Annotated in this window: 47 protein-coding genes; 23 read left to right on the top strand and 24 right to left on the bottom strand. The window is 60.6% G+C overall.

Annotated elements, in window-relative coordinates:
• Positions 1–280 precede the first annotated feature (280 nt).
• Positions 281–847, top strand: coding sequence for a recombinase family protein (locus AC1DBN_RS19830; RefSeq protein ID WP_477724027.1), 567 nt, complete (start codon positions 281–283; stop codon positions 845–847).
• 232 nt (positions 848–1,079) lie between these two features.
• Here AC1DBN_RS19830 and AC1DBN_RS19825 read toward each other — a convergent pair whose 3' ends face one another.
• The 3 genes from AC1DBN_RS19825 to AC1DBN_RS19815 all read right to left on the bottom strand — a co-directional run bounded on the left by AC1DBN_RS19825 (position 1,080) and on the right by AC1DBN_RS19815 (position 4,699).
• A complete protein-coding gene (locus AC1DBN_RS19825) occupies positions 1,080–1,901 on the bottom strand; it encodes a hypothetical protein (protein WP_477724026.1) in 822 nt (273 codons plus the stop codon).
• A 585-nt stretch (positions 1,902–2,486) separates the two neighbouring features.
• Positions 2,487–3,491, bottom strand: a complete 1,005-nt coding sequence (locus tag AC1DBN_RS19820; protein ID WP_477724025.1) for a malic enzyme-like NAD(P)-binding protein — start codon at positions 3,489–3,491, stop codon at positions 2,487–2,489.
• A gap of 341 nt (positions 3,492–3,832) precedes the next feature.
• Entirely contained in the window at positions 3,833–4,699 is an 867-nt protein-coding gene (locus AC1DBN_RS19815) for an alpha/beta fold hydrolase (RefSeq protein WP_441860058.1), read from the bottom strand.
• Between the two features lie 136 nt (positions 4,700–4,835).
• Between AC1DBN_RS19815 and AC1DBN_RS19810 the strand changes: the two genes are divergently transcribed.
• Positions 4,836–5,657, top strand: a complete 822-nt coding sequence (locus tag AC1DBN_RS19810; RefSeq protein ID WP_441860056.1) for an IclR family transcriptional regulator — start codon at positions 4,836–4,838, stop codon at positions 5,655–5,657.
• Positions 5,658–5,737: 80 nt separating this feature from the next.
• Positions 5,738–6,340, top strand: a complete 603-nt coding sequence (locus AC1DBN_RS19805; RefSeq protein ID WP_441860054.1) for a nuclear transport factor 2 family protein — start codon at positions 5,738–5,740, stop codon at positions 6,338–6,340.
• Between the two features lie 341 nt (positions 6,341–6,681).
• On the opposite strand, the gene AC1DBN_RS19800 is transcribed toward AC1DBN_RS19805, so the two are convergent.
• Both AC1DBN_RS19800 and AC1DBN_RS19795 read right to left on the bottom strand, forming a co-directional pair.
• The gene (locus AC1DBN_RS19800; RefSeq protein ID WP_441860052.1) at positions 6,682–7,917 is read right to left on the bottom strand and encodes an amidase; all 1,236 of its coding nucleotides are present in this window, start codon (positions 7,915–7,917) and stop codon (positions 6,682–6,684) included.
• A complete protein-coding gene (locus AC1DBN_RS19795; protein WP_142061211.1) occupies positions 7,914–8,183 on the bottom strand; it encodes a hypothetical protein in 270 nt (89 codons plus the stop codon). Before AC1DBN_RS19795 ends, AC1DBN_RS19800 begins: the two co-directional genes overlap by 4 nt.
• Before the next feature lie 127 nt (positions 8,184–8,310).
• Here AC1DBN_RS19795 and AC1DBN_RS19790 point away from each other — a divergent pair, with 127 nt between their 5' ends.
• The 6 genes from AC1DBN_RS19790 to AC1DBN_RS19765 all read left to right on the top strand — a co-directional run bounded on the left by AC1DBN_RS19790 (position 8,311) and on the right by AC1DBN_RS19765 (position 14,277).
• Positions 8,311–9,447 (top strand): acyl-CoA dehydrogenase family protein, encoded by a 1,137-nt coding sequence (locus AC1DBN_RS19790; protein ID WP_477724024.1) that lies wholly within the window; start codon positions 8,311–8,313, stop codon positions 9,445–9,447.
• Positions 9,448–9,495: 48 nt separating this feature from the next.
• Positions 9,496–10,794, top strand: coding sequence for an aromatic ring-hydroxylating oxygenase subunit alpha (locus AC1DBN_RS19785; RefSeq protein WP_441860050.1), 1,299 nt, complete (start codon positions 9,496–9,498; stop codon positions 10,792–10,794).
• Positions 10,787–11,311, top strand: coding sequence for an aromatic-ring-hydroxylating dioxygenase subunit beta (locus AC1DBN_RS19780; protein WP_142061215.1), 525 nt, complete (start codon positions 10,787–10,789; stop codon positions 11,309–11,311). Before AC1DBN_RS19785 ends, AC1DBN_RS19780 begins: the two co-directional genes overlap by 8 nt.
• Positions 11,308–12,267 (top strand): PDR/VanB family oxidoreductase, encoded by a 960-nt coding sequence (locus AC1DBN_RS19775; RefSeq protein ID WP_441860047.1) that lies wholly within the window; start codon positions 11,308–11,310, stop codon positions 12,265–12,267. The genes AC1DBN_RS19780 and AC1DBN_RS19775 overlap by 4 nt, the downstream gene beginning before the upstream one ends.
• Before the next feature lie 25 nt (positions 12,268–12,292).
• Entirely contained in the window at positions 12,293–13,498 is a 1,206-nt protein-coding gene (locus AC1DBN_RS19770) for a flavin reductase (RefSeq protein WP_441860045.1), read from the top strand.
• Positions 13,499–13,752: 254 nt separating this feature from the next.
• Entirely contained in the window at positions 13,753–14,277 is a 525-nt protein-coding gene (locus tag AC1DBN_RS19765; RefSeq protein WP_441860043.1) for a glutathione peroxidase, read from the top strand.
• A gap of 1,097 nt (positions 14,278–15,374) precedes the next feature.
• Here AC1DBN_RS19765 and catC read toward each other — a convergent pair.
• The 6 genes from catC to AC1DBN_RS19735 all read right to left on the bottom strand — a co-directional run bounded on the left by catC (position 15,375) and on the right by AC1DBN_RS19735 (position 20,659).
• Complete coding sequence (gene catC / locus AC1DBN_RS19760; RefSeq protein ID WP_142061347.1) at positions 15,375–15,653, bottom strand: muconolactone Delta-isomerase; 279 nt, start codon at positions 15,651–15,653, stop codon at positions 15,375–15,377.
• 16 nt (positions 15,654–15,669) lie between these two features.
• Complete coding sequence (locus AC1DBN_RS19755; RefSeq protein ID WP_142061223.1) at positions 15,670–16,773, bottom strand: mandelate racemase/muconate lactonizing enzyme family protein; 1,104 nt, start codon at positions 16,771–16,773, stop codon at positions 15,670–15,672.
• A 189-nt stretch (positions 16,774–16,962) separates the two neighbouring features.
• The gene (catA, locus tag AC1DBN_RS19750; RefSeq protein WP_441860040.1) at positions 16,963–17,811 is read right to left on the bottom strand and encodes a catechol 1,2-dioxygenase; all 849 of its coding nucleotides are present in this window, start codon (positions 17,809–17,811) and stop codon (positions 16,963–16,965) included.
• A gap of 225 nt (positions 17,812–18,036) precedes the next feature.
• Complete coding sequence (locus tag AC1DBN_RS19745; RefSeq protein WP_142061227.1) at positions 18,037–18,852, bottom strand: ABC transporter permease; 816 nt, start codon at positions 18,850–18,852, stop codon at positions 18,037–18,039.
• Complete coding sequence (locus tag AC1DBN_RS19740; RefSeq protein ID WP_142061349.1) at positions 18,849–19,667, bottom strand: ABC transporter ATP-binding protein; 819 nt, start codon at positions 19,665–19,667, stop codon at positions 18,849–18,851. The genes AC1DBN_RS19745 and AC1DBN_RS19740 overlap by 4 nt, the downstream gene beginning before the upstream one ends.
• A 14-nt stretch (positions 19,668–19,681) precedes the next feature.
• Positions 19,682–20,659 carry an ABC transporter substrate-binding protein gene (locus AC1DBN_RS19735; protein WP_181762655.1) on the bottom strand — a complete coding sequence of 326 codons (978 nt, stop codon included), beginning with the start codon at positions 20,657–20,659 and terminating at the stop codon, positions 19,682–19,684.
• Between the two features lie 275 nt (positions 20,660–20,934).
• Here AC1DBN_RS19735 and AC1DBN_RS19730 point away from each other — a divergent pair, with 275 nt between their 5' ends.
• Entirely contained in the window at positions 20,935–21,879 is a 945-nt protein-coding gene (locus AC1DBN_RS19730) for a quinone oxidoreductase family protein (protein ID WP_441860037.1), read from the top strand.
• Between the two features lie 675 nt (positions 21,880–22,554).
• Here AC1DBN_RS19730 and AC1DBN_RS19725 read toward each other — a convergent pair.
• The 5 genes from AC1DBN_RS19725 to AC1DBN_RS19705 form a co-directional block, all read right to left on the bottom strand.
• A complete protein-coding gene (locus AC1DBN_RS19725) occupies positions 22,555–23,604 on the bottom strand; it encodes a PDDEXK nuclease domain-containing protein (RefSeq protein ID WP_477724023.1) in 1,050 nt (349 codons plus the stop codon).
• 234 nt (positions 23,605–23,838) lie between these two features.
• Positions 23,839–24,105, bottom strand: coding sequence for a hypothetical protein (locus AC1DBN_RS19720; RefSeq protein WP_477724022.1), 267 nt, complete (start codon positions 24,103–24,105; stop codon positions 23,839–23,841).
• Positions 24,106–24,216: 111 nt separating this feature from the next.
• Positions 24,217–25,449, bottom strand: coding sequence for a hypothetical protein (locus AC1DBN_RS19715; protein ID WP_477724021.1), 1,233 nt, complete (start codon positions 25,447–25,449; stop codon positions 24,217–24,219).
• A 30-nt stretch (positions 25,450–25,479) separates the two neighbouring features.
• On the bottom strand, positions 25,480–27,126 hold the full coding sequence (locus tag AC1DBN_RS19710; protein ID WP_477724020.1) for a relaxase/mobilization nuclease domain-containing protein: 1,647 nt from the start codon (positions 27,124–27,126) through the stop codon (positions 25,480–25,482).
• A 2-nt stretch (positions 27,127–27,128) separates the two neighbouring features.
• On the bottom strand, positions 27,129–27,518 hold the full coding sequence (locus AC1DBN_RS19705; RefSeq protein ID WP_477724019.1) for a MobC family plasmid mobilization relaxosome protein: 390 nt from the start codon (positions 27,516–27,518) through the stop codon (positions 27,129–27,131).
• 239 nt (positions 27,519–27,757) lie between these two features.
• On the opposite strand from AC1DBN_RS19705, the gene AC1DBN_RS19700 reads away from it, so the two are divergent.
• Together AC1DBN_RS19700 and AC1DBN_RS19695 are read left to right on the top strand one after the other, a co-directional pair.
• Positions 27,758–28,582, top strand: coding sequence for a hypothetical protein (locus AC1DBN_RS19700; RefSeq protein WP_477724018.1), 825 nt, complete (start codon positions 27,758–27,760; stop codon positions 28,580–28,582).
• A 30-nt stretch (positions 28,583–28,612) separates the two neighbouring features.
• Positions 28,613–28,915: a hypothetical protein gene (locus tag AC1DBN_RS19695; protein WP_477724017.1), complete on the top strand. Its 303-nt coding sequence runs from the start codon at positions 28,613–28,615 to the stop codon at positions 28,913–28,915.
• Positions 28,916–29,645: 730 nt separating this feature from the next.
• Here AC1DBN_RS19695 and AC1DBN_RS19690 read toward each other — a convergent pair.
• Positions 29,646–30,803 (bottom strand): IS110 family RNA-guided transposase, encoded by a 1,158-nt coding sequence (locus AC1DBN_RS19690; RefSeq protein WP_477724016.1) that lies wholly within the window; start codon positions 30,801–30,803, stop codon positions 29,646–29,648.
• 559 nt (positions 30,804–31,362) lie between these two features.
• Between AC1DBN_RS19690 and AC1DBN_RS19685 the strand changes: the two genes are divergently transcribed.
• On the top strand, positions 31,363–31,818 hold the full coding sequence (locus AC1DBN_RS19685) for a peptidase inhibitor family I36 protein (protein WP_477724015.1): 456 nt from the start codon (positions 31,363–31,365) through the stop codon (positions 31,816–31,818).
• A 160-nt stretch (positions 31,819–31,978) separates the two neighbouring features.
• Here the strand turns inward: AC1DBN_RS19685 and AC1DBN_RS19680 are convergent, their stop codons facing one another.
• The 5 genes from AC1DBN_RS19680 to AC1DBN_RS19660 form a co-directional block, all read right to left on the bottom strand.
• Positions 31,979–32,266: a helix-turn-helix domain-containing protein gene (locus AC1DBN_RS19680; protein ID WP_477724014.1), complete on the bottom strand. Its 288-nt coding sequence runs from the start codon at positions 32,264–32,266 to the stop codon at positions 31,979–31,981.
• Positions 32,267–32,269: 3 nt separating this feature from the next.
• A complete protein-coding gene (locus AC1DBN_RS19675; protein ID WP_477724028.1) occupies positions 32,270–32,536 on the bottom strand; it encodes a ParB family protein in 267 nt (88 codons plus the stop codon).
• A 15-nt stretch (positions 32,537–32,551) separates the two neighbouring features.
• Positions 32,552–33,001, bottom strand: a complete 450-nt coding sequence (locus AC1DBN_RS19670; protein ID WP_477724013.1) for an ATP-binding cassette domain-containing protein — start codon at positions 32,999–33,001, stop codon at positions 32,552–32,554.
• An 86-nt stretch (positions 33,002–33,087) separates the two neighbouring features.
• Positions 33,088–33,813, bottom strand: a complete 726-nt coding sequence (locus tag AC1DBN_RS19665) for a single-stranded DNA-binding protein (RefSeq protein ID WP_477724012.1) — start codon at positions 33,811–33,813, stop codon at positions 33,088–33,090.
• Positions 33,810–34,076: a glutaredoxin family protein gene (locus tag AC1DBN_RS19660; protein WP_477724011.1), complete on the bottom strand. Its 267-nt coding sequence runs from the start codon at positions 34,074–34,076 to the stop codon at positions 33,810–33,812. The genes AC1DBN_RS19665 and AC1DBN_RS19660 overlap by 4 nt, the downstream gene beginning before the upstream one ends.
• Positions 34,077–34,273: 197 nt before the next feature.
• Between AC1DBN_RS19660 and AC1DBN_RS19655 the strand changes: the two genes are divergently transcribed.
• On the top strand, positions 34,274–34,444 hold the full coding sequence (locus tag AC1DBN_RS19655; RefSeq protein ID WP_477724010.1) for a hypothetical protein: 171 nt from the start codon (positions 34,274–34,276) through the stop codon (positions 34,442–34,444).
• 598 nt (positions 34,445–35,042) lie between these two features.
• Here the strand turns inward: AC1DBN_RS19655 and AC1DBN_RS19650 are convergent.
• On the bottom strand, positions 35,043–35,747 hold the full coding sequence (locus AC1DBN_RS19650) for an SOS response-associated peptidase (RefSeq protein WP_477724009.1): 705 nt from the start codon (positions 35,745–35,747) through the stop codon (positions 35,043–35,045).
• Between the two features lie 155 nt (positions 35,748–35,902).
• Here AC1DBN_RS19650 and AC1DBN_RS19645 point away from each other — a divergent pair, with 155 nt between their 5' ends.
• Together AC1DBN_RS19645 and AC1DBN_RS19640 are read left to right on the top strand one after the other, a co-directional pair.
• On the top strand, positions 35,903–36,274 hold the full coding sequence (locus tag AC1DBN_RS19645) for a hypothetical protein (RefSeq protein ID WP_477724008.1): 372 nt from the start codon (positions 35,903–35,905) through the stop codon (positions 36,272–36,274).
• 206 nt (positions 36,275–36,480) lie between these two features.
• The gene (locus AC1DBN_RS19640; RefSeq protein WP_477724007.1) at positions 36,481–36,708 is read left to right on the top strand and encodes a DUF2188 domain-containing protein; all 228 of its coding nucleotides are present in this window, start codon (positions 36,481–36,483) and stop codon (positions 36,706–36,708) included.
• Positions 36,709–37,023: 315 nt separating this feature from the next.
• Here AC1DBN_RS19640 and AC1DBN_RS19635 read toward each other — a convergent pair whose 3' ends face one another.
• Positions 37,024–38,373 carry a ParB/RepB/Spo0J family partition protein gene (locus AC1DBN_RS19635; protein ID WP_477724006.1) on the bottom strand — a complete coding sequence of 450 codons (1,350 nt, stop codon included), beginning with the start codon at positions 38,371–38,373 and terminating at the stop codon, positions 37,024–37,026.
• A gap of 515 nt (positions 38,374–38,888) precedes the next feature.
• On the opposite strand from AC1DBN_RS19635, the gene AC1DBN_RS19630 reads away from it, so the two are divergent.
• The 7 genes from AC1DBN_RS19630 (at position 38,889) to istB (ending at position 45,117) form a co-directional block, all read left to right on the top strand.
• The gene (locus AC1DBN_RS19630) at positions 38,889–40,169 is read left to right on the top strand and encodes an IS110 family RNA-guided transposase (protein ID WP_441410707.1); all 1,281 of its coding nucleotides are present in this window, start codon (positions 38,889–38,891) and stop codon (positions 40,167–40,169) included.
• Between the two features lie 10 nt (positions 40,170–40,179).
• Entirely contained in the window at positions 40,180–40,602 is a 423-nt protein-coding gene (locus tag AC1DBN_RS19625; RefSeq protein ID WP_477724005.1) for an ArsR/SmtB family transcription factor, read from the top strand.
• The gene (locus AC1DBN_RS19620; protein WP_284987857.1) at positions 40,595–41,068 is read left to right on the top strand and encodes an SRPBCC family protein; all 474 of its coding nucleotides are present in this window, start codon (positions 40,595–40,597) and stop codon (positions 41,066–41,068) included. Before AC1DBN_RS19625 ends, AC1DBN_RS19620 begins: the two co-directional genes overlap by 8 nt.
• Positions 41,065–41,880, top strand: a complete 816-nt coding sequence (locus AC1DBN_RS19615; RefSeq protein WP_285242557.1) for an alpha/beta fold hydrolase — start codon at positions 41,065–41,067, stop codon at positions 41,878–41,880. The genes AC1DBN_RS19620 and AC1DBN_RS19615 overlap by 4 nt, the downstream gene beginning before the upstream one ends.
• Positions 41,881–41,931: 51 nt before the next feature.
• Entirely contained in the window at positions 41,932–42,501 is a 570-nt protein-coding gene (locus tag AC1DBN_RS19610; RefSeq protein WP_477724004.1) for a DUF998 domain-containing protein, read from the top strand.
• A 124-nt stretch (positions 42,502–42,625) separates the two neighbouring features.
• Complete coding sequence (istA, locus tag AC1DBN_RS19605; protein WP_091717165.1) at positions 42,626–44,305, top strand: IS21 family transposase; 1,680 nt, start codon at positions 42,626–42,628, stop codon at positions 44,303–44,305.
• Positions 44,302–45,117, top strand: a complete 816-nt coding sequence (gene istB / locus AC1DBN_RS19600) for an IS21-like element helper ATPase IstB (protein WP_091717162.1) — start codon at positions 44,302–44,304, stop codon at positions 45,115–45,117. Before istA ends, istB begins: the two co-directional genes overlap by 4 nt.
• Positions 45,118–45,905: the final 788 nt, after the last annotated feature.

Raw genomic sequence — 45,905 nt, 5'->3', positions numbered from 1 at the left:
AAACCCCAGGGAGAGGCCCCCACCGCCTAAGACGCGGTCGGTTCAGTAAGGAAGTGGGCAGATCTCATGGCCACCGGCGGGCAGTTCCACTGGCCGCCAGCGGGCACTTTCGTGGCCGCCTATGGGCAGTTTTTCATGGCCGCTAACACATGTGCGCCAAACCTGAGATTCCCGTGAAGCTGAACAGGGATTGTCCTGATAGCCGGAAAGTCCAGCGCCTCTTGACGCGCCCCTGCGCTGCCTTGAAACTCAATCTCACACGTAAGGGGTTGGAGGCGACATGGCAGGGCAGCGCATCGGGTACGTACGCGTGAGCACGCTGGACCAGAACGAGAAGCGCCAGCTCGAAGGCCAGGTTTTGGACCGGGTCTTCACGGACAAAGCCTCCGGCAGAGACACTGCCAGGCCAGAACTGAGCGAGCTCTTACGGTTCGCCCGCGAAGGGGACACCGTCCTGGTTCATAGCATGGACAGGCTCGCACGCAACCTCGATGACCTACGTGCCCTCGTCCAAGGGCTCACCGGCAAAGGCGTGCGGGTGGAGTTCATCAAAGAGAGCCTGGTGTTCACCGGCGAAGACTCCCCCATGGCCAACCTCATGCTCTCCGTCATGGGAGCCTTCGCCGAATTCGAACGCTCCCTCATCAGGGAACGCCAGCGGGAAGGGATCGCCCTGGCTAAGCAGCGCGGCGCTTACAAAGGACGGAAAAAGATCCTCGCGCCGGAACGGGCAGCTGAGCTCGTCCAGCGCGCCGGCACCGGCGTTCCAAAAGCCCTCCTGGCCCGTGACTACGGGATCAGCAGGGAGACCGTCTATCAATACCTCCGCCACGCAGAGTTGGAGTGATCGGTCCCTTGCTGCGCTCTCAATGTGTCATAGTCCGCACAGCCATAGGTGACGGAAGGTGCCATTAAGGCATTCCAAAACGTTCGCGGCAGGCCTTAAAAGACCTTCTTTCTACCTCCGCCGAGAAGCGATAAAAGCCGTCGGCAGGACCGTCGTCGGTGGGCGTTGCATTGCCCGCCATAAGCTGAGCGGCGACCCTCCCGGCAGCACTGGCGGGGTCGGACCACGGAATTTAGCCTTGCTTGTTGTCGATACCCTCATTGACGAGCTTCACGAACTCATCAGTCCGGCCTAGTAGCGCCGCCATTTCGTTTTCTACCTTGTAGAGCTCGAGTGTGTCTTGCTTGGAACGGTTCTCTACTGTCCTCAGAGCCTCAGCGTAGGCCTGCAGCTTTTGGTACTGATTCTTCAGACCTGCACTCGCCGGTGTCCGTTCCTGGCGTTGCATCTGAGGGGCGCCAGCCAGGCTGCCCTCGATTCTCGTAAGCCGGTCCACGACTTGCTCAAGCACGTCTGCTACGGCATCCGCACTGTCAGAAGGCTCCGCCCTGATTTGGCTGAACATCTCAAAACTGGTCAGAGGCGTTACGAGGTCTTTCGTGTTTTCGATGGCGTACTTCGCGTACTCACGGAGCTGCTCTACAGCTTCCTCCACCGAGGCCAAGTCGGTGATGTCATAGAAAATTGTCCTTTGATCAACGATATCGAAAGGGACCGTTTCACCTTTGCTAATCAAATGGACAACCGGCTTCCGCCAGCCATGAGCAATAGCCAGCTCGTAAAACACATTTGGGTTATGCCCAGTTAGATCAGCTACAACGAGATCAGCTTCGTACAGCTTTCGGATCACATGTTGCCCGATGGAGTCCGGGCTCTTCCCTTCATCAGCCCGGTGAACCTCCCACTCGTCCCCCTTCAAGGCTTCACGAAAAATATACTTCAAGGCATACCGTGCCTTTCGGTAAATTTCTGATCCAGGGGCACCGATGGGCGAAACCACGAACACGGACTTCGGTCCAAGCTTCTGAAAAGTTTTTGGGGCAGGACTTGGCATGACAAATATGCTACGGGACCTACAGGTGCGGAATTGCTCTTATGCCATCAAACTAGCCATTCGCGCCTTTGGAGCAACCTTGTCGACCAGTTCAGAGGGACCTGGCAGACGCTTGGACCGCGAAGAAAACTAACAGACCCCCTCACCCAGTCTCGCGTCGCGGTGGAGAATCACATTTCTGACCTCTTCCCAGCTTTACAGAATATCCATTATCGGCGTCCGGCACCGGAGCATAGGTAGCTGCAATAGCTTCCTATTCATGGATGAATTGGACGCCTTGGTAGCTCGAGCGCTGTTACGCCAACGATTGGTTCGCCCTGATATCGACGGCGGCGTTTCCGAGGGGCAGGTGCCCGGCACACTGTACGGACGCCTTACGTTGGTTGCCCACCAGCGGAAGAGGCGCGGCCTGGCTAACCGGTTAGTACTCGTTGGAGAGGCGGATGACGGAAACCCCGAGTGCGGTTGGCGGCATCCGAGAGAAGGTAGACCGCGATGGCCGCGGGTTCATTCATGCCGAAGCCAGAGTTCTCGGCAACTGCTTCGAGCGCAGCCTCCCCGTCCGGCAGGCGCGTTCCATCCGTGCTACGTAGGTGAGTTGGACAGCTGGAATCCTTTGGACAGGAGAACTGTAGGCTCCAGCGATCTGCGCGCGGTAGTTTCAACCGCTCTTGCCACTGCACGCGTTACGCCGCTGCCCTGCCAGTCCGGAAATACCTGATCACGCTCTAGGTCCTTCTCCGCGACGATGTCGGCTATGACGCGCGCCGCCGCGACCTTCATGTCCAGGGTGATGCACTTGGAACCGCCGTCCAGGGCACCCTGAAATGTGCCTGGGAACGCGAGGAACTTGTTGATCCGGGTGGAGATCACGGGCCTCCCAGCCCCAGCGGTCGGCTCCGTGGCGGGAACAAACAAGGGGTGTGACGGAACGAGTTCAAGAGCAACGGCGTCCGGGGCTAGCCCGTCAAGGTGCAGGTCAGTGATCACCTCACCGCCCGATGCGATAATGGCGTCTGCCCCGTTGACCGCTTCCTGCAATCCGCCTATCCGATTACCTGGGTTGGTGAGCCATGCTAGATCATCCTTCACGGCATTCAACTCACTACGTTCCCGGGAAACAATGCCTTGGGAGTCTACGAGAATGATGTCTGCGATGCCCTGGGCGAGGAGAAGTTCGGCTATTCCGGTGCAGGCGGGGCCATCTCCTGCTATGACCACTTTGAGTTGCCCAACCTTTCGGCCCCTTAGCCGAGCAGCATTAATCAGCGCAGCAAAGACAACGATGGCAGATCCGTGTTGCTCATTGTGCATAACGGGAATTTGCAGCTCATCATTCAAGATGGTTTCTATTTCATAGCATTGCAAGGTTGAAATACTGTCGAGGCAAACGGCATCAACGTAGCGGCTGACCTGCTTCACACTTTCGACAAACTCAACCAGGTTTTGACTCCCCAAAGTTATCGGGATCAGTTCCAGCTGATCACAGACCCGAGAGCGGGCTTGCGTTGCTTCCTTACCGGGCCGGGAATCGCCGCTCCGTGCGCTGGGCTCAATGATCCGTGATGACATGCCACTGACCACCGCCACCTTTCGCAGGTTGCTATGTCGGTCGAGGTGGCGGCCCCGCGATACAGCCGAGCCGTTCTCAAGAAGGGCCGGCCCCGCCTCCACCCTCATGGAGGGTTTAGGAATGCCTCGAGGGTGTCCATGCTTGGCCCATGATTCTTTCACTTTTCTCGGCTTTCACTTTGTTCTCAAGGGTTATCGGTAGTCCTACCTCCGGACGGCGGAAGATATAGGACTTCTGTTCAGAAGGTCGTTTGGACTTCGTTGACCGTTTCTTCTCGCTGCGGCGCCCTCTTCATGGCTGGCACCTGAAGGTCATCGACGAATTTTGTCCGCACCTGGAGTGAGTTTCTTTGGTTGCGTCAAAGAGCTAAAGAATCGAGGAATTGCTCGATCATGGCAACTACTTCGGTACTTTTTTGCTCCATAAGAGGGATGCGGCCACCTTCAATTTCCACTATCTGAACAGATTTTGAGTTTGTATATGCGGCCGCAATCTTGGATGTGTGCGGGTAAGAGACCGGGTCTTCAGTGGGGGCGAGCAACAGGATTGGAGCGGTGACGAGCCCAACACGGTTTTCCATGACATACCGTGCGCAAGCACGGTGGCCCTCGGCTGGGTCGACGCCGGGCGTCAGCGCATCCCTGATGAAGCGGTCCAGGAGATCGGGCCGCCCCTCCGGATAGAAGGAGTACCGCTTCGCCCACAGTTGCTTGAGATGCTCACCGTCCTCCTGCCCGGTGACCACGTCTACGCCTTTGCCCGGGGACGTGCTTTCGCTCATTTGGCGGGTGGTGCGAAAAAGCGAATCGGCGAAGGCCCCGGCTGACAGGACTGACGCCGAGACGCGGTCAGGCAAGGCGGCAGCGACCTCGGAGGCCACAAACATTCCTGTGTGATGACCGACTAAAGCGAAGCGCTCCAATTGAAGGGCGTCAGCGAGTGCGATCACACCAGCTGCGTACTGCTCAATGGTCTGAGGGCAGCCTGGCGCGGGTTTGGCGGACATGCCGAATCCGTACATGTCCATCGCTATCACCCTGCGTTTCGCCGCCAGCAGTGGGTGCACCTCGCGGAACTCATCAAGAGAACGCGGCGTCTGGTGAAGCAGGATCACAGCTTCACCTTCACCTGCCTCGGCGTAATGCAACTGACCGAGTGGCGTCTCGGCATACCCGTAGCGGAGTGTTACTTCGGACATGGATTTCCCTTCGATGTTTGCTGTCAAGCATCGCCCTGCTGTTACTGCTCTACACAGCGAGTGGTCCGCTCACCGGACCGCTCGCGTAGGATCCGTGGTTAAATAATGAACAATCTGGATAGCGGCTCGAACCGCTGCGCCACCATGGACTAGGAGAATGCAAGTGAGTACTGTGCAGCGAAACGTCCAAGCACCGGGACGGCCGGACGTCAGTCAGCCCGACTCTGTACTCTCCAAGGCGCATCTGTTGCTGAGCGCATTTAGGCAGGGTGTTTCGACGCTGGGGTTAACGGAGCTTAGCCGCCGTTCCGGCGTCTCTAAAGCCAGCGCGCACCGGCTTGCTACGGAACTGGTGGAACTGGGCTATCTCACGCGGACTCTTGGCGGCTACCAGTTGGGTTTGCAAGTGTTCGAATTGGGTCGAATGGTCCCCGGTCCAGCGATCCTCCGCGATGTAGCGCGGCCAGCAATGCAGGATCTCCGGGTTGTGACTCGTGGAATCGTGCACCTCGCGGTCCCTGAGGGTGGCGAGTGTGTGTATCTCGACCGGATCGCTGGACGGAACGAAGTCGTGGTCATCAGTTCCGTAGGTGATCGTGTCCCGTTTCATACGACCGCGTCAGGTCGTATCTTCCTGGCACACTCGGATCCGGACACGATCGATCAGCTTGACCCCGCCGGCCTGGCGGCACTCGGTTCGCGCAACCACGCTGAGGCCACCGCGGTACTAGCCGGGATCAGGACCCGTCGCTATGCGGAAGAACGATCGACATGCTTCCGGGGGGCCAAGGCGCTGGCAGTTCCGGTTGTCTACCCGGACTCGGAGCAGGTGGTTGCAGCAATCTCTGTCACTGTGCCTCTTGAGCGTCGTGACGAGCAGCATTTGTTGCGCGCTCTGTGGGCAACGTCGAGCGATATCAGGGGGGGTCTCCTGCGGACGTACGACGACAGCATGCCGTATCAGTCAACGAAAAGCCACCACTAGCTGTCAGGCGAAATCAAAGGCCAATCCGCCCAACGGACCAGGCACTTCCGTTCGACCCGCACGGTAGGGAGAGTGGGGGCATGGACGAAAAAGCCACCACCATCGACACCCTCGTTAAGCGCATCGAGATCCTTGAGGCTGAAGCGGAAATCCGCCGGATACAGGCCCGCTACATGTTCCTCTGCGACACGCCATGTCCGGAGTTCGGAGTGGAAAGCGATCAGGAGCGTATCGAACTAATACTCGACCTGTACACCGAGGATGCGGTGTGGGAGGGGGTAGGCGAATACTACGAAAACCAGTTCGGCCGTTGCGTCGGGAAGGAAGAGCTGCGCGCTCATCTGAACCGGTTCTGGGCATCCGACCAGGACCCGAAACTCCTGCTGAACGCGCACTTTCTGACCTCAGAGCAGATCCACGTTCACGGCGACGAAGCGGACGGGCAGTGGATCCACTTTCAACCGTGGCTCTTCACAGACGGAACGTCTCTGATCCGGAGCAGTCGACTCAACAACGCCTTCCGCAAGGTCGACGGCGTGTGGAAGATCGCCCGAACCCGTACAGAGAACGTCGCGATCGTCGACCTTCCGAAGTTCTTCGCCACGAGCTACCCCGGCAAGTCTGTGCTCATGAAGCCTGCGGAAACGAACCAAAGCACCAACCACGTCCAAGTAGACGCATAACCGGTTGCACCTCTACCGGAGCTGGGCGAAAAACGGCCAACAAGCGCCGATATAGGCCAGCAGCCGCTCAGACCTTCATGGTTCCCGCGACGATGAAGGCAGCTTGACCCAGGAAACGTGCACCCTTCTCTAACCGTATCGGCGACGACGAGGTGTTCTGGCCGTGGACACCCGCCCTGGTCCCGGTGCCCCTGATGCCAGTGAGCCGGCAGACGACGGCTGAGCCTGCGTGCTGGCGCTGCTGCAGGACCAACCGCAGACGGAGTTCGACAATGATGTCTCATTACTGGTGAAGAGGGTTCGCAACAATGGCCGCCAGGTTTGTCTGGAAGGGACGAGTCTTAGAGGTGCCGCTCAGCCCACGCCGCTGCACGCAGCGCCTGGATTTCGGTTGCGGCAACAACCTGGAATCCCAGGGGAAGGCCGCTGGCGTTGCGGAGGCCCGGGACGGCGACGGCAGCCAACCCCAAAGCCTGCCAGGCGCGGCTCAGGACAGGATCTCCGGTGTTTGTGGTTCCGAGCGGTGCAGACCCAGGGGCGGCGGGACCGATAATGGCATCGTGATGCGCAAGTACACGGTCAACGTTCCGGCGCGCGTCGGTCACCAATCGTCTTGCTTCCGTGTAATGTGCCTCGGGCATCGAGGATCCGGTCGTGAGGAGGGTAGCAAGGGGTTCACTGAGCTGGTCGATGTGTTCAAGTTCCGCGGCGCGTTCCCGCGAAGCTTCATAAGCCATGACAACCCGGTGGGCGGCCGTCACGTCGGCGATCAGCGCCTCATCCGGAAAGGGGTGGATTTGTGCTCCATTGTCGGAGAACGAAGCGCACGTGGCGGACATGGCCGTGCTCATCTCATCGGTGACCACCCCTAGCGGGTCGGCGGTCCAGAAGGCAATCCGTGGTGCCATCATTTTCCCCGGCAGATCTGGTTCCCCGCTGAGGGCCGACCACGCCAGTGAAAGGTCGGACGCAGTGGCGGCGAATATGCCATGTGCATCCAGGCTCGAGCTGAGGCCAACCACGCCAGTGAGTGGAAACTGCCCATTTTTCATCACCAGTGAGGCCACGCCGCAGTATGACGCGGGTCGGGTGACCGATCCGGCGGTTTGTGATCCGATTGCGATCGGTACCTGGCCTGCAGCCACCGCCGCTGCAGAGCCGCTGGAGGATCCCCCTGGTGTGTGATCGAGATTGGCCGGATTCCGGGTGGGGCCGGGCTTAAAATAGGCAAACTCGGTAGTTACCGTCTTGCCCACTGGGATGGCCCCTGCAGACCGCCAGGCTTCGACGATCGTTGCGTCCTTCAGTGCCGGCTTGGCCGCTGTGCGTAGGACTGAGCCGCACCGGGTGGGCATGCCTGCGAGATCGATGATGTCTTTCACCCCCATGGGGACACCTCGGAGCGGCCCGACGCCGGTAATTGCGGGGGTCGGCACTAGATCGACCCAAGCCTGCACAGCGGAGTCAGTCTCACGGATGCGGTTCAGTGCCCGTTGCGTTCCTTCTTCGGGACTTGTACGGTGCGCCGCCAAGTCCGCCACGAATTCTCGAAGGGACCACGGCTGCAGTAGGTTCATTCGTCACCCCAGGCTGCGTCCGCTTCCCAGTAGTCCATGCCATTGGCGCTCTTCAGGTGACGCCACTCCGAGGTCCGTAGGAGGGTGGGCTCAACAGTTGCTGTCACCTCGTCCGCAGCATCGGGACCATCAGCCGGCACCCCCCAGTGAACCCAGTTCAGTTCGAGGCCGCTTGCCTCCCGCACGAAGAGGTCAACATGTTTCCACCCGTAGCCGTAGGTGTCGTTGTAGCAAGTGAGGGTCATATGAGGTCGCGGATCAGCCATAGACCCATGCCATCGCAAATCTGCTTGCTGCACGAGCCAGTGGTTCGCTCAGCGGTCCAACCCCTGCGCTTGATCGGCCCTGATGCCTAACCATGGGGTTATCAGATTGCGAACGAGGAGGACCACCATGGGCAGCATGCGTACATCGTCGAAGGAGGAGATGTGGGATGCGGTTCTTGCAGAGCTCGCAGAGCGTCGTCAGGAATTCCATGTTCTTGGCTACGTACCACGCGATTTCATCGAGAAGTTTTTTCCGCTGGGGCTCTACCGTGCCGCGACTCCAATACAATTCGGCGGGGTCGTTATGCCTCCTGCGGACTTCCTGAGGAGCATCGAACGCATAGGCCGGATTGACGGCTCTACTGCCTGGGTCGTGGCGTTTGCGTCGAGCAACACCTATTGCGGGGCCCTTCCGCTCGAAACGCAGGCCGAAATCTACAAGAACGGCCCTGACGTTGTCTTCACTGGCGGCCTGTTCCCCATGCAGAAGGCTGAACGCACTCCTGGAGGTTTCCGGGCCACTGGTCGCTGGAAATTTGCCAGCGGATCCATGGCTGCGGACTACATCAGCGTAGGGCTGCTTGACGATTCCGCAGGGGGCAAACCTCGAGCTGCGGTGCTTCCCGCCGACAAGGTCAAAATCGTTCAGGACTGGGACGTGAGCGGTATGCGCGCCTCCGGCTCGTTCGACACCGTCGTCGAAAACCTTGAGATTCCCCTGGAATGGACCTTCATCCGCGGGGGCGAGTCACTCATTGACGAGCCGCTTTTCCGTTACCCGCTCATCGGATACCAGGCTCAATGCCATGCGGCCATTGGTCTCGGAGTCGCCCAGGGTGCTCTTGATTACGCGCAGTCTGCCGGCTCATACCGGGGAATCACAGGGGCCCCGCCGGTGGGGGAACGCGCCTACTATCGCGTCGAGTTCGCTAAGGCATTCGTTGCTCTCCAGTCAGCACGTTCCTACCTCCTTGATGTCGCGGAGGAAGTGTGGGAAACGGTGAGCAAAGGGCAGGAAGTGACCGACGATCAGAAGGCCCGCGTCCGGCTTAGCGCCGTCAACGTGTCAGATACCGCGAGCCAGGTGGTGCACGACGTAGCGAAGGTCTCCGGCGCTGCAGTCATCAACAACTCGCATCCACTGCACCCGATACGGATGGATGCCCAAGTCCCGCAGCTGCACGCATCACTCAGCCAGCACATGTACGACGACGCAGGCGCCGTACTACTGGGTTTGCAGGCCACCACTCCCGGATTCCTGTGACATCAAATCCTGTTGCCCACCACCCATCAACACTGGAGCACTAAGACCATGACCATTGAATTCACCTCAGAGAACATTCATGACGTACATCCAGCAGACCTTGTCCAGGCTGACCGTGTGGCCGCACGGGTCTATACCGACCCGGAAATCTTTGAACTCGAGATGAAAAACATCTTCGAGAAGACTTGGATCTGGGTCGCGCATGAGAGCGAGCTTCCCAGTCCCGGCAGCTTCAAATCGACTTACGTCGGCCGGAACCCGGTCATCGTCACCCGGGACCGCAAGGGGACCTTCAACACTTTGGTCAACCGGTGCCGCCACCGTGGCGCCAGCCTCTGCGAACAGCGCACAGGAAAGTCCAATGGATTCACCTGTCCCTACCACGCCTGGTCTTACGGCCTTGACGGAAAGCTTCGTGGCATCCCATACCCCGAGGGATACGAGGGAGTTATCAAAAAGGAGGAGATGAGCCTGCAGAAGCTCCGTACCGAGAGCTACCGCGGCATCATCTTCGCGACATTCAATGCCGAAGCAGAGCCCCTCGAGGAGTTCCTCGGCGACGCCAAGGTCTGGATAGACCGCTTCCTGCAACAGGGTGGCGACTACCCGATCAAGGTCATTGGAACCCACCGCTTCAAATACAGCGGCAACTGGAAGATCCAGCTGGAGAACACGAGCGACGGATACCATTTCCCCATCGTGCACCGATCCTGGATGGCCACGGTTGACGCGGAAACAGCCAACATGCTCAGCTTCATGACCGACCCCGCCTCGACATGCCACGACCTGGGAAATGGCCACTCTGTCATGCACATGGTGCCCGAGCACATGGATCTGGGCGCCGACGACGGAACCGAACCGCTCCAACCGCGCTTTGACGACCTGGTCGCCGAACTGAAAGCGGCCGGCGTTGACGACAGTCAGATTCGAAAACAAGTACACGCCATGCACGGCACAGGTTCGAACCTCGTTCTCTTTCCCAACATCGGGCTCTCTTCAGCGTTTTTCCGCGTGCTGCGGCCAATCAGCGCGAACGAGACGATCATCGAACACCTTGCCATCGGCCCCGACGCGCCACCTGAAATCGCCGGCCCGGTGAGCCGTGAACGGCTGCGCGTCCACGAACATTTCCAAGGCCCGTTCGGCTTCGGTACCCCCGATGATGCAGAGGGATGGGACCGCGTGCAGCGAGGAGCGCAAGCATCTCCGGAGATGCCGATCTTGGTCAACCGAGGGCTGAACCGTGAGGTCAGCACTTCCGAAGGCTGGCCCACCTCACACAGCACCGACGAAACCGGCATGCGAGCCGCCTACCAGATGTGGAAGAAGATGATGAGCAATGACTGAAGCCGTAACGATTTCAACCCCGCTGAACACCCCAATCGACGACGCCCGGGTCGTGCGGGCGATCCAGCTGATTTGGCGCGAAGCCGACCTGCTTGACCGCAAGGATTACATCACCTGGAACGAGCTGTACGCCGACGAAGGCATCTACGTCATCCCCGTGGATTCAGAGACTGATGATTTCGACAACAACCTCAACATGGTTTATGACGATGCCCGCATGCGAGCTCTCCGTGTGCAGCGTCTGGTGGAGGGTTATGCGATTTCAGCAGTGGACTCAGCGCGGACAGTTCGTACGGTGTCGAGGTTCGTCCCCGGGGAGGTAAGCGAAGATATCGTTTCCCTTCGCGCCGGCCAAGTGCTGGTGGCACACAAGCGGGGCAACTATGACCTGTGGGCCGCCGATGTCGACTACGTTATCCGGCTGGGACAGACTCCCGTTGATGACCGCATCGTCCGCAAAGCCATCCGCCTTATCGACGCCGGGGACGTGGTGCCGGCTGCCGGATTCCTCCTATGAGGGACGTACTGGTCGTTGAGGTCGCGGAGATCCTCCACGAAGCCGAGGAGATCCGCTCACTGCGGTTGAGAAAGCTCAACGGGGCTCCCTTTACGGCCTTTGAAGCCGGGGCCCATGTCGACGTCGCCGGCCCGACCGGGATTGTGCGCCAATATTCGCTGGCCTCCGACCCTCGCGACTCCTCTTCAATCATGATCGCCATCAAGCGCGAGCCAGCTTCGCGAGGCGGGTCCGAGGCGCTGCACCAACTTCGGGTAGGCGATCACCTCAGGATTGGCAAGCCCCGGAATCTGCTCTCGATCGCCCCCAACGCTGACCGCCACCTGCTCGTTGCAGGGGGCATCGGTGTCACTCCCCTACTCAGCATGTCCTATGAGTTGCACAGCCGCGGCGAAGAGTTTGCCCTCCACTACTTTGCACGGTCAAGGGACCAGCTTGCCTTCGCAGACTTCCTGGAGAACCGTGCGGAGTTCCGTGACCGAGTCACGATTCACCTCGGCACTCCGCGCACGCAGCTTCCTGCAACACTGTCCTCTATAGGGGAAGGCCTCACGGGATCCAGCCACGTGTACACGTGTGGCCCCACCGGTTTCATGGCCAAGGTGGCCGAAACCTTCACGCCGGTGGTCGGCACCGACCACGTCCACATCGAACACTTCGCTGCCGAGGAGACTGAGACTTCGAGCAACCGGGCCTTCGATGTCCAGCTCGATACTGGTGAGTCCTTTGAGATACCGGCGGATCGTTCGATTCTGTCTGTCCTTGAGGAAAACGGGATCGAAGTTTTCAAGTCGTGTGGAGAAGGTGTCTGCGGATCGTGCGTATCCGGGCTGCTGGAAGGAGTTCCCGACCACCGCGACCACTGTCTTTCCGAGGCGGATAAAGCGGCGGGGAAGGACATTGCGCTCTGCGTCTCCCGCGCACTGTCGGACAAGCTTGTCATCGAACTCTATTAAGCCTGAACAAAGAAGGACAGTCAGAATGCGCAGCCAGAAAGAGCGGACAGATACTCCTCCAAGGGATCACCCGGAGCGGAAGTCGCAGTGGCGTCAGGTTCTCGGAAAGTACCCCACCGGCGTCACGATCATCACAACGGTCGATGAGGCCGGACAACCAGTCGGGATGATTGTCGGGACGTTTACGTCGGTCTCCGAAGATCCTCCTCTGGTCGGTTTCCTGCCTCAAAAAACCTCATTTACCTATGCCAAAATTGAGAGTGCTGGTCGCTTCCGCGCGTCGGTCCTCGGGGCTGGACATGAAGAGCTGTGCCGCGCATTTTTCCGCGCGGCACCCAATGACCGTTTCGCCGGCGAGGAGTGGGAATTCGACGAGGGCGGCATCCCCAGGCTGAAGGACGCTGTTGCCTGGTTTGACGCCACCGTCCACAACATCCACCCTGCCGGTGACCACGTGATGGTTCTTGGCGAGGTAATGGACTTCGGGCTGGGTCCTCGAACAGGTGGACTGCCATTGGTCTTCCTCAACGGCGGGTATGGTTCATTCACGATCCCCCGGCAGGATTTCAACCTCGACAACCTGGGCGGCCAGTTGCGCCTCGCGACAAGCCTCGGGGATGAGGTTGAGGAGTTATCTCACAGCTTGGGACTGGAGTGCTCCATCTCAACGGTAGTTCAGGACACTGTGGTCGTGCTGACGGCATCTGATAGCCGATCACCGTACGTCGGCACTTACTTTCCCTTCGTCGCTCCAATCGATCCCGGCTTCGCGGCCTGGTCAACGCCCGCACTGCACCGCACGTGGACCGAAGGCTCCCGACATCTGAGAGGGCGGGTAGATGCGGCGCTGATCGAGGAAATCCTGACGCTCGTGCGGAAAAACGGCTATGCAATTTCCTTTGGACATACGAGAAGTGAGCAATTCAGCGCAGCCTTTTCGTCAGCTAAAGGCGACTGGGGCACGCTTTCGCCCGTTTGGGATTCCCTCGTGTCCGCCTATGAGGAATACTGCCGGCACCCCGAACCTGCAGCCCATGCAACCCTGATCCAGGTACCAGTCTTTGGACAAGACCAATGCGTGGCCTTCGAAATCGTGGTGAGCGGATTCGGGCCTGGCGCCACCAGGGAACGCTTCCGGGAAATCGTATCGCGCACCCTTGATTGCGCGGCCCGGCTAACGGATAAGATCGGCGGGCGCGCCCCTAGCGATTACTCTATCCAGTTGCCCTAAAGGCAATGAACCGCACAAGCATAGGCCCCGGTCCGCACCAATACGGCGGCTTTCCACTAGGCCTTGGAGTCAAGTAGCAGTCGCTAGTGCTGGGCAGGTTTCGGGGTCATCGTGCTCCTGCGTAAACGAATACTTACCTGCCCACACCCCGCTCCTTCCCATGCGCGGGTTGCCGGAGCTGCTCAACGCCATGTGGACGTGGTGGCCACAGACCTTCACTCCACTTTCAGACGAACGATTTGCGAGGAAGCACCATGACCGCTCTGCACTCCATTCCCCTGACCCTCATCGACGGATCGGCCACTGATTTCGGCCGCTTCAAGGGCGAGGTGGTGCTGGTGGTAAACGTCGCCTCCCGGTGTGGTTTCACCCCGCAGTACGCCGGGATGGAGGCGCTGCACAACAAGTTCCGGGAGCAGGGCTTCACTGTCCTTGGAGTTCCTTGTAACCAGTTTGCCGGGCAGGAACCAGCCGTCGACACCGAAATCGCCGAATTCTGCGAACGCAACTTCGGTGTGACGTTTCCGCTGACCGCCAAGGCCGATGTCCATGGCGGGAATCAGCACCCGCTCTATGCTGAGCTGACAAAATTCCGGTCCACTGGACTCCCGGAGCAGGTGCAATGGAACTTTGAGAAGTTTCTGGTCACTCGCGACGGGGCCGTCGCGGCACGTTTTGCCTCCGCTGTGGCGCCGGATTCCCCCGAGATCATCGAAGCTGTCCGGGCCGCGTTGAACGAGCCAGGGCAGAACCCCAGTGCAGGCTCCTATAGCTCTTGAGGAAAGAACCCGCATCCGGCGGCGAGACTCGCGGCGTTCCATTATGAGCCTCTACGAAGGCCTCACTTGGAACGGGTAAAGGTTCCCCGGGCACGGGCTACGCCCCCCTTCTCACGCCGGCCTGAAACTGTGGACGTGGATGGGCCCAGCAGCAGCACTGGGAGGGCTCCCAAAACGCAGGCAAAACAGTCCGTTAGGAAACTCGTCAAGCAATCACGTGGGTAATGAACCGGTACCGGCCGGGGTCAACGATGAGCAGCTGTAGTAAAAGCAAAAACAATCGGGGACCCCGGCTGCATCGGGTTCTCCCGCGCTGTATAAATTGCCGGCTCGGCCAGCTCCCCCTACGTGGTGTTAGATCCGGACCCAAAGAGCGTCAGAACAGGGCCCATCACCATTCCAGGACCCTGCCAAGGCCAAGACGCAGATCCCGCACAGAGGCGCCAATGCCAACGGTCACTCGCGTTTGTCCGCTCCCACTACCGGCTTCATTCGTTCACCCAGCGTCTACTCGATGTGATCCGTGTGTTCGTGGCGACATGGCGGGGGTCGGACTCCAGCATCCACTACTTCCTCGTGAAGCCGGGCAACATTCGGCTGGATGGCGATGTGGGCGGAGGTGCGGTAATGGACACCGGCTATTGTGGGTGAACGACCCCGCATCGATCTGCAAACCGTCTTCGTGCCGTCGTTCTCCCCGGTGGTGCCAAGGGCACCCTGGTTTCCGTCTCCGGGACCGAATCCGCCAAAGTGTGGCCCCTCTATCAGGGTGAATCCCATTCGTTTGTATGTGCAGTAGGCGACGGAGCGGTCCCGGATCTCTATGCGGGAACCACGGGTTTAGAAGGTTTCTCCAACTCGGCAGGGCGTCCAAGGCATGCAACAGGCAGTTGCGTGAAGGTTTACCGCACCGGCGACGACGAGCGGGGAGCGACCGTCCGGCAAGAGTCGGGGTACGTGGCTGCTGCCGAGCTCTGGTCGGCAGACAGATAACTGAGGGAGCCGCTGCTATACCGGAAAAGGAAATCCGCTTTCGGGGTGATCTGGCTGCCTCACTTCGGCCAGGCCTAACCTGACTGATGCAGGTAGACTCCGGCCTATTTGACGTCCGATGGGTGCTTTGCGAGCGGCACCACCGTGATGTCCATATAGGGGAACAGCGGAAGATTTTGCAGGACCTCGTGGAGTTCATCGTTCGAATCGACGTCGAAGATGGAGTAGTTGGCGTACTCCCCCACTACGCGCCAGATTTCCGGCCACTTGCCGGTGCGCTGCAGATCCTGGGAATAGGCCTTTTCCCGGGCCTTAACTTCGGCGGCTTCGGCCGGCGCCAGGTTCTCGGGCAGTTTGACGTCCATGTGGACCAGGTACTTCATGGTGTCCTCCCAATGGTTAGCGGTCAGTGCGGTAATGGTCCAGCTTGTCCTCGTCAATGGCAGTGCCTACGCCCGGTTCCTCGGGAACGCGGATGCGTCCGCCTGTGATGGCCAACGGCTCGGCCAGAAGATCGTCGGACATGTCCAGGTAGTTGGACAGTTCTGCTGCGCGTTTTGCCGTATGTGCGAAGGCTGCGCCGAAGGCAACGGACGCGACCGTACCCACTTGGGTGTCGATCTGGTTCCCAATGTAGACATCGATACCCATGCCCTCAGCCATCCCGACGATTTTGGCGGCCTCCGTAAAACCGGAGCGCGCTGTCTTCACTGCCAGGAGGTTTGCGCCGCCGGTCAGGATTTCCCGCGCTGCTTCACCGAGGTTGGCAGCGGATTCATCAGCAGCGATGGGAATGGGCGCATTCTCCACCAGGCGGCGGCGGCCCAGCACTTCGCGGGCGTCGTCAGGTTCCTCGAGGAACTGCAGGCCCAGATCGGCCGTGCGCCGCAATACCTCGGCCGCCTCGTTGGCGGACCAGCCGCGGTTGGCGTCCATGTAGAGCTCGGCGTCCGCGCCGAGCCCTTCCCTAAGGACTCGGGCGGCTTCGATGTCAAGGTGGAGCGGGTTGCGTCCGGTTTTAAGCTTGAATGTGTTGATGCCATATGTCCCACGAAATTCCAAGGCCAATGCCAGCAGTTCCTCCGCTGGTTTGAAGCCGAGCATGTGGGAAACCCGCAACGAGTCGGAGTAGCCGCCCAGGAGTTTCGTCACGGGCTGTCCAAGCGTTTTGCCGATAGCGTCCCAGACCGCGATATCAACGGCGCCCTTGGCTGTCTGGTTGTGGACCGTCCGGTGAAGTGTTGTCTGCATCTTCTCGCGGTCGAAAATGTCCACGCCGACCAGCTGAGGGGCGAAAACGTCTTCCACGATGGCAACTATCGATTTTTGCGTTTCACCGTACGTGTAGGGGCGCGGCGGCGTGTCCGCGGTGCCCACTGCCCCGTCGTCCGTGCGCAGCCGGATCAGGACATGGTCTGCCTCGTGCACGGAACCGGATGCGAAGTGCAGCGGTTGGAGGTACGGGATTGAGTAGGGTATCGCCTCAATGGATGCGATCTTCATCGTTCAGGAAGCCTTTCATCAGGCAACAGATGTGGACCCTGGCAGGCGGAAACGGGTGCACCGCGGGATCGGCGTCTTGGGGAAACCACATTCGCGGGCGCCAAAGAAGTTCCGTTTGGCGGGTACGACAAGGTGAAGCCTCGCGAGGAGGCTTCACCTTGTCAGGAGCGTTTTGGTCTTCCCTGTCTATCAGTCCTCAGGGTCGAGGATGAAGTCGTAGGTCACTTCGCGGCCGTTTCCTCCAGCGCGTTCCGTCGGCACAAGGATCAGCTCGGGCTTTACGGCCGAAGCGATGTCGTCATCAACATGTTGATCACCCGGGAAGTACAGCTGTGTGGTGATGAGCTGGTGTCCCGGCGCCGAAACCTTGACGTGGAGGTGGGCTGGGCGCCAGGCATGCCAGCCCGCTGCTGAGATGAGTGCTCCGCAGGCGCCGTCGGTGGGAATCTGGTAGGGCGCTGGCTGCACAGTGCTGATCTGAAAGTTGCCCTGTTCATCCGCAACGATAGAGCCGCGAAGGTTCCACTCCGGCAGGCCGGGGGCGAACTGGGAGTAGAAGCCGCGGTCATCGGCATGCCACAGCTCGATCAGGGCACCAAGGAGCGGTTCGCCGGCCGTATTACGGACCTGTCCCTGCAACAACAGCGCGGTGCCCGGCTCATCTTCTCGCATCGGAAGGGTTGCCGGTGTGCGCAGGGTCGGCGCGTTGGGAATGTAGTAGGGACCCTCGATAGTGCCCTTCGAGCCGTGGCGATTGGCGTTGGCTACTTCCTCCACCGAATGCTCGACCCAGACATCCAAGAACAGCGGCCACTCGCCGTCTTCCCCCACCTGGATAAGCCAAGCCTTGAATGCGTTGTATTCGTCGTAGCTCACTCTTTCTTCAAGGACCGTTTCATTAATCGCTTTAATGACGCGCCCTGCGAGAGTAGCAACGCGTTCTTGGCTTGCGTCAGCCGCGAACTTCTTATTTTCTCTGAAGCGCGCGGTTGCTCCAGCTCCCGAAGCTGCTGCGGTCGCTTGGGTTTCGGTCGTCATGTTGACTCCTTTGTCGCTGCACGCTCGGCGTGCCTTTTTCGATGCCCGCCAACTCAATTCTGGCGGCGGATAGAGGATAGATCTGACATTTTGCGCGCTGGCATACCTGCGCGGTTTATTCAGCACGCGGGACGGGATTACTTGGATAGGAACACCACGAAATGCCGGTCCCGCAGCGCCGACTGACTTGATTTGCAGCCAAACACAAGCGGGTTGGTACAGCGATTAGATCTTTGCCTTATACTTCGCGAGAGGATTGACCAGCAACCGCAGGGCACGGTCGAAGAAGAATCCCAGGACTCCCAGAGTGATGATGCCGACAAATGTCCAATCGATACGGCCGTAGTTGCGGGAGGTCCATATCAGAACGCCGAGCCCTTGATCAGCAGCGACCATTTCAGCGGAAACGATGGTCAGGAAGCTGTTTCCCAGTGCCAGGCGCGCGCCCGTGACGATATGCGGAACAGCGGACGGAAGGACAATGGAATAAAGCGTCTGGAAACGGCTTGCACCCAAACTGGCTGCCGCCCGGAGCTTCGTCCCATCCGTTGCTACTGCGCCAGCCATTGTATTAATAACCACAACGAATACGGAAGTATAGAAAATCAGGAGAATCTGAGATATGTCGCCGAGACCGAACCAAACGACGGCAAGCGTCACGAACGCGATCGGAGGGATAAAGCGAAAGAACTCAATATAAGGCTCGGCGAATTCGCGAATTATTCTCACACGTCCCATAAGCAGCCCCAACGGTGCGCCAACGGCAACGCCGAGCAGCCATCCGAGGATAATCCGATAGCTTGAAGCGGTGATTGCCTCCCAGAGCGTCCCATCAGTCAGGAGCTCCAAAGCTGCTTCTGCCGTCTTGACGGGGGAAGCAACCAGAGCCGGCCCGAACTGCAGAGACAGAAGTTGCCAAATGACCAACCCGGCCAAGATAGACATACAAGGGATTGCAAGCTTGCGAAATTGAAAACCATACCGCGCACTCGGTCGTGCGATCGGCGGCGTAGCCCGTTGGGCCACCTGTACCTGCGTCATGAATTCTCCTTAGCGAGCCCCTGGTTACGGAGCGCTGCTCGCACTTCTTCGCCAATATCTGAACGGAGCTTCTTGTGCAACTCGATTGCCCCTGCCGAGGTCTCGTCCCTCGGGCGGGGAAGATCCACCTCATAGCTGGACTTGATTTTCGCTTTCGGTCCCGCAGACATAACCAGGATCCGGTCGGCGAGTAAAATTGCCTCGTCAATATCGTGCGTGACGAAAACTATGGTGCAACCGCTTTGCTGCCATATCCGATCCAATTCGGTCTGCATAATGTGACGCGTTTGGGCGTCCAACGCGCCGAAAGGTTCGTCCATTAGGACCACTCGTGGTTCGTTGGCGAGGACCCGGGCGATCTGCGCTCTTTGGCGCATCCCTCCGGAAAGCTGCGAAGGAAATTTATCCGAGGCTCCCGTCAAACCCACCAACTCAAGGTGCCGCTCTGATATTCGACGCCGTTCCGAAGAAGCCACGCCCCGCATCTTGGCGCCGTACTCGACATTCTGCCGGATGGTGAGCCAGTCGAATAGCGCCTCGGTCCCCTGAAAGACCATGCCCGTTTCCGGGCTCGGTCCATTAACCGGTTGGCCGTCAATGAGGAGGGAACCACCCTTGATCTTGTCAAAACCGGCCACAGCGGTAATGAGCGTCGACTTCCCACACCCACTTGGACCGAGAAGGCAGATAAACTCGCCGGGCGCCGCGGCAAAATCAACGCCATCAACCACCATGAAGTTTCCGAAGCCTAGTTGGACTCCTTCGGCGGCAAGGGCCGCTCCTGCCTTCGTCGGAAGGGTTTCTGTTTCGGGCATCATACTGACCTCAATCACTTCACATTTTCCGAATACCAGGACGGGATGAAGATTGTCTTCAAGGCTGGTGCTTGTTTCAAGGTTCCGGCCTTGACGAAGAAGTCGGCCTGCTGTGCTACGGCGCTGTAATCTGATTCTTTGTAAGCTCGGGCGCCATAGTTCACAATCGCCATATCCTTTTCGCTCTGGTTTTTATCGCCCCCGGTCGCTTTAGCAATAGCAGCAGAGGCCTTTTCAGGTTCGCTCCGAATGAAGTCCGAAGCCTGTTGCAGGACCTTCGCGATCGTTACCACTTCGGTTGCATTCTGGTCAATCCACCCCTGGCTGCCTGCCATGACCTGCATGATCGGCTGACCAAAGGATCCGCTGTCCTTCAGGACTGTCAGCCCCATCGCGACTCCTCGGCTAGGCCAGGGCTCCCAAAGCACGAACGCGTCCACATCGCCTTTCTGGGCGAGGCTGGGAAGGGTCGCCGGGTCGCTGGAAACGAACTTAATATTCGCGGGATCGATGCCTTCAGATTGCAGATAAGCGTGGGCGAGAAAAGTACTCAACCCTGGAACTACGCCGAAGGTCTTGATGTCAGCGGCCGCTTTGATGGCCGGCCGTGCGACTACCTTCGTGTAGGAACCTGAATCCAAGTAAACAAATGGGGCGCGCAGATCCGGGTTTTCCGCTGCAACCGAAAGAAGCGTCGTCGGACTGGAGCCCGCGAGCTGGACCTCTTTGCCGGCAATTGCTTGGATCGCGTCGCCGCCAGCGGCGAATTTCCTGATCTTGACGTTCAGGCCGGCCTTCTTGAAGAGCCCCTGGGCGTCCGCTACAAAAAACTGCCCATAAGTGGCATCGGCACCTACGCCGATAGTAATTTGGTTGGTCGAGCCGGATGTGCCAGAGCTAGCCCCATCCGCACCACTGGCGCACCCGGCAAGCAAAAATATGGCAAGAGCACCAAAGAGCATCTTTAGCACCCAACGATGACGTGTCTGCATGGGTTCAATTCCTTTGTCTGGGCCAGCCCAGCGCTGACCTGAGCGGGGCATAGGAATCAAGGTCCTCCTCGATCCCTGTTGAACTCAACACACAGGTTCGCTGAGCGGACCAAACAGCTGGGCCGGAGCCTTTTGTGACGGGGATAACCACTCAGAGGCGGCTGGTGGCAGTCACCCGGAGATGGCGGGTCCGCTCAACGAACCGAGGCGCCCAATCCTTCAGTCGGACGATGCAGGCTATGAGAACCCTTACTCCTAGCGTGAGAGGCATTTCCATGCGCGCCGCCCTGATTCACGAGTGGAACACTCCCCCCCTCATTAGCGATGTTGTCGAACCGCACCGTCTTCCCGGCGAGACTCTCGTCCAAATTGATGCTGCAGCGGTAGGCCACCTTGACATCACCGTGGCAACCGGCGAGTTCACCCTGCAGCCGCCACTGCCCTATGTCCCAGGCGTGGAGGGATCAGGGACTGTGCTTGAATCGGACACGTTCGAGCCCGGGACTCAAGTAATTCTCCGGGACGGAACGATAGGCGTGGACCGTAACGGCACCTGGCGCGAACGGGCCGCTGTTCCTGACGCTGCGCTGACTCCACTCAGAATTCGTGTAAATCCGAGCGTCGCGGCGACCTTCTTTGTCCCGACTGCAACTGCTTACATCGCCCTGCACGACCTCGGAAGCCTCAAAAACGGCCAGACCGTCATCATTTCTGGCGCTACCGGAGCCGTGGGCTCAATGGCCGTCCAACTCGCGCTTCAAGCGGGCGCAAACGTGATCGCACTCGTCTCACGGTCCTCACGTCTGGCGCACCTGCCCGACGGCGTACGTGGGATAACAGCAGATGATGCGGCAGCGTCCGCCCTTCTCGCAGCCGAACGACCGGCCGACCTGCTCTTAGACACTATCGGCGGCTCCAACCTAAGCCAACGAATCAAATGGGTAAGGACAGGAGGAAGGGCAATTTGCGTGGGATACACAGCCGGCGCGAAATTCACTATCGATCTACCAAACTGGTTACTCACTGACGTCAGCATCGTGCCCCTGAGTCTGATAAGCAAGCAAGCACGCGCCAAGGAAGTCATAGCGCAGCTGTTACCCAAGATCGCCGATGGAACTATCCGCGTCGATTTCACCGAGTTCCCGTTCGAACAGACAGCAGACGCACTCCACCTGCTCATGAGCAGGGAAATTCGTGGACGGGCTGTAATCCGCTTTTAACCATGGGCCGGCCTGCCAGGCCCGGTACCAGTACTTACCCTCGGAGGAGCCACGGGTCGCCTGCCCCATGCGGAATCATTCGTCCAGATTCTTTGGACCTTTTCGACTGTTCTCAATGACCGCACCGCCGGTTACGTCCGACGCCGCTATGCGTAGGGCCCATAACTTGAAAGGAAGTAAGCCATCTTGGACCTACCAAAATACCTTGCCCTCTTGTTCGATCAGCAGACTTTGGACTTCGCGGCTTGGGAGAAGGAACTCTCACGCAGTAGGGTCACGTTGACATCGTCAGCATGGGCTGGCTGGTATGACGAAGACAGTTAGCGCAACTCCTGCAGTGCGGCCTCTCCGTGGGGAAACAGCGATTCGATGTAGCTCCCGCCAGCCCACCTGTTAAGCCGGGGTTTCAGAATCTACCCGTCCCGCTTTGATGTGATGCCTCCGGCGTTTCGCGGCTGAGCATTCGATGGTGAGGGCGGCAGCACTACAGCGGCGTATGGCTGACCTACACCCCAACCTGACGTCAGTTGATCCCGGCAGGACCGTCAGGGCAGGGTCCGAAAGGACGATTTCTTACATGCAGGTGAGTGGGTCTTAGGTTTCAACCGGACATCCATAGGTGGCCGATTTGGCTGCTCCGGAAGCCCTGACATATCCGGCCGCCGCGGCTGAAGGTCAGTCACCGTTGGGTGGCTCTTCGCTGGCATGTTGATCGAGGGCGGCTGTGATTGCTTCTGGTGAGGGGAGCGCTTCTCGTTCTTCCGGGGGCAAAGTGTCATAGGTATATGAGGTGACGGCAATGGGCTGTGAGGATCCGTCCAGCGCGTAGCGGACCGTAGGCTCGTGTTTGGATCCGCAGACCAGGATGCCTACGGTGGGCGCCATGCCAGGAAACTTCACGAGGTCGTTGACGGCGGATACGTAGAAGTTGAGTTGACCCAAATGTTCCGGCTTGAATTTGCCTGCTTTCAGTTCAACGACGACGAACCTGTTGCTGGGTACGTGCACCAGGAGTAGGTCGATGTAGAACCCCTCTTCTACATCCAGGTGGTACTGCCGGCCGTAGAAGGCAAAGCCCTTACCGAACTCTGCCAGTGTTTGGGACATGCGCAGCGTCATGGCTTCCTCAATGGCGAGTTCCTCGGCCTCTTCAGTGAGCCCTAAGAAGTCAAGCACCAGTGGGTCTTTGGCCACTTCCCGTGCCAAGGCGGTTCCCTCCCCTGGCAGTCTCGCCTCGAGGTTGTTCAGTGCTGCGCCTGTGCGGAGGTGGAGTTTGGTAAGAATTTGGTGTTCCAGGACGGCCACCGACCAGCCGTGCTCTACGGCTTTAGAGGCATACCATCGTCGGAGTTCGTGCTCTGGGAGCTTGTTCAGGAGTGCAACGTTGTGGCTCCAGCTCAATTGTCCAGACGGTGTCTGGACAATTGGTTCAGGGCCGTCCCAGGCGGCGGCGAAGGCGCGCATGTTGTAAACGTTGGTGCGGGAAAAGCCTTTCATGTGGGGAAACTCGGCCCGCAGGTCGCGCGCGAGCCGTTCGAGGACCTTGCTCCCCCACGGCTCGTTCTGCTGTCTGTCCAGAATTGTGCGCCCGATGTTCCAGTAGAGCTCGATCATGGCTGCGTTAACCACGCGGTGAGCTCGGTGCTGTGCTTCCCGTACGAGGCCTTTCAGGGCCGCCAAAGCGGCCGCGTAGTCTCCAGGGAGTTCGGGTTCGAGCTGCGTCATGGCTTCCACAGTAGCCGGAGGCACTGACCGCCCTCCCGCAATTGTCCAGACGGTGTCTGGACAATTGCGGGGCTTGGCCTACCTGTGCGTTATCGGACACCGGATCGGCGCATTACGCGCCTGCCTCCTGCCGGCACTGGCGGCTCCGCGGACTGGCTGGCGGGTTCCTTCCAGCCACCCATCCCGAGGAAGAATCCTCTGCACGGTACGTTCCCCGCCCATCGGGCTGCCTCGTCAGGCTGAAATAGTCCAAGCGCTTTGGACTATTTCAGCTGGTCGCCCGGACCGAGCTGCCTTACGCGTCCGGGTCGTGCCCAGGACCCGGAGCAGGTCGCCCGTGACGATACGTAATTCTTCAAAGCTGTGTTGGTAAAACAACGGGGTCATCTGGGTCAGGGGTGTGTTGTCCAGCTCAGCCAACAACGCCAAGGCCTCGGCAATGACATCTCTCACCAGGTCGGCGCCCTGCTCACCATCAGCCGCGTCAGGCTCCTGCGTCATATGATCCCTTCCTCAAAAGGCGCTAAGCGTCGTGCAGATCGGGTTCTTCCCCGGTGATGCCAGAGCAGGAAGCGGAAGATAGGCACGGATTTTCCCGTCCCCCTTTCCCTTCTATCGGCTCAGCCCGTTCTTGCTGCGTTCTGCCCCAACTGTGGCCCCTGGGTGGGACTTTCTGGCTTTGGTTGCACCCTTGCCCGGGGTAACCGCTGAGCTGGGGTGGGTGCCTTCGCTGCGTGCGGCCGTGAGCCGTCCGCGGACTTGGGCCTCGTTGGCGCCGGTGCCCTCGAGGGATTCTGCGAATTTTGCGTTGTGTGCGGCTGATCCGTAACCGGAGGCGGACGCGGTTTCTGCTGTGAGTCCCTGATGTTTTAGCTGGCGGCTGTCGTCGCCGGTGACGCGGTTCTCGATCTCACGGCCGACGCCTTCAAGGCGGACGAAGAGTTCCTTCTCAGCCCGTTCAAACCGTTGTTCCACCGATGCCACATGAGAGCCTGTGAAGCCGGCCTCGGCAAAGAGTTTGGCTTCGTGCATCTCCTTGGCTGCTTTCACGAACATGGGGTCGTGGAAGTGAGCGTCGCCGGCGCCGTTGATGTTAGCGGTGGTTTCCTTGCGCAGCTGGTCGATGTCGGGTCCGTTGACGCCGTCCTTGCCGATGAGGAACAGCCGCTCTTTGATGTCATCGTCTGCAGCTGCAACCGCTTTGGGTGTTTTCGCGTTGTGGGCACGCTGCAGGGCTTGTGCCAGTTCGGGGTTGGCGAGGTATTCGACGGGTATCTGGTGGCGCTCCATTTCGGGTGCCAGCCTCGTCGACTGGGCTCGACGCTCCTCTGCCTGCGACGCTGCGATCAGCTGCATGGCTTTCTCGTGTTCGGCAGCGGCTTTCCGTGCTTCGTCCTGGCTGCGGGCCAGTTCGTCCAGACGGGCCTTTTCGGTGGTGATTGTCGCGATTCCCGATTCAAGGTAGGCAGTGTCCGTGCCGACGTCGTGGGTGTCGATGCCGTACCGGGCAAGGACTTCCTCGCGGATCTTCGCGGAGGCTTCGAGGGCCGCGGGGTCATGGTCTTTCCAGCCTTCAGCGATGGCATGCGCTGTGGCGATGTCGGCCGGCTGTGCCTTGTCCCACCACTCATCCCTCTGTACGGGTGCGAGGACGGCGAGGGCTGAGCTGCGTTCAGCCGTAATGCGTGCCTGGGCTTCGTGCGCCGCTTGGGTGTCCAGATGTTCCTGCTGTCGGAGGGCTTCCTGACGGCGGCGGGCCAGCGTTTCGGCGATGCGTGAGGCAACCATCAGGGATTGGCGCATGCCGTTGTCGAAAAAGTCGTCGATGCCGTCTGATTCACTCATGGTGTTCCCCTTGCACTGGTGGTGTGATTCTTATCGGTCGAGTCCCGGGCCGGTGTCGCGGCTGGGCTGGTAGGTCTTGGCCGGTGTCGCCGGTGTCGCCGGTGTCGGTGTCGTGGGGACTGCCGACCCGGGACGGATGGGGGCCATGCCGCGGCGGGCGATATCAACGGCCCGCGGCCGCGCCGCGGCCATTTCGGTCTGCTGTTGCTCTGCGCCCACAAAGACGGCTTTGGGCATCGTCGCGGTGAACGGGGCGAGCTGATTTTCGACGACGGCCCGGATGCGTTGGGCCTCCCGGGTACGGCCGGACTGGGAGTGCATTTCGTACACCGCGAAGGCGGTGTTGATCAGCTGCACCATGAGCGCTGTCTGAGCTGCCGTTTTGTTCGTGCTCGATGCCGCCATGAACAACATGGCCGCACCGGCAATGGACGGCAGGGCGACGGGCTTGCCGTGCTGCCGTGGATCCCGGAGCTGGGCGGTGCGGGCCAGTTCCGCGGCCGTAGCGGCAAGCGGCCCGGGCGTCGCCTCGAGCTGGTGTGACCAGGCTGCGAAGGCACCGGAAACCTCACGCGCTGCCTTCGCCCAGGTCGCGTGGTCATCACGCGGAACGCTGCGCAGCTCGTCAGCCAAAGCGGTGGCATTGCGGGTGTACTCCACCCACAGATCCGCTGACGGTGTCACCGTCTCGGGGCCGGCCTTGTGGACCTTGCGCTTGTTCCGGGCGGCGCTGTTCCATTCAGCTGCGGCCTCGGTCGCTCCCTGGGGGGTGTCCGCCCAGTGCTGCCGGAGCTGGCCGAGGCCAAGGTCGGTGGCGAGGGAACTGCCGCCGAACCACACGGGCTTCTGTCCCGCGGCCGGGCGCTCCGCTGCCGCGTAGCCGACGATCACATCGGTGGTGTTCTTCGCATATCTTGGGCGGATCAGGAGCCCGGTGTCCCTGGCGCGGCGGACGAACTCCGCTTCGGTGGCCGAGGCCGTGGCGCAGGCCCTGACCTTACGGGAGATGGAGGCCCGGTGCATTTCGCGCTGGTCGCGGATGGCGGTGGCCTTCTCGGCCCGGTCGTAACCGCGGGTCGCGTGCACGCTGGAGAGTTCCTCGAGGCCGTACTTGGTCTCCAGTTCGCGGCAGGTCTGCTGGGCGCGTTTATAGTCGCCATGGGTGGATGCCTTGGTCCCGTCCTCGCGGACGAGGGACACGGCGATGTGGATGTGGTGGTTGCCGTTCTCACTGGTGCCGTGGTTGATCGCGGCCCACCGGCACTGGGCTTTGCCGCTGGCCTCGGTGAACCCCATCGCGTCGACGAAGTCGTTCGCGATGTCACCCCACTGCTGATCCGTCAGTGCACCCTCTTCGGCGCGGAGACTCAACGAGCAGTGCCACACGTCAGCGTGCTTGTGCCCGTTCGGAACGCGTTCCTTCTTCACCGGGTCCCAGCGAAAATCCTTCTGTAAGACTTCGACACCAAAAGCCTTGCGGGGCTGGTCCAAATGCTTCCCGATCGCGATCGCATCGTCCCTATCCAAGACGCCGTCGTCGTACCAGGCCATGATGGCCGCGTCCCCGGCCACCAGGTGCGGGTCGGTGTGCGCGTTCTTCGTCCTATCAGCATCGGTCGAGGCCAGATACAGCATGAGCCCGGACATCCGGGAGCCGCGGGTGATATTCGGAATCATCCCTACATCAGCCCCTCGATCGTCCGGTCAATCCGCACCGCGACCTCGCGCACATACGCCAGCGCTGCTGTGGCGTCCTGGGGGAACTTGTCGCCGGCATTTGCGTGCCGGGCGATCTGGTTCACGTTGTTCGATACCCTGGCCAACAGCGTATGAATCGCCATCAGCTCAGCCATCGCCGCCCGGCGCTCCGTCGGAGTCTCCGAGCCTTCCGACAACGCAGCCGTGAGCAGCAGGTTCGGGACCGTTACCTTCTGCCGGGCAGCCTTCGCGACCAGCGCGGCTTCCTCCTCCGCGGTCACCCACACATCGCGGCGCTTCTTCGTCCCCGCCGGAGAATTCGCCCGCCGTCGCTTCGAAAGTCGGGAACGCGGCACGCTTTCTTCAGACACGCACTCCCCCCATCCCTTCAAACAGCCCAGCGCAGCGACCCCGAAATCGGGGACCACACAGTCAGTGTGCCAAGCAAACAACCATAGGGCCGTGAGCGACACGCCATTTACACCCGTGTAAATGTATAGCTTGCTCCGCGTCTTCGGGAAAGCTACCCACCGGCGTGTTGAGCCGAAATGGGGGACGCCGTCGGGTTAGAGTATGGGTACGGAACGACACCATTTCTCAGGGGGAGACAATGCGTCCACATGAAACTTCCGGCAATCGGCTACAGACTGGCAGCCTCACCTACGAACCCGATCCCGATGGTTTCTGGGGCGGGATCATTCGAATCGATCTTCCCGTCGACGCACCGGCGCCGCGCGAACACCTGGTTGAAGCGGCCACTGGACAGCCGGTCGTCAAACAAGGCCAGGTACAACCCGAATCGTGGGACGACGAGTGGTCTCGGGAATGGGCCGACGAGCAGCTTGAACGAGTTGAACGCTGCATCGACAAGGTTGCCAACAACCACCTCTCAAACGCCACCGGATCCCGCGCGCTCATCCGGCTCAGTGGCGAAAGAATTACCGCATACGTTCCTCTTCCAGCGCCGCTCACCGACCGTGAACAAAGCCCGACACCCGAGACATCCCGATCCTCTTACGGCGGGGTGCCTCCGCTGCCGCCAAGAATCTATCTGTCCTACAGCAAGACCCGGTCACTCACACCCGACCAGGAAGCAATCCTCCCCAGGGTCGCCGAATCAGTGCGCGATGTAGTCCCGCCGACACTGCAGTCCTACGTCGATGACATCGCCCACTTGGTCGCTCAGGAGATCCCCGCGCAGTCAGACCTGCTGCGCGCCTACCAGCGGACGTCCATCCCGGAAGTCCTCGCCGAATACGACCGCGCTGGCAGGCCCAAACAACTCCCCCCGGAACACCAACAGGCAATGAAGACAGCGCACCTCTCGTTCCCCTCGCACGCCGCCGAAGCCCTCAAGACCTCGGCTCCAGCTGTCGCGGCGACACCAGCAAGGGCCGCGTCCGACATCACCGCAGCCCACACATTAGACCGCTAACCGAACACCCGAAAAGGACCAGGAACGGACATGCCAGCACTCAACATTGAAGCCACGAAAAATCAGGCACGGGAACTGCTCAACTCGCGCATTAAATCCGTCGAAGAACTCGTCCAGGCGCGCCAGCGCGTAACCGATCTGAAGGAGCAGCTTGCCGCCGCCGAACGCCATGACAAGCGCGCCTACGTCAAAGCCACCCGCGACGGCTGGAGCCCCGACGAACTAAAGAAGCTTGGCCTGGAACCAGCCGCAGCCGGTCGCCGGCGCAAGGCCCAGGTCAGGACCCCCGAGACACCCAGCCCGTCCCACTCAAACGGCGCCCAAGTGAACTAACCCCTCGCGCACATAGGCACGGCAAAAGCTACATCCTTCGGGCTTTTCCCGCACCCATGTGCACGACGGGACCCACTCAACCGGCTGCACACAAGCGCCAGATCAGCACGCGTTCTAATCTCACCGCCGGGACCGGCGATTGTGCACAGCCTGGGCAGCCGGAACGCACCCAACGGCAGCCTTCCCCATGGTCCAACACCGCCACTGCCGTAGCACCTGAAGGGGTGGACAGGTTTCTTCAGCAGGGATGCTTCTATATACGTCAAGCCCGTCCTGTCCGGTTGGGGACGCCGGTAGTTATCTCGGGACTGCGGCGGTTAGGCTCAGCCCATGACGACGTCTTCAACGGACCCTATGAAACCGGCTCGTGTGGGTGTAGCCAGAGCGCTCAGGATCGCCATGCTCGGGGGCTGCGGCCTGTTAGGCCTCGTGGTGGTTGTGTTGGTCGCTGTGGGAGACAGGAGTCTTCCTTCTCTCCTAGCGCTGACGGCGGGGCTCCTTTGTATGGCAGGCATCCTGCTCATAATTTTCCGGAGCCTCGGACAGTGGGGTCAGGACCCAGGGTACAAACTGTCGGGCACGCCCCTGCTGTCCATCTTTGGGCTGTGCGCCCTAAGTGGAGTGCTGGTCGTTTGGTCCACATCATTGTGATGGATGCACGGTTGGCCTGCGACGGTAAGTCGGATATGAAGACTCCCTGACGAGCTGCCCAGTCTCGAATCGCAGAGCTCTAATAAGCATGCCTCGAGATCGCGTGACTGACCTCGTGAGCCGTACCGAGGGTTCGAAAGATCTGTCGCGTGATGTAGCGCTTCAGACTGCGGATGATTTCCTTCTTGTTTCGTCCTTCACGCGTCCGGCGGACTACATATTCCCTGGTCTCCTGGTGCCAGCGCATTCTTACGACGGCGATCGTGTGGATCGCCTTGTTCAAGTGACGATCCCCGCCGCGATTGAGCCTGTATCTGGTCGTTCCCCCGGACGAAGCTGGAATTGGGCATGTGCCGGCAAGCGCTGCCAAGGCTGCCTCCGAACGAACGCGGCCCGGATGAGACCAAGCGGTAAGAATTGCTGCGGCACTGATCGGTCCCACACCTGGCATGTCCAGGAGCGCTTGATTGGTCTGCTGGACCAACAGGGCCATATCAGCCCGGTTCTGCTCGAGCTGATCTTCAAGCGCGAGGATTTGTTTAGCCAACCGGGTAGCCTCCGAACGACTTACCCGGGTACCGACACCTTCATCCCGCATCCTCCACGCCGCGATGGTTCCGATTGTTTTTGAGGTCAAAGACTTACGAAGATCGATTCCCAGGTCAACGACGCGCAGCAGCGCGATCAACGAATTGATCGCCGCCGTGCGTTCGCGAACCATTGAAGTCCTAGCAACGGTAAGGACGCGCAGCGCCGTATGGTGCTGGCCGGCACGCGGTTCTCGAAGCTCATTCGTCTCGATTCCGAGGACGGCCCTGTCCGCCCGAGCTGCGTCGATACTGTCTGACTTACCCCGTTTTCGCCCAATTCGACGCTCAGGAAACGGTGCTTCAACTACTCGGAAGCCCGACTCCGTTGCCAGCTGCCGAAGTTTGGCACCGTATGATCCGGTTCCTTCCATGGAGAGCAGTACCCCTGACTTATCCCCGGTGCTGCGACGGGAAATCCAGCGGAGCGCCCGGCTCATCCCAGTACTTGTTGACGGGAAAGTTTCGTTCGCAATCTCGGCTCCGGTTACCGCGGAGATGATTGCCAAGGTATGAGTTTTCGAGTGTGTATCGATGCCAACAACAAAGTCGTAAGCCTGCGCCACTACGGCCATTTGTACCTCCTGCAGTTCCTTCGGATCAGTGCGGGTGTCGGCGGAATACGGCGAGGCAAGTCTGGGATGGGCCACAACTTATGAGGCTGGGCAGGCTTCTAATCAAGCCATCGCAGTAGACAGAACCGATGCTGGACTCCCGATGAGCGGGCAGATCCCTGCAAGCGCACCTTAGATAATCCCAAGGGCAAAACGACACAAGGGCCACGTCCGTCCGAAGTCACAGCACCAGCCTGACAGCCAGTCTCGGACCAGCTGCATATAACAGTCCCAGACGACACTGGCGCTTCCACGCCGAGCATCCCCGGACGCGGTAAGGAATCAATCTCACAAGCCGCCCCGGGAGTCCGCGCTCTGGAAGAGAAGGTGTTCCTGGCCGACGTACAGCGGTACGGCGTGCGTCGCAGTCTGGGGTCCTGTGGAATTTGTGCAGACAGTGTCTGCACAAAGTTCCTCGCTCCTGGAATTTCAAGGGAAACGGGCTGCGCGAAACCGGTCCCAGGGAAGGCTAGGGCAGGTGTCCCCATAGCCCTACGAGAGGCCCCTACCTGAGAATGAATAAGGGTGCCCCACAGGGCGCCCGGACGATGAGTCCGAGAACAAAAATGACTGGGGAGACTTCATGAAATTACCGATGCATAAAGCAGCTACTGCCGTTGCCGTACTGGCTTTGGGTGCCACCGCATTTCTTGCCGGAGCGCCCGGGGCCAACGCGTCAGGCTCGGGAACAGCGTGCCCGTCAGGACGGGTGTGTTTCTACTTCAATTCCGACTTCCAAAGCGCACGGGCTGACTACGCCTACAGCGACGCCGGCATGGGCAACGAACTGTTCACCGACGGCCCGGCCGGGCGGAGCGGATGGGGCGTCCAAGTCAACAACAACGCAGCCTCAGTCATCAACAACAGCGGCCACACCCTCTACCTCTACACCGAACCCAACTGTGACGCCCGCAGCATGGTCGGCGGTGGCGGTCTGTTCCCCGGTACCCGCTACAACCTGGCCTCGTTCAACGCCAAGAACGACATCTCCTCCATCCAGATCGCAGGAGTCGGGTCGGACTGCATTTCCCGAGACCAGTCCTGGGCATAACCCAATACGACAGCCGCATGAAATCCTGCCTGCGTCTTCACCGGGCACGACCAACAACCACCAGCATGTGCGCCCACTGAAAAATTGAGCCAAAGCACAAAGAGCGGTAGGCCGGCACCCATCACGGGCGCCGGCCTATCCGGGCTAAGGGATGGCGTTGTCAGTCCTCAACAGATGCAATAACGTCGTCGAGCTGCCCGCGGGTGATACGCTCCGCCGTCTTCGCATACGCGGCATCAATGAACGCCTCCAAGTCCTCTTCCCGGATCCGCCAGATGGCACGGGGCCCAAACTGTGCGCCCCTCAACTCACCGCTACGCAACAGCGCGTACACCATCGGTTTGCCAAGGTTCAGAATCTCCTGCACTTGATCAATGGTCAGCATCCTGGGGAACGGCAGGGACGTACGGACCTCGGTCTTGTTCAGTTCTTCAGTCCAGCGAGCCATCGCCTACGTGTCCTCGTTTCGGTGCTGCATTTCATCCATCGTTCTCTGCCCCCGACGCAGTTCCCCAGCCTGCACCGGCGGCCAGGGTTTGCCGCCGTTGTACTTGCGCTGCATCCGCTTCACCTCACGCATCGTCGCCCTCACGATGAGGTCCGACACGCTCGCGTCACCCTCATCCAGACCAGCGGCCTTGAAGGCGGCACGGACCTGCCCGGCCTGGTCCTCTGTGTAGTACGGCGTGAACGCCGGAAACCGCTTCGGTTTCGCCATCACCATGGATCCCGATTAGACGGCACGCAACGCCCGCGGCCACGGATGCAGACTGTCCAGATAGCCCTTCCCCAGGGACATTGTCCCGTCTCCATTGAACCGGACATCAGAGTGCTGGTGGCTGCCGCCGGCGTGCGCGATAGCGGCCAGCACCAAATCCAAGTTCTCCCGGTCCAGCCCCGACACGACATCACCCAAAACGACGGGAACGTTCTCCGCAAGCGACGCAGCCAGCAAGAGGAATCGTCGCTCTCCGCCCGAGAGCAGACCCGCCTCTTCAGGGATAGCCTCGAAGTCGATCCAAGCCTTCACCTGGCCGGGCCCCTCCGGTTCGGTACTCGTGTGGATCCATGGATTGCTGGGAGCCGCGAACTTCCCACCGAAAGCCCTGAGCAGAAGCTCGGTTGCCGCTTCGGTGCCGTACATCCCTCGCGCCCAGGAGCGAAGATCATCTGCGTGCGTCATCGTGGGTGTCCTTTACTCGGGGCCGGCGTTTTGCGGTGGTGCCTGTCGGGGCCAGCGTATCCGCTGACCCCGACAGTTGCATTGCCTTAGAAAGGCGGTTCGGAGTCAGGCCCGTTACCCCTTCCTCCGTCGGTGCTGCTGTTGGCCGGCACGGCCCAGGGATCCTCCTGCTGGCCGGACTGTGGCTGAACGTTTCCGCTGCCCTGGAAGCCATTCCTCTGCCCGGCCGGGGCGTTCCGCGGGGTGCGGTTAACCTTGGCGTTCGCGTATCGGAGCGAGGGGCCGATCTCATCGACTTCGAGTTCGATCACGGTCCGCTTCTCGCCTTCCTTGGTTTCGTAGGAGCGGGACTTCAGCCGGCCGGTAATGATGACACGCATGCCCTTGGTCAGGGACCCGGCAACATTCTCCGCCGCTTCCCTCCAAACACTGGCACGAAGGAAAAGTGTCTCGCCGTCTTTCCACTCGCTGGACTGGCGGTCGAACGTCCTGGGCGTGGAAGCGATGGTGAAGTTCGCAACCGCTGACCCGGACGGGGTGAACCGCAGCTCGGGATCGCCGGTGAGGTTCCCTATGACGGTGATAGTGGTTTCTCCGGACATAATGGTCGCGCCTTTCCATGAAGTGCTCGGGATGTCACGGGCAGCCGCGCCATCGGGGCCGTGGGGGTCCGTGAACCCCTGGTAAGGGTCCTCGAAGGGGACGTTAATGGTGCCTTCCTCGTTCGCTGCCAAGCCGAACCAGTCGGCATCAGTGAACTGCCGTGCGCTGAGCTGGAACCTGTCCCCCGCGCCGTGGGCCGGGGCGCTCATGCGGCACGGTGGTTGATGTGGGCCTGGACCAGCTTGTCCCGGCGCAGACCCGACCAGCGGTCCTGGTCATCGCCGTTGTTCACGACGACAGGCGCCTGGGAGTAGCCGAGCTCGGCGGTGATGTACTCCAGCGCTGCCGGCACTTCGGTGATGTCCACGGCCGTGTAGGTGATGCCCTTGGCGTCGAAGTAGTCCTTCGTCTTCTCGCAATTAGGGCAGTCGGGCTTGGTGTAAACCGTGTAAGCGGTGGGTGAAGCAGTCATTTTCAGTACCTGGTTTCGTATCAAAAGAGTTCGTTCGTCTGGCTGACCTGCTACCTCAATTCTACCAACCATTCAACTGAATGAATAGCTGTTTTACCCTTTACTCTAGGGATTTTCTACTTACATTCTCGGTCCATTTCGGTGATCCGGACCTCCCTGGAGGTCAAGGTTAAGATCGGCCCGCTTAGACTGCTTCTGTGAAGCGGACTTACGACTCGGGTTCCATGGGGAAGCCTTCCGGTGTGCAGCGCAACAACGATCCCAACCAGCGTCCCAGCAAACCTGGCCTCCGGTTCTGGGCTGGATTCTGGACCGTGCTCTGGGCCCTCATGTTTGGGGCGGGGGCTGCCCTCGGTACGTCTTCCTGACTGACCGTCATCCAATCGGCATGCTCTCCATCCTCTTTTTCGTGCTCGGATGTGCCCTGGGACTGGGCCTGTATCTGCCCGCTCACCTCAGCCTCGCCCGTAAGAAGCGGACATGTTTGTCAGCGTTGGCGGTGATCCGACGGGCATCACTCCCTGGATGTTCGGAGCGATGGGAGGCAGCATCACTGAAGACGGCGTGTGGGAGTGGTACACCCCCTCAGGATCAAGCGGAGAGTCAAGCCTCTAAACTCTCCGGGCTCGATCAGACGAGCAGCTCAGCCATTCAAACGGCTCCTCGCGGAGGCTGTGCTGCGCCGCTGGTCACGTGGTCATCCCGCCGGTTCCCCACCATGGGACTCCCTGCGCCTGCAATCGCTGGACCTTCCCCCGGTGACATACCCATCAGGGTCCATGTGCCACGGCGAATGAATGTCGTCCCTGCTGGACGAGACCCAACCGGCGCCGAACGGTGAGCCGGCAGGCCTGGTGTCGGACCATGGGAAACCCACCCGCGGCGCATCATGCCGCCTCCGCTGCCCCGCTTCAGCGGCCTGTACGGGAGCGGCCTGTACGGGAGCGGCTTTTCGACGGGAGTTGTCTATTCGGCGGGTTCGATGAGTTCCGGGCCGTTGTTGCGGACGCTGTTGACCCGTGTGCTGACGATCCGTGGGGTGAGGACCGGGTCGGGCAGGGTGTCGAGGAGGTGCTGGACGTCGTTCTTGTCGGTCAGGTCGGGGTCGAGCCATTCGGTGAGCCGGTCGCGCGGGATGATGACGGGGGACCGTTCGTGGATGTGGCCCAGGGTGTCCTGGGTCGATGTGGTCAGCACGGTGCAGCTGAGCAGCCAGCGACCCGGGTCGTCTTCGGGGACGGTCGGGTCGGCCCACCATTCATACAGGCCGGCGAAGGCCAGCAGGTCCTCCTGCTCCGAGTAGAGATAGTTCGGGATCTTCTTCCCGTCCTCGGTCTTCTGCCACTCGTAATACCCTTCGGCCGGGACCAGGCAGCGGCGCTTGACCGCCGCTTTCCGGAACGAGGGTTTTTCGAGGATCGATTCGCTGCGGGCGTTGATGAGCTTGTTGCCGATCTTGATGTCTTTGGCCCAGGACGGCACGAGACCCCAGTGGGCGACGAGGAGGTGCCGGTCGATCGCGCCCTCGTCGAGGCGTTCGGCCACGATGGGAACGGCCTGGGTTGGGGCGACGTTCCAGCTCGGAGGCGGCGGGGTCCCTTCAACTTCCTTGGCTTCGAAGGCGCTGAGCAGGTCACCGGTGGCTTTGGACATCACGTATCGGCCGCACATGAGCCCATTCTGCCTGACCCGGTACGGCTCATCACACGCTCTCCGGGCATAGGGGTCGGTAACCTACGGTGAGGCGGGAAGATCCATAACGGCGGAAGGGCTTGAGGGGGCATGGCAGGGCGAAGCGTTCGGCGCCGTATCCGGAGTGGGTGCAGATGTACCGGCAGGGTCTGACCACGGGCAGGATCTCGGCCCTGTGCGGGGCCGCGCAGACAACCATCCGGTACCACCTGCAGATCGCTGCCCGCGCCGAACCGTCCTTGAGGGATGACCATCGAGCCGCGCGGGCTCCCGCACCCAGGCTGGAGATCCGCAGCCGGCAGAACCTTCACGATGTCCTGGCCCTCTACCGGGCAGAACAACGGCTGCCACGCAGCAAGGCCTCCTCACGGCGGGAACGGACCCTATACACCTGGCTTGTCCGCCGGCGGCAGGAGTTCGGGAACGGCACCCTCTCCCCCACTTTGAAGGAAGCCTTGGATGAGATACGGGGCTGGGACACCCCGCGCCCGGCAGCAGGAGGATAACGGGACACTCCGCCGTGACCGGCGGGCGGCGTGCCGAGCTTGAAAGGTAAGCATGCTTGCTATTAGGTTGGTGTCAGCTTCTCCGCCGGTCCCCCATTCTGCGGAGGGGTTAGGAAGGCCCCGCTTGCTCCCAGTGCTGCGGGGTTTTTCGCTATCCGCGGTCGCGCGGCAGATGTCCGGAAATCGAACGGTAGAGGGAGTGTGCAGTGGCTCAGGGCGACGTCGAGACGTACTACGAAGATGGCCAGTGGAAGAACAAGCGCGAGGGTACCGGCCGCGCTTTTGGTGCCGGCTACGGCACGAAGGACGAAGCGGTGGCTGCGGGCCGGGAAGCGGCCCAGGCTGACAAGGTGGAGCACGTCATTAAGAACCAGGACGGTCAGATCGGTTCCAAGAACAGTTATGGCAACGATCCACGTAACGTCCCGGGCTGAATCGTCGTGAGGACTCAAGTTCCCGGTTAACCCGGAAAGGAGCCGGCATGTGCCGACTCCTTTCGGGTTTCTCTGCAAAGAAATCTGTGGTCAGTCTAGCTGAAGTGGTGGCCGCTGGCTTGCAGCTCCATTGCTGCAGCGCGGCTCTTGCTTTGTTCCTGGGTGGCGCGGAAAACGGCGGTCCGCCGCTGATGAGTGGTTGCTGTGGTTCGCCCTGGGCGGCGGACCGCCCGACTTCTGGAAGGTTCCTGGCCTTCCTGTGGTGATTGGCTGGGGGCCTTGCCGGGCGGTGGTGGTTCCGCCCGGCAAGGGGTTCTATTCAGCCGGTTCGGCCTCGGCGGGTTTGCCGCTGTCGATGATGATCTGCTCAGTTTCGGATGCGGTGTATCCCCAAGCAACCAGCTGGTTCAGGTAGGCCCGGTGGGCTTGGCCCGGTGAGCGCCACGAGTCCTTTTGGATGGTCTTTTCGTACCCTGCGCAGACCAGCGCAATCAGTGCGAATTCCGGGCGGGCGGTGGTCTTGGCAACGTGGTCCCTCAGCGGGTTCCATACCCACTGATTGGATTCTTCGACCTTCGCCCCGACCATTTCAGCGGCCACCTTGCCCTCGTAGCCGCTGGCGGTCTCCGAGTGGTGGGTGATCGCGTGGACGGTGAAGTACTGCCAGCCTTTCGGGGCCTGCTTCTTGGCCAACAGATTCTTGACCCATTCACGCCTAACAACAGTCGCTGACTGCATCAGCTTGTTGTTCTCGATCAGGGTTTTCCGCTCGGCTTTCTGTTCCTCGGTCATCGGCCCTTTGTTGGCCGATGAGGACGAGTAGTAAGTGTTCCGCGGGGTGAAGCCCAGTTCCTTCCATCCGACGATGACCGGGACGGTGGTGTGCTCGCCGTGGTAGTTCTGATTGATGTAGACGGCGTTGCCGTCTTCTTCGGTTGCCGGTTCTCCGTCAGCGCGGTTCAGCGAGCTGACGCGGAGGGTTCCGCTCTCGTCGTTATAGCCAGGGGCTTCAACAATGGTGATCCCGTCCTTTTCGAGATCGGCGGTGAATGCGGCGAGAGCGGCGGCGCGGTCGCGCTTGTCGCGCAGCTGCTGGGTGACGTGCAGGAGCATGTCGGGTTCGTCCATGATGACCGACTCGAGTTCGGCGGTGGCGTCCTCGTCCGACTCAAATTCCGCGAGGACAAGCGCCTCTTCGATGGTGTATCCCTTGCCCAGGGCGGCGGCTCCGGTGTCGGTGGACTTGGCTTTGAGAGCACTTTCCACGGTGGTCTTGGTCCGCCCGGTCTTCTTGGCAATCGCGGCCGCCGAAACACCGATCAGGGAAAGCTGGTGGTAGGCGTCGGCTTCGTCCGCTTCGGTCAGCTCGGCGCGCTGGATGTTCTCCACTACCTGCGTGACGATGCGTTCAGCTTCTTCCGGGCTTTCGATGATCATGACCGGGATCAGGGGCCGTCCAGCTTCGACAGCGGCGCGGGTGCGGCGCTGGCCCATCAGCACGTGCACGGTGCCGTCGTCCTGGCGGTGGGCAATGACCGGTTCCATCACGCCGTGTTCCTTGATGCTGGCAATGAAATCGGAGGTCAGGGCGGCGTCTTTCCGGACGTTGATATCAACGGTCAGTGTGGCCGGGTCGAGCATTTCAAGCGTGGGCGTTGCGTTCATGTTTTTGCCTTTGCAGAGACGTGGGGGTTGGGGCGGCTTAGGTGACCGGCCAGCTTCCCTCTCCCCCCCGTTGTTTTTTGGTTGCTGGCAAGCTTGCTTGCTCGGCGGCCGACGGAGCCCTGTCTACCCAAAAGGCAAGGGGCGGGAAATTCCCGAAGGAAATAAGCGACGCAGGAGCACCGGAGGGACATTTCCTGCACCGCAGGCCCCGGAGCGAAGCGGAGGGGCTAGACGGGGTGGAGCGGACGCCTAGAATCCGAAGGACAGCAACCAGAAAACGGTAATACTGGAACAGTCCTTGAGCCGGCGTGACCCAGCCAAAAATTGACGTACCAGGCGGCACTGTCTTCCCGACGATCTGTCCGCCGGCTCAAGGTCCGTTAAAAGGGGTGTCGGGCCAGGCGGACATGACCTCATAGGAGCCTGATACGACCAGTCCCATTACCGTTTTGTCTGCCCACCTGGCCCGCGCCCGATCAATCAGCATTCGACGCGACTGAGGGGCAATTTCCATCTTGGCAAGCGAACCAATAAAAGTCATCGCGGGTATCGACACCCACGCCGACACACACCACGTAGCCGTGATCAACGAACACGGCAAACCCCTTGCAGACAGGGAATTCCTGGCCGTGGGATCCGGATACCGGAAAATCATCGACTTCATCACTTCCTACGGCACAGTCGTAGCCGTCGGGGTCGAAGGAACAGGCTCCTACGGTGCCGAACTCGCCCGAACTCTTCGGGGTGAAGGGCTCACCGTGCTGGAGGTAAACCGCCCGAACCGGGCCGCCCGTCGTCTCAAAGGGAAGTCAGACCCGTTGGATGCCTACCAGGCCGCCAAGTCCGTGCTCGAGGGGCGGACCAAGGCGATCCCTAAGGCCAAAGACGGCCCCGTCGAATGCCTGCGGATCGTACGTTCCGGGCGCGCATCAGCCATCAAGGCCCGCACTGCGGCCATCAACCAGATCAAGGCGCTCCTCGTTTCAGCCCCGGACAAGATCCGGGCGAAATACCGGGCGCTGGCCACCTCAGCGCTGATTCCTGCCCTGCAGCGCACGAGACCTTCCGGGCATATGGCTGACCCCGAGTACGTGACTCTGCTGACGCTCAAGGCGTTGGCAGCCCGATGCCAAGCGCTGGGAACGGAAATCGCGGCTGCTGACGCTGCCCTCAAGGAAATCCTGGACGGCTATGCTCCGATGCTTTGTGATCTCCCAGGAGTCGGAACCGAAGTGGCCAGCCAGTTGTTGATCACCGTCGGGGACAATCCGGACCGTCTGGGGAACGAGGCCCAGTTCGCTTCGCTCGTCGGCGTCGCCCCGGTGCCAGCCTCATCGGGCAAGACAACCCGCCACCGGCTCAGCAGGGGCGGCGACCGCAGCGCCAATAATGCCTTGCACCAGGTTGTTCTGGTGCGCATGGGCTCGTGCCAACGGACCAAGGAGTACGTGGCTAAACGCACGTCAGAGGGAAAGAGCAAACGCGAAATCATGCGCTGCCTCAAACGCTACGCAGCCAGGGAAATCTACCGTCAGATCACCAATCCCCGGCCCGCACCCGACAACTCCGACCTCCGCCGCAGGCGGACAGACCTCGGCATGACCTTAACGACCGTCGCCGGCGAACTTGGTCAATGGGTTTCCATCATTTCGCGTCTGGAACGCGGACATATCCGCAACGATGCCCTGGCCGGCGCCTACCGGAAATGGCTCATCGACCAGGCCGAAATGCCACGCCGCACACCTCCGACGACAGCTGCAGCAAGGACAAATGCGTTACCGGGCGCCGTTAGCTGAGACTCAAGGCTTGACGCTTTACTCAAACCAGACTTACTCTAAAACCACAAGGTTATATAACGAAAAGGTTATGGTTTTGATGGTTGATGAATTGAGTGCAGTGTTCGCGGCGTTGGCCGATCCGACTCGGCGGGCTATTCTGCAGCGGCTCGCTGACGGTGACGCGCAGGTGTCCGACCTCGCGGCGCCTTTCAGGATCAGCCAACCGGCGATTTCGAGGCATTTGAAGGTATTGGAAAATGCTGGCCTGATCTCCCGGAACCGGGTAGCGACTGCCCGGTTCAGTCATCTGGAGCCCGACCGGCTTAAGGAAGCGAGCGAGTACATGGAGCGGTACAAGAAGTTTTGGGGTGAGTCCTTCGACAAACTCGACGGCGCGCTGGCCTCGTTTCAGCGCGACACCCCACCTATGGGAAAGGGCCGAGATGTCTGAGGGGCGCCAGCAGGAAGTCACAGAACACGATGTTTTCATTTCCCGCTCTTTCGCCGCCCCCAGGGACACGGTCTGGCGGTTCTGGACCGAACCCCAACTCCTCGCCTCATGGTTCGGGCCTGAAGGAGTTCACGTACCCGTGGACAGCATCATCGTGGAGCTCGTGGAGCAGGGCCGGTGGGAGTTGACCATGGTCGACAACGCTACCGGGGCCGGCCACCCCATCCGGGGGCGCATCACCGCCTTTCAGGCACCGGAATCCCTCGAGATTCAACTGACAGCGCTGACCGAGGCTGGGCCCGTGGACGACGTCGTGCTGCGGCTTCAGTTCCACGATCACGGCGACCGGACGCGCATGACCCTCCATCAAGGCCCGTTCACCGACGAGATCCGGGACATGACCCACGCCGGATGGATACTGTCCTTCACCAAACTCGACACCCTCCTCGAAAGGCCCACAGCATGAAAACCAGCGCCGCCCAAAGCCAGGTCACCCAGATCACCTCAGCGGACGGAACCCCCATCTCCGTCGAACACATCGGCTCCGGCCCCTCCCTGGTCCTGGTTGACGGCGCCTTCTGCGGCCGGTCCTTCGGCCCGGCGCGGGCCCTGGCCACCACGCTGGCCGACTCCTTCACCGTGTACTTCTACGACCGTCGCGGCCGCGGCGACAGCGGTGATACACGGCCCTACTCCGTGGAACGCGAAATCGAAGACCTAGCCGCCGTCATCACCCATGCGGGCGGAGACCCCTACGTCTATGGCATCTCCTCCGGTGCGGCCCTCGCCCTCGAAGCAGCAGCGGCGGGTATCCCGATGCGCAAGCTCGCCACCTACGAGGCCCCCTACACGGGAATCGGGAACGTCGACGGAACGCCCGTCGACCACGCCGGGCACCTGAACTCACTGCTCGCCCAAAACAAGCGCGGCGCGATGGTCTCCTACTTCTTGGTCAAGATGATCGGCGTCCCTGCATTTGTGCCCCTCATGCTGCGCCTCATGCCAAAGATCTGGAAGAGCCAAAAGGACGCCGCCAACACCCTCCCCAATGAAATTGCCGTTACCAACAACTTCACCGCACCCACCGGCCGGTTCGCCAAAATCACGGTGCCGACCCTTGTCATGGTCGGTGGAAAAGCCGCCCCGGTCATGACCTCAGCTCAAGCAACAACAGCCGCCGCGATCCCCCAGGCCCTTCACCGCACCCTCGAGGGCCAAACACACCAAGTCTCAGACGCAGCAATGGCAGCCGAACTCCGCGGGTTCTTCACCAACTGACCCGTTGACCACTCTCACCAAATTCATTTCGCCCACAGACCGGAATAGACCATGCCCAAAATCAGCTATCAGACCGAACATCAGGGATCCCAACGACGCCCGCCCGCCTCCTCTGCCACGCGGGTATTGCTGGCCTGTGGCATCACCGCCGGCCCCCTATACCTTCTGGTCAGCTATGCCCAGGCGTTTCTTCGCCCGGGCTTCGACGCGGCACATAACGACCTCAGCGTCCTAGCCAACGGCGACCTAGGCTGGATGCAAACCACAAACCTGATCCTCACCGGCGCCCTAACCCTCCTGACCGCCGTCGGATTCCGTCGCGCACTCAACCCCGGACGAGGAGCCACCTGGGGGCCGGTTCTCGTCGGAATCTACGGTGCCGGATTAGTGGGTGCGGGGATTTTCACCGCCGATCCCATGAACGGATTCCCTCAAGGCGCACCTCCCGGACCCCCTATCTCCGGGTCCCTCCACGGGTTTCTTCACTTCGTTACCGCAGGGATTGGCTTTGCCGCCTTCATCGCTGCCTGCTGCGTTATGGCCCGCCGGTTCTACACATCCGAAAACCGGAGGCTCGGAGCATTCTCCCTTGCTACCGGAATCCTGACTATGGCAGTTTGATTCAGGACCGGTGTGACGGCTTGAATCAGGACCATCCCACGACTCGCCGGTTGGTTGTGACGGTCTGAACCAGGACCACCCTCAATGTTGCTTCATCTGATGAAAGCAACATTTGGAGGTCCGGATGAGAGCGCGCTTGGAGCTGTTTGCCAGTATTCGCAGAGATGCCCGTATCGAGGGGTTATCCATCCGCGGTCTGGCAAAGCGGTATCAAGTTGGTAGGGACACGGTGCGGCAGGCATTGTCGGATCCCGTCCCTCCAGCACGGAAGACTCCGGTGAGGTCCTCGCCTCGGCTGGATCCCTTTAAACCGGCCATTGACGCAATGCTGGTCGAGGACACGACGGCTCCGCGGAAGCAACGCCACACGGCCCGTAGGATTCTTGCCCGGCTCATTGAGGAGCACGATGCGCTAGAGCTGTCGTATTCGACGGTGCGTGACTACGTCCGGGTCCGCCGGGCGCAGATCGATGTGGAGGCCGGCCGCAGGGTTGAGGTGTTTGTTCCGCAAGAACATGCCCCGGGCGCGGAGGCTGAAGTGGACTTCGGTGAGGTCTGGATCGTGTTGGACGGGGTGAAGACGAAGTGCCATATGTTCATCTTCCGTCTCTCCCACTCCGGCAAAGCGATCCACCGGGTTTACCCCACTCAGGCGCAGGAAGCATTTCTGGAAGGTCACATCGAAGCGTTCAATGAGATCGGTGGCGTGCCTGTGAAGCACATCCGCTATGACAACCTCACCAGTGCCGTCAGGACCGTGGTGTTCGGGCAGGGCCGGAACCGTGTGGAGAACGACCGGTGGGTGTTGTTCCGCTCGTTCTACGGTTTTGATTCTTTTTATTGCCAACCAGGTATTGCCGGGGCTCACGAGAAAGGCGGCGTCGAGGGCGAAGTGGGCTGGTTCCGCCGCAACCGCCTTACCCCGATGCCTGTCGCGAAGTCCCTTGAGGAGCTCAACGACCGGATCCGGTATAGGGAGGCGGAGGACGATCAGCGGCGGTTCGATGGCAGGATCCGCACCATCGGCCACGACTTCGCCGCCGAGCGCCCGTTCCTGGCGCCGTTGCCGGCCGAAGAGTTCGACCCCGGTCTCGTGCTGAACCCAAGAGTGGACAGATCCTCAATGATCACGGTGCGGATGGTGAAGTACTCCGTACCGGCACGGTTCATCGGCCGAAGGGTCCGGGTGTCCTTGCGGGCGTCAGAGCTTGTGGTGTTCGACGGCCGCGCGGTGGCGGCCCGGCATCAGAGAATCGTCGCCAAGGGCGGCCAGTCGGTTCAGCTGGACCATTACCTGGAGGTCCTCAAGACCAAACCCGGTGCTTTGCCTGGTTCCACGGCTTTGGCACGGGCTCGGGCATCAGGTTCTTTCACCAGCGCCCATGAGGCCTTCTGGGCCGCCTCGCGCCGGGTCAACGGCGACGCCGAAGGGACTCGTGAACTGATCGATGTCTTGCTGCTCCACCGGTCTATGGACGCTGCAGACATTCAGGCAGGGATCACCGCCGCGCTGCGGGTGGGTGCGGTAAGCGCCGATGTCGTCGCGGTCGAAGCCCGCAGACACGCAACGACCTCCGCCGCTGAGGGTGGGCCCAGGTCGGACCGTCATCGCGGTGCCCACGCTCAAGCGAAAGTGCAACGCGTTGTCAGCCTGACCCAGCGTCGACTCATGGACCCGGCGGCCGTCATCGCCGGGCTGCCTTCTGATAGCCGGCCCCTGCCCTCAGTCCGTGCCTATGACGAGCTGCTGGCCAAACGCGCCGAACACCCTGCAAAAACCGCGTCGAAGGAGAACATCTCATGAGCCCCACAGCACCTGCTACAACCGTCACCCCGGTCCTGCGCCGGCGACGCGGTCTGACCGAACAGGCCGCGGTCGCAGCCGTGGACCAGGCCTGCCGCCGGCTGCGCCTGCCCACCATCCGTGGCGTCCTGGACGAAGCACTGAGCGTTGCCGGGAAAGAACAACTGTCCTACCAGGGGTTCCTGGCCGAGCTGCTGCTGGCCGAATGCGACGATAGGGACCGGCGCTCATCGATCCGCCGCGTTAAGGCCGCAAACTTCCCCAGGGACAAATGGCTCGGAGACTTCGATTTCGACGCCAATCAGAACATCAACCCCGCAACGATCCACACCCTGGCCACCGGGGACTGGATCCGCAAAGGCGCACCCCTATGCCTCATAGGAGACTCAGGGACCGGTAAATCCCACCTACTCATCGGTCTCGGCACAGCCGCCGCGGAGAAGGGCTACCGAGTCAAATACACCCTCGCCACCCGGCTCGTGAACGAACTCGTCGAAGCTGCCGATGAGAAAATGCTGGCCAAAACCATTGCCCGCTATGGCCGCGTCGACCTGCTGTGCATCGACGAGCTGGGCTATATGGAACTGGACCGCCGAGGCGCCGAGCTCCTCTTCCAGGTCCTCACCGAACGGGAAGAAAAGAACTCCATTGCCATCGCCTCCAACGAATCCTTCTCAGGCTGGACCAAAACCTTCAGTGACCCGCGCCTTTGCGCCGCAATCGTGGACCGCCTCACCTTCAACGGCACCATCATCGAAACCGGCACAGACTCCTACCGCCTCGCCCACACCATCGCCCAACAAAACTCATAGCCCTCTCAGGTGACTCCGATCCAGCATCCCAAAGGAGACGCCTCACGCGGCGCAAGTCGCTGGGTCTAGTCCACGGCTTCCCTCGGGACCCTGGAGGGGACGCCAGAGTTGTTTCTGAGGTCTGATTAGGTACGAGGGCCTCGGGACTCCTTCCCTGTTAGGAATGCCTCAATATTGTCGAGCGTATTGGTCTGACCCGCGATCTCGAGGGGTCCATCAACAGTGTTCACCGGCAGAACGATAGCGTTGGCCTCCAATCGGTTGAACTTGTCCCATTTCGTAGCGGGATAGCGGGATCCGGTAGTAGCCATAACGCGAATATCGAAAGGGTCACCTCTCGCTATGCGTGTCCGACCTAGGACCGGCTGGAAGGTGAGTACTCCCTGGTCTGCCGTCACGAGTCCGATATTCCATTTCCTATAGCGGTCTCCCTGGGGCGCATCGGGTCGACGGATGTAACACTCAATCTGGCCACGCTGGGCCAGCCGCTGCGATGACCGGCGCCGCTGACGCACTAAGACAATGAGCATCAGACTGACGGCACCTAAGAAGATGAGAGTACCTATTGCCGCAAGGTCTGAAGGTTCGCCGGAGAGGAGCTCATAGAGAAAATAGGCCCCACCCCCGCCGACAAGCAAAAGAACCAAATATAGACGTCTGCGCTTCTCAGTCATGTCTGACTCTAAACGCCGGAGAAGCCATCAGAACAGCCAATCCTGGTACTAACGTGGTCTGGGTGGCCCTGAATCAGGCCGTCGTAGTGGTCCTGAATGACGTTGACATATTCA

The sequence above is a fragment of the Pseudarthrobacter sp. 10T415 genome, from assembly GCF_056394175.1.
Note: the sequence above shows the minus strand (reverse complement) of the source record. Positions and strands in the feature narration are given on the sequence as shown.

What these genes read in the sequence shown, in the direction of transcription:
- AC1DBN_RS19790 (WP_477724024.1), top strand. Translation starts at nt 8,311, where the DNA reads ATGGGCAGCATGCGTACATCGTCGAAGGAGGAGATGTGGGATGCGGTT.
- AC1DBN_RS19725 (WP_477724023.1), bottom strand. Translation starts at nt 23,604, where the DNA reads ATGACGCAGCTCGAACCCGAACTCCCTGGAGACTACGCGGCCGCTTTG.
- AC1DBN_RS19710 (WP_477724020.1), bottom strand. Translation starts at nt 27,126, where the DNA reads ATGATTCCGAATATCACCCGCGGCTCCCGGATGTCCGGGCTCATGCTG.
- AC1DBN_RS19620 (WP_284987857.1), top strand. Translation starts at nt 40,595, where the DNA reads ATGTCTGAGGGGCGCCAGCAGGAAGTCACAGAACACGATGTTTTCATT.
- istB (WP_091717162.1), top strand. Translation starts at nt 44,302, where the DNA reads ATGAGCCCCACAGCACCTGCTACAACCGTCACCCCGGTCCTGCGCCGG.
- AC1DBN_RS19675 (WP_477724028.1), bottom strand. Translation starts at nt 32,536, where the DNA reads ATGGCGAAACCGAAGCGGTTTCCGGCGTTCACGCCGTACTACACAGAG.
- AC1DBN_RS19765 (WP_441860043.1), top strand. Translation starts at nt 13,753, where the DNA reads ATGACCGCTCTGCACTCCATTCCCCTGACCCTCATCGACGGATCGGCC.
- AC1DBN_RS19780 (WP_142061215.1), top strand. Translation starts at nt 10,787, where the DNA reads ATGACTGAAGCCGTAACGATTTCAACCCCGCTGAACACCCCAATCGAC.
- AC1DBN_RS19720 (WP_477724022.1), bottom strand. Translation starts at nt 24,105, where the DNA reads ATGACGCAGGAGCCTGACGCGGCTGATGGTGAGCAGGGCGCCGACCTG.
- AC1DBN_RS19795 (WP_142061211.1), bottom strand. Translation starts at nt 8,183, where the DNA reads ATGGCTGATCCGCGACCTCATATGACCCTCACTTGCTACAACGACACC.
- AC1DBN_RS19610 (WP_477724004.1), top strand. Translation starts at nt 41,932, where the DNA reads ATGCCCAAAATCAGCTATCAGACCGAACATCAGGGATCCCAACGACGC.
- AC1DBN_RS19730 (WP_441860037.1), top strand. Translation starts at nt 20,935, where the DNA reads ATGCGCGCCGCCCTGATTCACGAGTGGAACACTCCCCCCCTCATTAGC.
- AC1DBN_RS19745 (WP_142061227.1), bottom strand. Translation starts at nt 18,852, where the DNA reads ATGACGCAGGTACAGGTGGCCCAACGGGCTACGCCGCCGATCGCACGA.
- istA (WP_091717165.1), top strand. Translation starts at nt 42,626, where the DNA reads ATGAGAGCGCGCTTGGAGCTGTTTGCCAGTATTCGCAGAGATGCCCGT.
- AC1DBN_RS19650 (WP_477724009.1), bottom strand. Translation starts at nt 35,747, where the DNA reads ATGTGCGGCCGATACGTGATGTCCAAAGCCACCGGTGACCTGCTCAGC.
- AC1DBN_RS19700 (WP_477724018.1), top strand. Translation starts at nt 27,758, where the DNA reads ATGCGTCCACATGAAACTTCCGGCAATCGGCTACAGACTGGCAGCCTC.
- AC1DBN_RS19685 (WP_477724015.1), top strand. Translation starts at nt 31,363, where the DNA reads ATGCATAAAGCAGCTACTGCCGTTGCCGTACTGGCTTTGGGTGCCACC.
- AC1DBN_RS19645 (WP_477724008.1), top strand. Translation starts at nt 35,903, where the DNA reads ATGTACCGGCAGGGTCTGACCACGGGCAGGATCTCGGCCCTGTGCGGG.
- AC1DBN_RS19615 (WP_285242557.1), top strand. Translation starts at nt 41,065, where the DNA reads ATGAAAACCAGCGCCGCCCAAAGCCAGGTCACCCAGATCACCTCAGCG.
- AC1DBN_RS19785 (WP_441860050.1), top strand. Translation starts at nt 9,496, where the DNA reads ATGACCATTGAATTCACCTCAGAGAACATTCATGACGTACATCCAGCA.
- AC1DBN_RS19665 (WP_477724012.1), bottom strand. Translation starts at nt 33,813, where the DNA reads ATGAGCGCCCCGGCCCACGGCGCGGGGGACAGGTTCCAGCTCAGCGCA.
- AC1DBN_RS19830 (WP_477724027.1), top strand. Translation starts at nt 281, where the DNA reads ATGGCAGGGCAGCGCATCGGGTACGTACGCGTGAGCACGCTGGACCAG.
- AC1DBN_RS19680 (WP_477724014.1), bottom strand. Translation starts at nt 32,266, where the DNA reads ATGGCTCGCTGGACTGAAGAACTGAACAAGACCGAGGTCCGTACGTCC.
- AC1DBN_RS19770 (WP_441860045.1), top strand. Translation starts at nt 12,293, where the DNA reads ATGCGCAGCCAGAAAGAGCGGACAGATACTCCTCCAAGGGATCACCCG.
- catA (WP_441860040.1), bottom strand. Translation starts at nt 17,811, where the DNA reads ATGACGACCGAAACCCAAGCGACCGCAGCAGCTTCGGGAGCTGGAGCA.
- AC1DBN_RS19660 (WP_477724011.1), bottom strand. Translation starts at nt 34,076, where the DNA reads ATGACTGCTTCACCCACCGCTTACACGGTTTACACCAAGCCCGACTGC.
- AC1DBN_RS19670 (WP_477724013.1), bottom strand. Translation starts at nt 33,001, where the DNA reads ATGACGCACGCAGATGATCTTCGCTCCTGGGCGCGAGGGATGTACGGC.
- catC (WP_142061347.1), bottom strand. Translation starts at nt 15,653, where the DNA reads ATGAAGTACCTGGTCCACATGGACGTCAAACTGCCCGAGAACCTGGCG.
- AC1DBN_RS19800 (WP_441860052.1), bottom strand. Translation starts at nt 7,917, where the DNA reads ATGAACCTACTGCAGCCGTGGTCCCTTCGAGAATTCGTGGCGGACTTG.
- AC1DBN_RS19735 (WP_181762655.1), bottom strand. Translation starts at nt 20,659, where the DNA reads ATGCAGACACGTCATCGTTGGGTGCTAAAGATGCTCTTTGGTGCTCTT.
- AC1DBN_RS19775 (WP_441860047.1), top strand. Translation starts at nt 11,308, where the DNA reads ATGAGGGACGTACTGGTCGTTGAGGTCGCGGAGATCCTCCACGAAGCC.
- AC1DBN_RS19695 (WP_477724017.1), top strand. Translation starts at nt 28,613, where the DNA reads ATGCCAGCACTCAACATTGAAGCCACGAAAAATCAGGCACGGGAACTG.
- AC1DBN_RS19755 (WP_142061223.1), bottom strand. Translation starts at nt 16,773, where the DNA reads ATGAAGATCGCATCCATTGAGGCGATACCCTACTCAATCCCGTACCTC.
- AC1DBN_RS19715 (WP_477724021.1), bottom strand. Translation starts at nt 25,449, where the DNA reads ATGAGTGAATCAGACGGCATCGACGACTTTTTCGACAACGGCATGCGC.
- AC1DBN_RS19635 (WP_477724006.1), bottom strand. Translation starts at nt 38,373, where the DNA reads ATGAACGCAACGCCCACGCTTGAAATGCTCGACCCGGCCACACTGACC.
- AC1DBN_RS19805 (WP_441860054.1), top strand. Translation starts at nt 5,738, where the DNA reads ATGGACGAAAAAGCCACCACCATCGACACCCTCGTTAAGCGCATCGAG.
- AC1DBN_RS19740 (WP_142061349.1), bottom strand. Translation starts at nt 19,667, where the DNA reads ATGCCCGAAACAGAAACCCTTCCGACGAAGGCAGGAGCGGCCCTTGCC.
- AC1DBN_RS19825 (WP_477724026.1), bottom strand. Translation starts at nt 1,901, where the DNA reads ATGCCAAGTCCTGCCCCAAAAACTTTTCAGAAGCTTGGACCGAAGTCC.